The organism is Shewanella sp. 38A_GOM-205m (genome assembly GCF_000518445.1).
GTDB lineage: Bacteria > Pseudomonadota > Gammaproteobacteria > Enterobacterales > Shewanellaceae > Shewanella > Shewanella algae.
This window is the reverse complement of record NZ_JADP01000005.1, coordinates 56,403-113,685: the sequence shown is the minus strand read 5'-3', so window position 1 is coordinate 113,685 and position 57,283 is coordinate 56,403. Positions and strand designations below refer to the sequence as shown.

57 protein-coding genes (2 of these 57 only partly in view) are annotated in these 57,283 nt (G+C 53.9%); 26 read left to right on the top strand and 31 right to left on the bottom strand.

All coding sequences use genetic code 11. The annotated features are described in order from the left end of the window. From era to rpoE, 8 genes are all read right to left on the bottom strand, one after another. On the bottom strand, window positions 1-371 hold the start of the coding sequence (gene era, locus N512_RS0106430) for a GTPase Era (RefSeq protein ID WP_025887851.1). The gene continues 619 nt to the left of window position 1, outside the view; the window shows 371 of its 990 coding nt (coding positions 1-371); its start codon is at window positions 369-371; its stop codon lies beyond the left edge, outside the window. Beyond that, window positions 368-1,051: a ribonuclease III gene (rnc, locus tag N512_RS0106425; protein ID WP_028779786.1), complete on the bottom strand. Its 684-nt coding sequence runs from the start codon at window positions 1,049-1,051 to the stop codon at window positions 368-370. Before rnc ends, era begins: the two co-directional genes overlap by 4 nt. After that, window positions 1,048-1,962 (bottom strand): signal peptidase I, encoded by a 915-nt coding sequence (lepB, locus tag N512_RS0106420; protein WP_025887849.1) that lies wholly within the window; start codon window positions 1,960-1,962, stop codon window positions 1,048-1,050. The genes rnc and lepB overlap by 4 nt, the downstream gene beginning before the upstream one ends. A gap of 169 nt (window positions 1,963-2,131) precedes the next feature. After that, window positions 2,132-3,922: a translation elongation factor 4 gene (lepA, locus tag N512_RS0106415; RefSeq protein ID WP_025010555.1), complete on the bottom strand. Its 1,791-nt coding sequence runs from the start codon at window positions 3,920-3,922 to the stop codon at window positions 2,132-2,134. A gap of 117 nt (window positions 3,923-4,039) precedes the next feature. After that, on the bottom strand, window positions 4,040-4,519 hold the full coding sequence (locus N512_RS0106410; RefSeq protein ID WP_028779785.1) for a SoxR reducing system RseC family protein: 480 nt from the start codon (window positions 4,517-4,519) through the stop codon (window positions 4,040-4,042). Between the two features lie 10 nt (window positions 4,520-4,529). Then, the gene (locus N512_RS0106405) at window positions 4,530-5,462 is read right to left on the bottom strand and encodes a MucB/RseB C-terminal domain-containing protein (RefSeq protein ID WP_025887844.1); all 933 of its coding nucleotides are present in this window, start codon (window positions 5,460-5,462) and stop codon (window positions 4,530-4,532) included. 9 nt (window positions 5,463-5,471) lie between these two features. After that, the gene (locus N512_RS0106400) at window positions 5,472-6,092 is read right to left on the bottom strand and encodes a sigma-E factor negative regulatory protein (RefSeq protein WP_028779784.1); all 621 of its coding nucleotides are present in this window, start codon (window positions 6,090-6,092) and stop codon (window positions 5,472-5,474) included. Between the two features lie 24 nt (window positions 6,093-6,116). After that, entirely contained in the window at window positions 6,117-6,695 is a 579-nt protein-coding gene (rpoE, locus tag N512_RS0106395) for an RNA polymerase sigma factor RpoE (RefSeq protein WP_025010551.1), read from the bottom strand. A 199-nt stretch (window positions 6,696-6,894) separates the two neighbouring features. Between rpoE and nadB the strand changes: the two genes are divergently transcribed. Further along, window positions 6,895-8,505, top strand: a complete 1,611-nt coding sequence (nadB, locus tag N512_RS0106390) for an L-aspartate oxidase (protein WP_025010550.1) — start codon at window positions 6,895-6,897, stop codon at window positions 8,503-8,505. Window positions 8,506-8,522: 17 nt separating this feature from the next. Here the strand turns inward: nadB and N512_RS0106385 are convergent, their stop codons facing one another. From N512_RS0106385 to rppH, 10 genes are all read right to left on the bottom strand, one after another. Continuing rightward, window positions 8,523-8,945, bottom strand: coding sequence for a protein YgfX (locus N512_RS0106385; protein WP_028779783.1), 423 nt, complete (start codon window positions 8,943-8,945; stop codon window positions 8,523-8,525). After that, window positions 8,926-9,165 carry an FAD assembly factor SdhE gene (locus N512_RS0106380; RefSeq protein ID WP_028779782.1) on the bottom strand — a complete coding sequence of 80 codons (240 nt, stop codon included), beginning with the start codon at window positions 9,163-9,165 and terminating at the stop codon, window positions 8,926-8,928. Before N512_RS0106380 ends, N512_RS0106385 begins: the two co-directional genes overlap by 20 nt. A 98-nt stretch (window positions 9,166-9,263) precedes the next feature. Further along, a complete protein-coding gene (gene nhaR / locus N512_RS0106375) occupies window positions 9,264-10,172 on the bottom strand; it encodes a transcriptional activator NhaR (protein ID WP_025010548.1) in 909 nt (302 codons plus the stop codon). Between the two features lie 16 nt (window positions 10,173-10,188). Then, window positions 10,189-10,572 carry a hypothetical protein gene (locus N512_RS0106370; protein WP_037474378.1) on the bottom strand — a complete coding sequence of 128 codons (384 nt, stop codon included), beginning with the start codon at window positions 10,570-10,572 and terminating at the stop codon, window positions 10,189-10,191. Then, window positions 10,569-11,744 (bottom strand): Na+/H+ antiporter NhaA, encoded by a 1,176-nt coding sequence (gene nhaA / locus N512_RS0106365; protein ID WP_025010547.1) that lies wholly within the window; start codon window positions 11,742-11,744, stop codon window positions 10,569-10,571. Before nhaA ends, N512_RS0106370 begins: the two co-directional genes overlap by 4 nt. Window positions 11,745-11,860: 116 nt before the next feature. Next, window positions 11,861-12,655 (bottom strand): thymidylate synthase, encoded by a 795-nt coding sequence (gene thyA / locus N512_RS0106360; protein WP_028779780.1) that lies wholly within the window; start codon window positions 12,653-12,655, stop codon window positions 11,861-11,863. After that, window positions 12,655-13,482 (bottom strand): prolipoprotein diacylglyceryl transferase, encoded by an 828-nt coding sequence (gene lgt / locus N512_RS0106355; RefSeq protein WP_028779779.1) that lies wholly within the window; start codon window positions 13,480-13,482, stop codon window positions 12,655-12,657. The genes thyA and lgt overlap by 1 nt, the downstream gene beginning before the upstream one ends. 37 nt (window positions 13,483-13,519) lie before the next feature. Continuing rightward, window positions 13,520-14,320, bottom strand: coding sequence for a sulfite exporter TauE/SafE family protein (locus N512_RS0106350; protein ID WP_028779778.1), 801 nt, complete (start codon window positions 14,318-14,320; stop codon window positions 13,520-13,522). A 49-nt stretch (window positions 14,321-14,369) separates the two neighbouring features. Then, on the bottom strand, window positions 14,370-16,604 hold the full coding sequence (gene ptsP, locus N512_RS0106345; RefSeq protein WP_028779777.1) for a phosphoenolpyruvate--protein phosphotransferase: 2,235 nt from the start codon (window positions 16,602-16,604) through the stop codon (window positions 14,370-14,372). Between the two features lie 25 nt (window positions 16,605-16,629). Then, window positions 16,630-17,154, bottom strand: coding sequence for an RNA pyrophosphohydrolase (gene rppH / locus N512_RS0106340; protein ID WP_025010542.1), 525 nt, complete (start codon window positions 17,152-17,154; stop codon window positions 16,630-16,632). Window positions 17,155-17,851: 697 nt separating this feature from the next. On the opposite strand from rppH, the gene mutH reads away from it, so the two are divergent. Both mutH and N512_RS0106330 read left to right on the top strand, forming a co-directional pair. Continuing rightward, window positions 17,852-18,526 (top strand): DNA mismatch repair endonuclease MutH, encoded by a 675-nt coding sequence (gene mutH / locus N512_RS0106335; RefSeq protein WP_028779776.1) that lies wholly within the window; start codon window positions 17,852-17,854, stop codon window positions 18,524-18,526. 123 nt (window positions 18,527-18,649) lie between these two features. Beyond that, complete coding sequence (locus N512_RS0106330; protein ID WP_025010540.1) at window positions 18,650-19,732, top strand: adenylate/guanylate cyclase domain-containing protein; 1,083 nt, start codon at window positions 18,650-18,652, stop codon at window positions 19,730-19,732. A 51-nt stretch (window positions 19,733-19,783) separates the two neighbouring features. Here N512_RS0106330 and oxyR read toward each other — a convergent pair whose 3' ends face one another. The 3 genes from oxyR to N512_RS0106315 form a co-directional block, all read right to left on the bottom strand. Further along, window positions 19,784-20,692, bottom strand: a complete 909-nt coding sequence (gene oxyR / locus N512_RS0106325; RefSeq protein WP_028779775.1) for a hydrogen peroxide-inducible genes transcriptional activator OxyR — start codon at window positions 20,690-20,692, stop codon at window positions 19,784-19,786. Window positions 20,693-20,949: 257 nt separating this feature from the next. Continuing rightward, window positions 20,950-21,315 carry an Hpt domain-containing protein gene (locus tag N512_RS0106320; RefSeq protein WP_025010539.1) on the bottom strand — a complete coding sequence of 122 codons (366 nt, stop codon included), beginning with the start codon at window positions 21,313-21,315 and terminating at the stop codon, window positions 20,950-20,952. 148 nt (window positions 21,316-21,463) lie between these two features. Further along, window positions 21,464-22,384 carry a TIGR01212 family radical SAM protein gene (locus tag N512_RS0106315; RefSeq protein WP_025887834.1) on the bottom strand — a complete coding sequence of 307 codons (921 nt, stop codon included), beginning with the start codon at window positions 22,382-22,384 and terminating at the stop codon, window positions 21,464-21,466. Window positions 22,385-22,884: 500 nt separating this feature from the next. Between N512_RS0106315 and gltB the strand changes: the two genes are divergently transcribed. From gltB to N512_RS0106275, 8 genes are all read left to right on the top strand, one after another. After that, window positions 22,885-27,333 carry a glutamate synthase large subunit gene (gene gltB, locus N512_RS0106310; protein ID WP_028779774.1) on the top strand — a complete coding sequence of 1,483 codons (4,449 nt, stop codon included), beginning with the start codon at window positions 22,885-22,887 and terminating at the stop codon, window positions 27,331-27,333. Window positions 27,334-27,339: 6 nt separating this feature from the next. Further along, entirely contained in the window at window positions 27,340-28,746 is a 1,407-nt protein-coding gene (locus N512_RS0106305; RefSeq protein WP_028779773.1) for an FAD-dependent oxidoreductase, read from the top strand. Between the two features lie 218 nt (window positions 28,747-28,964). Then, window positions 28,965-29,657: a 5'-methylthioadenosine/adenosylhomocysteine nucleosidase gene (locus tag N512_RS0106300; protein ID WP_025010537.1), complete on the top strand. Its 693-nt coding sequence runs from the start codon at window positions 28,965-28,967 to the stop codon at window positions 29,655-29,657. Between the two features lie 19 nt (window positions 29,658-29,676). Beyond that, the gene (locus tag N512_RS0106295; RefSeq protein ID WP_028779772.1) at window positions 29,677-30,666 is read left to right on the top strand and encodes a cobalamin biosynthesis protein CobD/CbiB; all 990 of its coding nucleotides are present in this window, start codon (window positions 29,677-29,679) and stop codon (window positions 30,664-30,666) included. A gap of 70 nt (window positions 30,667-30,736) precedes the next feature. Further along, a complete protein-coding gene (locus tag N512_RS0106290; protein WP_025010535.1) occupies window positions 30,737-31,111 on the top strand; it encodes a DUF2721 domain-containing protein in 375 nt (124 codons plus the stop codon). Continuing rightward, window positions 31,111-31,734, top strand: coding sequence for a trimeric intracellular cation channel family protein (locus tag N512_RS0106285; protein WP_028779771.1), 624 nt, complete (start codon window positions 31,111-31,113; stop codon window positions 31,732-31,734). The genes N512_RS0106290 and N512_RS0106285 overlap by 1 nt, the downstream gene beginning before the upstream one ends. A 2-nt stretch (window positions 31,735-31,736) precedes the next feature. Next, window positions 31,737-32,210 carry a nuclear transport factor 2 family protein gene (locus N512_RS0106280; protein WP_028779770.1) on the top strand — a complete coding sequence of 158 codons (474 nt, stop codon included), beginning with the start codon at window positions 31,737-31,739 and terminating at the stop codon, window positions 32,208-32,210. 90 nt (window positions 32,211-32,300) lie between these two features. Beyond that, window positions 32,301-32,732, top strand: a complete 432-nt coding sequence (locus N512_RS0106275; RefSeq protein WP_025010532.1) for a hypothetical protein — start codon at window positions 32,301-32,303, stop codon at window positions 32,730-32,732. 100 nt (window positions 32,733-32,832) lie between these two features. Here the strand turns inward: N512_RS0106275 and tyrS are convergent, their stop codons facing one another. Continuing rightward, a complete protein-coding gene (tyrS, locus tag N512_RS0106270; protein WP_028779769.1) occupies window positions 32,833-34,029 on the bottom strand; it encodes a tyrosine--tRNA ligase in 1,197 nt (398 codons plus the stop codon). Between the two features lie 124 nt (window positions 34,030-34,153). Here tyrS and N512_RS0106265 point away from each other — a divergent pair, with 124 nt between their 5' ends. From N512_RS0106265 to N512_RS0106245, 5 genes are all read left to right on the top strand, one after another. After that, the gene (locus N512_RS0106265) at window positions 34,154-35,554 is read left to right on the top strand and encodes a peptidoglycan DD-metalloendopeptidase family protein (protein WP_028779768.1); all 1,401 of its coding nucleotides are present in this window, start codon (window positions 34,154-34,156) and stop codon (window positions 35,552-35,554) included. A 14-nt stretch (window positions 35,555-35,568) separates the two neighbouring features. Further along, entirely contained in the window at window positions 35,569-36,678 is a 1,110-nt protein-coding gene (locus N512_RS0106260) for an anhydro-N-acetylmuramic acid kinase (protein WP_028779767.1), read from the top strand. Between the two features lie 266 nt (window positions 36,679-36,944). Next, window positions 36,945-37,643 (top strand): aquaporin Z, encoded by a 699-nt coding sequence (gene aqpZ, locus N512_RS0106255; RefSeq protein WP_028779766.1) that lies wholly within the window; start codon window positions 36,945-36,947, stop codon window positions 37,641-37,643. 126 nt (window positions 37,644-37,769) lie between these two features. Continuing rightward, a complete protein-coding gene (locus tag N512_RS0106250; protein WP_025010527.1) occupies window positions 37,770-38,147 on the top strand; it encodes a DUF2750 domain-containing protein in 378 nt (125 codons plus the stop codon). A gap of 28 nt (window positions 38,148-38,175) precedes the next feature. Further along, window positions 38,176-38,595: a hypothetical protein gene (locus tag N512_RS0106245; RefSeq protein WP_028779765.1), complete on the top strand. Its 420-nt coding sequence runs from the start codon at window positions 38,176-38,178 to the stop codon at window positions 38,593-38,595. A 62-nt stretch (window positions 38,596-38,657) separates the two neighbouring features. On the opposite strand, the gene erpA is transcribed toward N512_RS0106245, so the two are convergent. Together erpA and N512_RS0106235 are read right to left on the bottom strand one after the other, a co-directional pair. Then, window positions 38,658-39,008 (bottom strand): iron-sulfur cluster insertion protein ErpA, encoded by a 351-nt coding sequence (erpA, locus tag N512_RS0106240; protein ID WP_025010525.1) that lies wholly within the window; start codon window positions 39,006-39,008, stop codon window positions 38,658-38,660. Further along, window positions 39,001-39,804 carry a DUF6776 family protein gene (locus N512_RS0106235; RefSeq protein WP_025010524.1) on the bottom strand — a complete coding sequence of 268 codons (804 nt, stop codon included), beginning with the start codon at window positions 39,802-39,804 and terminating at the stop codon, window positions 39,001-39,003. The genes erpA and N512_RS0106235 overlap by 8 nt, the downstream gene beginning before the upstream one ends. 130 nt (window positions 39,805-39,934) lie before the next feature. Here N512_RS0106235 and N512_RS0106230 point away from each other — a divergent pair, with 130 nt between their 5' ends. The 4 genes from N512_RS0106230 to nhaD all read left to right on the top strand — a co-directional run bounded on the left by N512_RS0106230 (window position 39,935) and on the right by nhaD (window position 45,772). Next, window positions 39,935-41,587: a chloride channel protein gene (locus tag N512_RS0106230; protein WP_081737102.1), complete on the top strand. Its 1,653-nt coding sequence runs from the start codon at window positions 39,935-39,937 to the stop codon at window positions 41,585-41,587. Between the two features lie 124 nt (window positions 41,588-41,711). Further along, entirely contained in the window at window positions 41,712-42,731 is a 1,020-nt protein-coding gene (locus tag N512_RS0106225) for an aspartate carbamoyltransferase (RefSeq protein WP_025010522.1), read from the top strand. 29 nt (window positions 42,732-42,760) lie between these two features. Continuing rightward, a complete protein-coding gene (hemL, locus tag N512_RS0106220) occupies window positions 42,761-44,044 on the top strand; it encodes a glutamate-1-semialdehyde 2,1-aminomutase (RefSeq protein ID WP_028779763.1) in 1,284 nt (427 codons plus the stop codon). 477 nt (window positions 44,045-44,521) lie between these two features. After that, window positions 44,522-45,772: a sodium:proton antiporter NhaD gene (nhaD, locus tag N512_RS0106215; protein ID WP_028779762.1), complete on the top strand. Its 1,251-nt coding sequence runs from the start codon at window positions 44,522-44,524 to the stop codon at window positions 45,770-45,772. Between the two features lie 66 nt (window positions 45,773-45,838). On the opposite strand, the gene N512_RS0106210 is transcribed toward nhaD, so the two are convergent. Then, on the bottom strand, window positions 45,839-46,999 hold the full coding sequence (locus N512_RS0106210; protein ID WP_028779761.1) for a general secretion pathway protein GspB: 1,161 nt from the start codon (window positions 46,997-46,999) through the stop codon (window positions 45,839-45,841). Next, window positions 46,999-48,654, bottom strand: a complete 1,656-nt coding sequence (locus N512_RS0106205) for an ExeA family protein (protein ID WP_028779760.1) — start codon at window positions 48,652-48,654, stop codon at window positions 46,999-47,001. The genes N512_RS0106210 and N512_RS0106205 overlap by 1 nt, the downstream gene beginning before the upstream one ends. 167 nt (window positions 48,655-48,821) lie before the next feature. Between N512_RS0106205 and N512_RS0106200 the strand changes: the two genes are divergently transcribed. Together N512_RS0106200 and N512_RS0106195 are read left to right on the top strand one after the other, a co-directional pair. Then, entirely contained in the window at window positions 48,822-50,063 is a 1,242-nt protein-coding gene (locus N512_RS0106200; protein WP_028779759.1) for a multifunctional CCA addition/repair protein, read from the top strand. A gap of 227 nt (window positions 50,064-50,290) precedes the next feature. Then, complete coding sequence (locus N512_RS0106195) at window positions 50,291-50,557, top strand: Lpp/OprI family alanine-zipper lipoprotein (RefSeq protein ID WP_025010519.1); 267 nt, start codon at window positions 50,291-50,293, stop codon at window positions 50,555-50,557. A 132-nt stretch (window positions 50,558-50,689) separates the two neighbouring features. Here N512_RS0106195 and N512_RS0106190 read toward each other — a convergent pair whose 3' ends face one another. From N512_RS0106190 to folB, 4 genes are read right to left on the bottom strand one after another with little or no spacing between them, the layout of a single operon-like run. Then, entirely contained in the window at window positions 50,690-51,499 is an 810-nt protein-coding gene (locus tag N512_RS0106190) for a putative RNA methyltransferase (protein ID WP_028779758.1), read from the bottom strand. A 1-nt stretch (window position 51,500) separates the two neighbouring features. After that, window positions 51,501-52,307 (bottom strand): undecaprenyl-diphosphate phosphatase, encoded by an 807-nt coding sequence (locus N512_RS0106185; protein ID WP_025010517.1) that lies wholly within the window; start codon window positions 52,305-52,307, stop codon window positions 51,501-51,503. A gap of 16 nt (window positions 52,308-52,323) precedes the next feature. Beyond that, window positions 52,324-52,821 carry a 2-amino-4-hydroxy-6-hydroxymethyldihydropteridine diphosphokinase gene (folK, locus tag N512_RS0106180; RefSeq protein ID WP_028779757.1) on the bottom strand — a complete coding sequence of 166 codons (498 nt, stop codon included), beginning with the start codon at window positions 52,819-52,821 and terminating at the stop codon, window positions 52,324-52,326. A gap of 7 nt (window positions 52,822-52,828) precedes the next feature. Next, window positions 52,829-53,179, bottom strand: coding sequence for a dihydroneopterin aldolase (gene folB / locus N512_RS0106175; RefSeq protein ID WP_025010515.1), 351 nt, complete (start codon window positions 53,177-53,179; stop codon window positions 52,829-52,831). Between the two features lie 274 nt (window positions 53,180-53,453). Here folB and plsY point away from each other — a divergent pair, with 274 nt between their 5' ends. Then, a complete protein-coding gene (plsY, locus tag N512_RS0106170; RefSeq protein WP_370629044.1) occupies window positions 53,454-54,050 on the top strand; it encodes a glycerol-3-phosphate 1-O-acyltransferase PlsY in 597 nt (198 codons plus the stop codon). Between the two features lie 100 nt (window positions 54,051-54,150). On the opposite strand, the gene tsaD is transcribed toward plsY, so the two are convergent. Continuing rightward, window positions 54,151-55,167, bottom strand: coding sequence for a tRNA (adenosine(37)-N6)-threonylcarbamoyltransferase complex transferase subunit TsaD (gene tsaD / locus N512_RS0106165; RefSeq protein ID WP_028779755.1), 1,017 nt, complete (start codon window positions 55,165-55,167; stop codon window positions 54,151-54,153). Between the two features lie 195 nt (window positions 55,168-55,362). On the opposite strand from tsaD, the gene rpsU reads away from it, so the two are divergent. The 3 genes from rpsU to dnaG form a co-directional block, all read left to right on the top strand. Then, complete coding sequence (gene rpsU, locus N512_RS0106160) at window positions 55,363-55,578, top strand: 30S ribosomal protein S21 (RefSeq protein WP_006080725.1); 216 nt, start codon at window positions 55,363-55,365, stop codon at window positions 55,576-55,578. Between the two features lie 6 nt (window positions 55,579-55,584). After that, on the top strand, window positions 55,585-56,028 hold the full coding sequence (locus N512_RS0106155; protein WP_025010513.1) for a GatB/YqeY domain-containing protein: 444 nt from the start codon (window positions 55,585-55,587) through the stop codon (window positions 56,026-56,028). A gap of 80 nt (window positions 56,029-56,108) precedes the next feature. Then, window positions 56,109-57,283: the 5' portion of a DNA primase gene (gene dnaG, locus N512_RS0106150; protein ID WP_028779754.1), read on the top strand. Its footprint extends 553 nt past the window's final position; the window shows 1,175 of its 1,728 coding nt (coding positions 1-1,175); it begins with the start codon at window positions 56,109-56,111; the stop codon falls past the right edge of the window.

Genomic DNA, 57,283 nt, shown 5'->3' with positions numbered 1-57,283 from the left:
TCGACCACAAAGATCACCATGCAGACATCGGCCAGCGAGCTGGCGGCAGCGCGGTTCATCAAACGGTTGATGGCGCGCTTTTCCTCTATGTGTAGTCCAGGGGTGTCGATAAAGACTATCTGCGATGGGCCTTCGGTGTGGATCCCCATGATCCTGTGGCGGGTGGTTTGCGGCTTACGGGAGGTGATACTCACCTTTTGGCCGAGCAAACGGTTGAGCAAGGTGGACTTGCCGACATTGGGGCGACCGACTATGGCCACCATACCGCAGTAGGTAACATCATAGGCGGGTGTCGGTGACTGCTGGTTCATCTTGGCCAGCAGTTCATCCAGGCTCGGCTCCTGGGCCGGTACCTCTGGGGTCTTACTCATTTTTTCAGTAACTCCAATATCCCAGCAGCGGCTTGCTGCTCGGCTTTTCTGCGTGAACTGCCGGTGCCGGATACGGCTTGAGCCAGCTCTTCGATACGACATTCTACGGTAAAGGTCTGATCGTGCGCCTCGCCGGAAACCGCCACCACTTTATACTCAGGCAGAGGTTTCTTATAGCCCTGCAGGTACTCCTGCAACTGGGTCTTGGCATCTTTCTGGCTGACCCCGGGTTGAATCGCCTTCAGTCGCTGCTGGTACCAGCCCAAGAGCAGTGGTCGACAGGTTTCCAGATCTGAGTCCAGGTAGATGGCACCTATGATGGCCTCCACCGCATCGGCGAGTATGGATTCGCGGCGAAACCCGCCGCTCTTGAGTTCGCCCGGGCCCAGGGTCAGATAGTCACCCAGCTTAAACTCCTTGGCGATTTGTGCCAGGGTATCACCGCGCACCAAGGTGGCACGCATCCGGCTGAGATCGCCTTCCGTCGCCTTGGGGAACTGATGATACAGGGCATCGGAAATCACTATCGACAGGATAGAGTCACCGAGGAATTCCAACCGCTCGTTATGCTTGTTGGCCGCACTTCTGTGAGTCATGGCCTGCTCCAGCAGCGCCATGTTATTGAATTCATACCCCAGAGTACGACACAGACGGGCAAAATTCTTCACAGGTTCTCTCACTTCAAACCACCTACACGCTCAAAACGCACACCGCTTGGCACCCAGGTAGGTAACCAATCCTGAGGCTGGCGCTCAAACTCAAAGCTTATCCAGATTGCCACAGCCTTACCCACCAGGTTGGCTTCAGGCACAAAGCCCCAGAAACGGCTGTCGGTACTGTTGTCGCGGTTATCACCCATGGCAAAATAGTGGCCTTCAGGTACGACAAACTCCCCTTGAGCAAAGCCTGGCTCACGGTAATAGAAGGCCGATGGCTCAGGGCGAGCCGGGTTGATCAGAATATCGTGCGTCACCTCACCCAGTTGCTCGCGAAAACGCAGCAGATCCACGCCGTCATCCTGGAATTCGCCTTTATTGACCGGTGCTCTCAATACCAGTTTAGGGCCTGGACAAGGTTGTTGCTCTTTACAGGCTTCCTGAATATAGAGTTCCTTGTTGCGATAGATGATCTTATCGCCTGGCAAACCGATAACCCGCTTGATGTAATCGACCCGCTCATCTTTAGGGTATTTGAATACTATGATATCGCCGCGCTCCGGCTCGCCGGTTTCCACCAGCTTGCTGCGCCATACAGGATCTTTCAGGCCATAGCTGAATTTTTCCACCAGAATGAAGTCACCCACCAGCAGGGTTGGCATCATGGAGCCGGAAGGGATCTGAAACGGCTCGTACAAAAAAGATCTCAGGATTAGCACAAAGGCTATCACAGGGAAAATGGACTTGGAGGTTTCCACATAACCTGGCTCCTGAATGATTTTTTCAGTGACTTCATCGGTCAAGGTGCCATTTTGCGCTTGGGCCAATGCCAGTTTAGCCTGACGCTTGGGGGCCAGCACAAAGGCATCGAGTGCCCAGATAAGGCCACTGACCAAGGTCACCAGCACCAGAATAATGGAAAAATAGGCTGCCATTGGTTATTTAACTCCTGCCTTGTATTAAATTGGAATAAGTCTTGTCAGCTTTAGTTAGTTTACCCATATTTGCCGTTCCAGGGACAGGTCTCCCCTTAAACTAACTAAAGCGCCGCAAAATGCGGCGCAAATGAGATGTTGCTATCCAGGGCGCCGAGGCGCCACAGGATCACTCGTTCAGTTTCAATACCGCCAGGAAGGCTTCCTGTGGAACTTCCACGTTACCGAGCTGCTTCATCCGTTTCTTACCTTCTTTCTGCTTCTGCAGCAGTTTCTTCTTCCGGGAAACGTCACCACCGTAACACTTGGCGGTTACGTCTTTACGCAGTGCTTTCACGGTCGAACGGGCCACAATCTGACTGCCCACTGCGGCTTGGATTGCAATATCAAACATCTGCCGCGGGATCAGCTCTTTCATCTTCTCCACCAGGGCGATACCACGGTGGCGTATGTTGCCCCTGTGGATGATCATCGCCAGTGCATCGACTCTGTCGCCGTTGATCAACACATCCAAACGCACCATGTCGGCCGCCTGGAAGTAGACAAAATTGTACTCGAGCGAAGCATAGCCACGACTGGTGGACTTAAGCCTGTCAAAGAAGTCCATCACGACTTCGGCCGCCGGAATATGATAGGTCAGTGCTACCTGGTTGCCGTGGTAAACCATATTCTTCTGCACACCGCGCTTTTCAACACACAGAGTGATCACGTTGCCCAGGTAATCTTTGGGCACCAGAATATTGGCTTCGACGATAGGCTCACGCATCTCTTCGATATAGTTGAGCGCCGGCAACTCGGATGGGTTATCCACATAGACAACATCGCCATTGGTCAGTTCAACTTCATATTCCACAGTCGGTGCCGTGGTGATCAGATCCAGGTCATATTCCCGCTCCAATCGCTCCTGGATGATCTCCATGTGCAGGAGTCCCAGATAACCGATACGGAAACCAAAGCCCAAGGCGGTGGAGTTTTCCGGCTCAAACTGCAGTGAAGCATCGTTCAGACTCAACTTATTCAGCGCATCACGGAAGCTTTCATAGTCGTCGGTAGAGATGGGGAACACACCAGCGTACACCTGAGGCTTCACTTTCTTGAAGCCAGGCAGAGGCTTGTCTGCGCCGTGTTTGGCATGGGTCAGGGTATCCCCCACAGGGGCACCGTGGATCTCCTTGATACCGGCGATGATAAAACCTACTTCACCGGTTCTCAGTTCAGTTTTTTCTGTCTGCTTGGGTGTGAAGATCCCCACCTTGTCGGCGTTGTAAGTCTGGCCTGTGCTCATGACCTTGAACTTATCGCCCTTCTTGAGCACGCCGTTCTTGATCCGCACCAGAGACACAACCCCTTGGTAGCTGTCGAACCAGGAGTCGACGATCAGAGCCTGCAGCGGCCCTTCCGGATCACCTTCCGGTGGCGGAATTTGTGCCACTATGGTTTCCAGCACTTCGTCTATGCCAACACCAGTCTTGGCAGAGCAGCGTACAGCGTCTTTAGCTTCAATGCCGACTATGTCTTCAATCTCGGCCGCAACCCGCTCGGGCTCAGCCTGAGGCAGGTCAATCTTGTTGAGTACAGGAACGACATCCAGATCCATTTCCAGCGCGGTATAACAGTTCGCCAGTGTCTGGGCCTCAACCCCTTGACCGGCATCAACTACCAGCAAGGCTCCTTCACAAGCCGCCAGCGAGCGGGAAACTTCATAGGAGAAGTCAACGTGCCCTGGGGTATCGATGAAGTTCAGCTGATAAGTTTCACCGTCTTTTGCCTTATAGTCGAGTGTAACGCTCTGGGCCTTGATGGTGATACCGCGTTCGCGCTCCAGATCCATTGAATCCAGCACCTGAGCAGCCATTTCACGGTCGGTTAAGCCGCCACAAACCTGGATCAGGCGATCTGAGAGGGTAGATTTGCCATGGTCGATATGGGCAATAATCGAAAAGTTTCTAATATGTTTCATTATGCTGCAATGACTAAATTCTAATGGGAGACTGTGCTCAAAGGTGCGAAATTGTACCCGATTGCTGGGCCAATACCAATTAGATTCACACTTTGAGCCTTTGTGGGAAGGACAGGATTAGTGGCAGTGAGTTTCTGAAGCGCTCTCCATGGCTTGGCCAAGATTGGCGAGAATGACAGGTTGAGCCCGGTTTTCAATCCAGCGTGCCTGAGACTTGCCCAGTTGCCAAGCCAGCAAGGCAAAGGCGATCGCCATGGATATGGCGCCGCCATCTGTACTGAACCCGGCGAGCGAGGCAACAAAGCGCCCCAATAGCCCGCCCAGAAACAACCCGGCCAAAGGCAGCATGTAAACCAGCAGAGCCGCCTTGAGCACTACGCTTTCCGGCAAGCCCAAACGCAGCAAGGTGCCTTCGGGATAAGTTTCAGTGCTGGGCAGGGAAAACTCCTGCAACCGACTGCCAAACGCCTTGGCAACTGCCGAAGTGCCGCAGGATTCGCTGCTGGAACAGTGATTGCAGGCGCTCTTCAACTCCACCTGCACCTTGACCCAACCATCACTGTCTGTACCTATGACCTTAGCCACCTGTTCCATCATAACCCTGTCCTCACTCCAGCCTTAGGCCCGAAGCGATACGGATAAGCGTTTGCGTCGGCACCTTACCGACTGCAACCACTTCCAGATTACCGACTCTGTCAGCCGCCATGGAAAGGCCATTACGGGTCATCAATTCTTCCGGCATGGGCGCATCACCGGCGCGGGCAACGTAGACAGAGATATTGCTGAGGCCATCGGTGAGGGCAATATATTCCACCGGCTCATGACTGCCTATCAGGCGATGATGATCGCGAACCACCACCTGAAAACCGGGCGGCAGCCAATCAAATTGCCAGTTCTGGCCATCTTCCCGCTCTGATGGATTCATCACCGCCGGCCATTCCTGCTTGTAGGCCTCCACCAGCAGAGGTGCTGTTTCCTGCAGTTCTATCAATTCAATGACCAACAACTGCTCCAACAACTGCTTGTCCTGATTCAGCATGTCATAGCGCAGCGGCAGGAAGGTTTCCATATCCATCCACACCTGGAAACCATAGCGATATTCATCATTGGGTAAAATGCGAACCATCTGTCCAGGACGTCCGGCAATACGACTGCGGCCACCCAGCACCAGTTGGTACCCGGCTTCGAGGTCGCCACTGTCACCGAAGAAGGCTGCCGGCATCACCCCTTGAATACGCTTGGCTTTGATGCTGTAGGCGGGCTGTTCGTGTTCGATAAAGGTCACTGTATTGCCGACACGAACGGCATTCTTTGGCGGACCATTGAGGTGTTCGAGAAAGGCCACTTCCTCGCCGTTGACTTTACCGTGCAGGTATACCAAAGGCCGAATATTATCGGCCTGAAGTTGGATGAGAGAAATCTTGTATTCTTTTTCGCGCAGAGCCTGACTCATTTTTTCAAGCCAGGCTTTGGCGGACATATCATCCTGCGCGAAGGCAGGTACTGCAAAGGCCAGAATGGCCAGGAGGAAAAGGCGCAAGAGATTTCCTTAACGATTCATAGGAACAGGAACGACCTCATTATTGTTATCCATAACCACACCGGCATTCAATCTCTGTTGCAACATATGATCCTGAATATAGCTGTTGATCCTGCGACGTTGCTCAATCAACTGCTCATTGGTATAGCCCTGTGGCTGCTGAACCGGCCCGGTTTGCAGGCTAACCGGTGAGGCGCTGCCCACCAAAGGACGGGTAATAAGCACAGGGGATGCAGGATCCTGGCTTTCAGGTGACTGGTTGTAGTTCTGAACACCAACAATGGCAACCATGGCAACAGTTGCGGCAATCGCATACTGGCCAAACTGCTTGAACATGGGGATCACTCTAGCACCGCTGGCAATCTGACGCTGAGGCTCATCGGCCACAGATACCTGGGTTGAGGTGACAGGTGCGACAATCGCCGGCTCCTTGTCGATAGCGACCGCAATACTGGCGGACAGATCCAAGGGGATAGCGGAAGGTAACTCGCCACGCATGGCATCACCGATAAGATGATAGTTACGCCACTTGTCGTGAGAAGCAGTGTCACCAGCCAGTTCTGCCAGCGTCTGAGCGTCGGTTTCGCCGTCCACTGCCGCAGAAACCCACTCCTGACCTAATTTATCCATTACTCACCTGTCTCTATTAAAGGATCATCTTTCCAGCAAAGGCTGGAGCTTCTTGTCTATGGCTTCCCGGGCACGAAAGATACGGGATCTCACAGTACCTACAGGGCAATCCATCACATTGGCAATATCCTCGTAGCTCATACCATCAAGCTCACGCAAGGAGATAGCCATCTTTAACTCTTCCGGCAGCGATTCGAGAGTGTCGAAGACAGTCTTCTTTATCTCGTCTGAAAGCATCAACCGCTCAGGAGAGGCGAACTCTTTCAGGGCATCACTGCCATCGTAAAATTCGGCTTCATCGGCATCAACATCGTTCGCAGGTGTTCTGCGCCCCTGTGACACCAGATGATTCTTGGCCGTATTTACTGCTATTCGGTACAACCAGGTATAAAAGGCACTCTCACCGCGGAAATTAGGTAACGCCCGATAAGCCTTAATAAAAGCCTCTTGCGCCACGTCTGCTACATCGGCCTGATTCCGTACATAACGGGATATCAGGTTGATGACCTTACTCTGGTACTTTTGCACCAGCAGGTTAAAAGCGTTTTTATCGCCACGTTGTACGCGCTCAACCAGTTGTTGATCACTTGTTTGTCCACTCATCCGAGCCGACTTCTCCCAAATCTTATAATGCTGATTTCTCAGTCGCTCGAATCATATTCACTTATGTAGACTAGCGTGCTTCGAAAAAGTTCTGATGTTTTGCAAAAAATGTACTGTGAATATCCTGAGCTGGGTTGTATCCATCCCTTGCGAGTTGGTTTACCATAACCGAACCCCCAGTCACATCTCATGATACCCGATGAAACAAGTAGTTGAACACCAATCTGACGTCCTGGTCATAGGCAGTGGTGCAGCGGGCTTGACTCTCGCCCTTCACCTGGCTGAAAAAACCAAAGTCATTTTACTCTCTAAAGGTCCTCTCAACGAAGGCTCAACCTATTATGCCCAAGGGGGCATAGCCTCGGTTTTCGACGAGGAGGATACCATAGAATCCCACGTGGCCGACACCTTGGTCGCCGGCGCCGGACTCTGTGATGAAGCAGTGGTAACCTACACGGCCGAAAATGCCCGAGCCGCCATGCAATGGCTGATTGAATGCGGTGTTGCCTTCGATAAGGAAGAAAATCCCGATGGCAGCATCAATGACAGCGCCTACCATCTAACCCGCGAAGGCGGCCACAGCCACAGGCGTATTCTGCACGCCGCTGATGCCACCGGCAAAGAGGTACAGACCACACTGCAGGAGATGGCCCAGGCCCACCCCAATATTCTGGTGCTTGAGCGTTATAACGCCATAGATTTGATCACCACCCGTAAACTGGGCCGTCCGGGCAACCGGGTATTGGGTGCCTATGTCTGGAACCGTAACCTTGAGCAGGTTGAAACCATCAAGGCCAAGTTTGTCGCCCTGGCGACCGGCGGCAGTTCCAAGGTTTACCAGTACACCTCAAACCCGGATATCGCCAGTGGCGATGGTATTGCCATGGCCTGGCGTGCCGGTTGCCGGGTGGCCAACATGGAATTCAATCAGTTCCACCCGACCTGTCTATATCATTCAGATGCCCGCAATTTCCTGCTGACCGAAGCTTTGCGCGGTGAAGGCGCCTATCTGCGCCGTCCCGATGGCAGTCGCTTTATGCCTGACTTTGATGAACGCGCCGAACTGGCGCCCAGGGACATAGTGGCCAGGGCCATAGACTATGAAATGAAGCGCCTCGGTGCCGATTGCGTCTATTTGGATATCAGCCACAAGGACCCGGAATTTGTCATCAAGCATTTCCCCACCATTTACCAGCGCTGCCTGGACTTAGGGATAGATATCACCAAGGAACCTATCCCTGTGGTGCCTGCCGCTCACTATACCTGCGGCGGGGTAATGACAGATTTTCACGGTCAGACAGATCTCAATGGCCTCTATGCCATAGGTGAGGTGGCTTATACCGGACTGCACGGTGCCAACCGCCTGGCGAGTAACTCCTTGCTGGAGTGTCTGGTATTCGCCCGCGCCGCTTCGACCGATATTCAAAGCCAGCTAGGTAAAATTGCCATGCCCGGCAATATCCCAGCCTGGGATGAAAGCCAAGTATGTAACTCGGATGAAGAAGTAGTGATTGCCCACAACTGGCATGAGCTGAGACTCTTTATGTGGGATTATGTCGGCATTGTGCGCTCAGACAAGCGGTTGGAGCGTGCCCTGCGCCGCTGCGCCATGCTGCAACAGGAGATCCAGGAGTATTACAGCAACTTCCACGTCAGCAACAACCTGCTGGAATTGCGCAACCTGGTGCAAGTGGCCGAGTTGATCATCCGCTGCGCTATGGCCCGCAAGGAAAGCCGCGGCCTGCACTGTAATATCGATCATCCGCAGAAACTGGAGAATCCGCAGCCGACCATTCTGCAACCTGAATAACTTGGGCTGGAATGAGTTCAGTTAGCGGACTTTGAGCGCTGCAACAATAGACGACACAGGTGACGATAGTCTGTGTCGTCAAACATATCGGCAAACAGCCAGCAACGCCCGTAGTTATCCTCCCCCTGATAGGTAAAAGTCACCACAAAGGGGCTGACCCAAGGTCTGCCACTAAGTTCGAAACTCGAACCGGGTTCGAACTGTCCTTCACCCAATTCATTAAGCCAGAAACAGAGTTGCCAGCGGCGCAAACGCCACAGCGCAAGGCCAAAGCCTGCCAGCATTAGCAGCAAACATAAGCATTTGAAAGATAAATAGAAAGGATAATCCAGCGCCGGCCAGGCAAGAAAGCTGCTCAGGCAAATAGCAGCCAGCACCGTCAGACTCAGATACTGGCTGAAGGAAGAACTGAGTTGAAACCTATGGCGCTGCCCGGCCACGAACGCGCACTACCATCTGTGCCAGTTGCGGATCCGGACATTGCTCATGCCCCATAAACCAGGCAAAGAGCTCAGGATCTTCACACTCAAGCAGACGAACAAACAAGGCCTTATCCTCAGGGCTCAGAGTCTCGTAATGCTGTTCCACAAAGGGTTGAAACAGTACATCAAGCTCCAGCATACCACGGCGACATGCCCACTTAACCCTGGGGGTACTCATCAAGTCAGACACCTATCATGCTCCAATCAAGAATTTTGTCGCAAGTTTACATTCTGGCGTCTGCGCTGTCGAATATCCGCCTTAATCATCCACCCGTATCAGAACTGCTGCACCTGAAGGTCACGACCGGCAAACAAGTCACCAAAATCGGTTTCCAACAAGCGCTGCACCGCCGGATGCTGGATCATCCGCTCGGCGAACATCACATGATATTCCTCTTTGATCTCCATGGTTTCACCGAGCAGACGTATGTTGTGCTCGAGAATATCTTGCTGATAGATGGAGGGGGCGACAAATATCCCCTTACGAAAATAGCCAAAGGCCTTCATCATAGCCGCATCGTCGAACTCACCGAGAATCTTGACATTAAGGCGTTTCTCATCAAACCAGCGATAGAGTTGCTGGCCCAGAGAAGTACGCCGACTGGGGATCAGCAAGGGCCCCTCTTCCAGACACTCGGGAAAGCCACTTTTAAACTCCTGCGCCGAGAAGAAGGCAATACCGCACTCCCCCAACTTCTTGGAGAGAATTTCCGGATACTTGAGAGACTCACCGGCGCAGTCCGACAGTATCATATCCAGTTTATGCTCCCTGAGCCTGGCCATCAGGCTTTCGTGGGTTGCCTCATAACAGGCCAGGTGCATGGAACTGTTGGCCGGGATCACCGACATCAGTACCCGACTGGCCAATGCCTTGGAGAGAGCATCGGCAATACCCACCTCAAACAGGATGGATTCATCCTTGCGATAGTTGAGCACATCGAGCATCTCATAAGAGAGACTGAACATTTTGTCGGCGTAACGAAACACCAGTTCGCCCAATTCAGTAGGGGCCAGGTTGCGCCCCACCCGTTTGAACAGACTCCCCTTGAGCCTTTCTTCCAGCGTCCTTATCTGGCCGGTAATGGTTTGGGGAGTTAAACAGAGTGTCTCGGCAGCCTTGGTCACTGAGCCTTGCTTATGCACCATCCAAAAATAATACAGGTGGTTGTAGTTCAAATGAGACATAGGCTGCCCCGACTCCTTACTTCAAACGCTGACAGTCCAGCAAATTATTTACGGCAAGTTGTAGTGTATCTATATCCTTGACCTCACCGCTTTCAAAGGCTTCGCTGATCCCCTGTACCAGTTGATCCCTATCCGGGATCCTGTCCAGGCAATACTTGCGATTGGCTTCCTGAAAGCGCTTTCCTCCCCGATACTTAAGGGCGCGAGCTTCATAGCCGTTGCTGTCCAGGCGAGCGCCTACCGCTTGTGGCTTATACATGAGGGCACCATCAACAACGCCTTCGAGGTAACTCTGACACAGGGCTGCTTCCTTGTCTGCAATACAGGCTTCTATCTGTGACGCCTGAGCCAAAGGGGCTAAGCCCGCCAGAATGAGTCCGGCCATTATGCTTGTTTTCATTCCTTTTCTCCTTTTTCAGGTAACACTTTTGACAGCCAGAAATAGCCCACGACTGCCGCCAACATAGATCCGATCAGGATCCCCAACCTGGCCAAATCGCTATAGACAACGCCACCATGCTCAAATGCCAGAGAGGCAATAAACATCGACATGGTAAATCCTATACCGCACATCACAGCCACAGGCATGATATGGCGCCAGGCAATGCCCTCAGGCAACTCAGCCAGACGCAACTTAACCGCAATAAAACTGAACAACACCACACCAATCGGCTTACCGAGCAACAGACCCAATGCAATACCCAGAGGTACAGGCGATACCAGGCTTTCCAGCGACATGCCCCCCAAGGCTACCCCAGCGTTGGCAAAGGCGAATACTGGCAGGATCAGGAAGGTGCTCCAGGGGTGCAGCGCATGCTCCAGGTGCTCGGACGGTGAACCACCTTGCTTGTCGCGCAGCGGAATACAGAAGGCGATGATCACCCCGGCCAAAGTGGCATGAACCCCGGACTTGAGTACAGCGACCCAGAGAATGGCCCCCAGTACGCCATAGGCTCCAAGCGCAGTCACACCGCGGCGGTTCAAGGTAACCAAACCTATGACGGCAGCGGCGGCAATCAAGAGGCTGATCATGGATAGATCACTGCTATAGAACAGCGCAATAATAACGATTACACCCAGGTCATCTATGATTGCCAGCGCCAGCAAAAACACCTTGAGCGCCACGGGAACCCGGTTACCCAAAAGTGCCATGATCCCCAGCGCAAAGGCGATATCAGTCGCGGCCGGAATCGCCCAGCCCCCCTGAGTCACAGGATCATTGGCATTGAACAGCAGATAGATAGCGGCCGGAACAACCATACCACCTATAGCGGCAAAGGTTGGCAGAGATGCCTTGGAAACACTGGACAGTGCCCCCTCCAGCAGCTCACGTTTGACTTCCAGACCAATCAACAGAAAGAACAGCGCCATCAGACCATCGTTGATCCACAGCAGCAAGGGCTTGTTGATATCCAGGGCCCCAAGACGCAACTGCATCGGGGTATCCAGAAAACCTTGATAGAGGCCGGAAAGCGGTGAATTAGCCAGGACCATAGCCAAAGCTACAGCAATCAATAACAAAATACCGCCGGCAGATTCCTGGCTCAGGAAATTCCGAAGTGCCTTTTCCATACTAAACTCCCAAAAACATAATTGGTTTGAGTGTAGTAGATGGATTTAAGTAAGTATAATCGAAAGTTTCTAAGGAATACCTCGAGATATGCGAAGTATTCCACGAAAAACCCGGTTTAGATAGCGACAGGCGCCTTAATATGAGGATGAGGTTCGTAACCGGACAACTCGAAATCTTCGAATCGGTAGTCAAAAATTGATTCAGGTTTACGGGTTATTTTCATTTGCGGCAAAGGCTTGGGCTCACGGCTGAGTTGCAGCGCCGTTTGCTCCATATGATTGGAGTAAAGGTGGGTATCACCGCCGGTCCAGACAAAATCGCCCAATTCGAGGTCACACTGTTGCGCTACCATCATGGTCAACAAGGCGTAGCTGGCGATATTGAACGGCAGTCCCAGGAATACATCACAGCTGCGCTGATACAGCTGACAGGACAACTTGCCATCGGCTACATAAAACTGGAAGAAGGCATGACAAGGTGCCAGCGCCATCTTGTCGAGCTCGGAGACATTCCAGGCCGAGACAATCAAACGTCTGGAATCCGGCTGTGACTTAATCTGCTCTATCACCTGAGTGATCTGATCGATATGACCACCATCGGGCGTTGGCCAACTGCGCCACTGAGCGCCGTAAACCGGCCCCAGATTACCGGACTCATCGGCCCACTCATCCCAAATCGTCACTTTGTTTTCATGCAGATAGGCAACATTGGTGTCCCCTTTCAGGAACCAGAGTAGCTCATGGATGATGGAGCGCAGATGGCATTTCTTGGTGGTCACCAAGGGGAATCCCTTACTGAGGTCAAAACGCATTTGGTAGCCAAATACAGAGCGGGTTCCCGTGCCGGTACGGTCACTCTTATCGGTACCGGAATCTAAAATATGTTGCATTAAATCAAGATATTGCTGCATTACTGCTTGTCCTTCACCACGCCGGCCTGCGGCGTATTACGCATTAACAGATAGAGTCCAAAGAGGATCATGGGCATTGACAGTATCTGTCCCATGGTCAAAAAGCCCAAATAAAGCCCGAGTTGGGCATCCGGCTGTCTGACCGTTTCCACTATGCAGCGGAAGATACCATAGCCGAGCAAAAACATCCCGGACACGGCTCCTGTCTTGGGACTGCGTCTGCTGAACCATTGCAGCAAAATAAACAGCGCTACCCCTTCGAGGGCAAATTGATACAGCTGCGAAGGGTGACGAGGTTCGGGGCCGCCGGAAGGAAACACTATTGCCCAAGGTACATCTGTGACTCGGCCCCAAAGCTCGCCATTGATAAAGTTACCAAGACGCCCGGCGCCCAGGCCAATGGGCACCACGGGGGCCACCATATCCGCCACCGCGAAGAAGCTGCGCTTCTGTTTCCAGGCGATGTAGAGCATGGCCAGAATAACCCCCATCAAGCCGCCGTGGAAGGACATGCCGCCTTCACTGATCTTGAATAGGTACAAGGGGTCGGCAATAAAGAAATCCAGATGGTAGACAAGCACATAACCTATGCGGCCCCCCAGGATCACCCCGAGAAAAGCATAAAACAGCAGATCCGATACCTGTTCGCGGCTCCATAACCCTTTGGATCTGTCAGCCATACGGTTGAGCAGTATCATAGCGGCCAAAAAGCCCAGCAGGTACATGAAACCATACCAACGTAATGCCGGTTCAAAAGTCTGGCCGAACAGCTCAAAGGGGCCAAAAGAGACGATCACAGGATCAATATTGGGAAATTCTAAAGCCATAACAGAAAGACGATTCCTAAATTAACTACGGCGCAGATCAGGCCAGGATAAGTTTAAGACCCACAACAACCAATAAAAGTGCAAATATTTTCTTCAATACCGGCGTCGGCAATGTGCTGGCCGCTTTTACACCCAGCGGCGCCACCAACATTGAGGAGGCAATAATGCCCACCAAAGCCGGCAGGTAAACGTATCCCAGAGTGCCGCTTGGCATATCCGGGGCGTTCCAGCCTGCGATAACATACCCTAAACTCCCCCAAAGGGCGATGATAAGGCCGGTAGCCGATGAAAAACCCACCGCCTGACGCATCTGCAGCCCACACCAGGTGAGGAAAGGCACCAAAAGTACCCCACCACCAATGCCCATCAAGGCGGCAATAATGGCAATAATCGCCGAGACTATGAGTAAAACGGGAAATGGCGGCAAGCCCTCTTTCGCCGATGGACGAAAAGGAAATGCCATCTGGACGGCCATTAATATTACAAACACAGCAAAGGCACGGCGCAGATCATCGGCCGGGATCAATTCGGCGATAAACCCCGAACACAAGGCCCCCAGCGCCAGACCAGGCAACATGGATTTAAACAGTGGCCAGGGAATATTGCCGTGGATGTGATGGGCGCGGGCCGATGAAAAAGAGGTCAAAATGATGGCCGCCAACGAAGTGGCAATGGCAACATGGGGCAACTGCGCGGCGGGAACTCCCACCTTGGGTAAAATATACAACAGCGCCGGCACCACAATAAGACCACCGCCTATCCCCAACAAGCCGGCCATAAAGCCGACAAAGGCCCCCAACGCCAGACAAACACCGAATACCCAGAGAAATGTGTCCACAGAGGTTCCTTAATTCTTGTTGTTATTCCATACACCCGCCACGGCAGGTTCAATTGAGAATGGCCGCCAGCTCTCTTTGCCCCAAATAATCGTGCACCAGTTGCCGGACTTCACTGCCGCTCCTGAGTGTCAGCGCCTCGGCCAACAACTGCTCGAGTTCACTGCTGCGCACTCGCCGCAGCAGATAATTGATCCTGGCCAAACACCCCTGGTTCATACTCAGGCGGTTATAGCCCATGGCGACAAGCAGCAAAGCGCCGCCGGGTTCACCGGCCAATTCGCCACAGACACTGGCACCTAGGCCATATTGACGGCAGGTCTCCCGCGCCTGTTTCAGTGAACGCAATATTCCAGGATGATAGCTGTCAAACAGGGCGCTGACCCTGGGGTTGTTGCGATCTACCGCCAACAGATATTGGGTCAGGTCGTTGCTGCCGACGGAAACAAAATCAACACGCTTGGCGACTTCATCCAGTTGAAACAGCAGCGCCGGCACCTCCAGCATAATGCCGATCTTGGGTCTTTTCAGCTCAGGGTTCACATCCGACTTAAGCTCGGAATAAGCCTGTTCGATATATTCCAGCGATTGGTCTATCTCATCGAGATTACTGACCATGGGCAGCAAAATATGCAGTTGCTCACCGCTGCCGCTGGCCTGGAGCATGGCGCGAATTTGCACCAGAAACAGCTCGGGATGGTCCAGCGACAAGCGAATGCCACGCCAGCCCAAAAATGGGTTTTCCTCCTTGATGGGGAAATAAGGCAAGGGTTTGTCTCCGCCCACATCCAGGGTGCGCATCACCACGGGCCGACCGGACGCCGCCTCCAGCACCTGGCGATACACCTTTACCTGCTCAGACTCGCTGGGAAAGCGCTGCTGTAACATGAAGGGGATTTCGGTGCGATACAACCCAATACCATCGGCGCCTTCGGCAATTTCCGAGGCCAAACCACTGAGTAACCCTGCGTTCATATACAGATGAATACGTTTGCCGTCGACCGTCTCGGCCGGCAGGTTCAGCTCTCTGGCGTATTGCCGCTGCAACGCTCTCTCGGCAGACAATAAACTGCGGTACTCACCGACCACGGCCGGAGACGGCGACACCATTAGCTGACCGCGGGTGGCATTGAGCACCAAAAGCTTCTTGTCGATGTCGGCAGCCAAGACCTGGTCGACCCCTGTGATGGCCGGTACACCCAGCGCCCGGGCCAGAATAGCGGCATGGGAGTTGACCCCGCCAAGCTCTGTCACTATCCCGGCCAACTTTTGCCGCGGAAACTCGGCCAGCAAGGTGGTATCCGCCTCACGGGTCACCAGAATAACCGGCTTATCGGCATTGAGCTCCAACCGTTCCGGCTCAATCAACTGGCGCAGCACCTTCTGCCCCAAGTCACGGATATCGCTGGCCCGCTCCTTGAGATAGGGGTCTTCCATCGCCATAAACTGGGTGATGTAACGCAAAGACACGCGACTGACCGCGGACTCGGCGCACCAACCCGCAAGCACCTCATCGCGATATTCGCCCCCAAGGCTGGCCTCTTCCAGCAAGAGTTGCAGCGCCGAGAAGATAGATACCACCTCTTCATCCTGCTCACGGTCAAAACGCTGTGCCAGGGTGCTCAGGGTGTTACGGCAACGCTCGATTGCTGTCTTGAGGCGCTCAAGCTCATTGGGGATATCTGCTGCGGTTTGATCCGGCTGCTCCAGGGATATCTGCCCGCCCAGCACCAAAGCATGGGCAATGGCAATACCATTGGAGGCCGGCGTGCCCTGAAACAGGATTTGCAGCTGATCTTCCTTGACGCTGGCTTTTTGTTTGAGGCCGCGAATGGCCATGGCCAACTGCGCCGCCAGCGTCATTAGAAAGGCTTCTTCCCCTTCACTGAACTGACGGGCACTGGGCTGCTGCACCACTATGACGCCAAGCAACTGTTTCTGATAGATAATGGGTGCGGCGAGAAAGGCGCGATATTCCTCTTCGGCCACTTCGGGAAACAGTTTGAATCTGGGATGGGCTCTGGCATCAGCAAGGTTGATAGCTTCTTCACGCTCGGCAACCAGGCCTACCAGACCTTCGGTCAACGGCATGCGAACCCGGCCGACGGCACTGGGTTCCAAGCCATCTGTGGCGGAGAGGACCAACTCATTTTTATCCAGAATATAGATAGAACAACACTGAGTGCTCATGGCGGCCTTTATTTGACCGACCAATAGCTCAAGGGCAGCCTCAAGATCCCTTGCGGCCGCAACTGCCTGAGTAATATCCCTGAGCGTGTTTAACACCTGTTCCCCCTTTCGATATCAAACCTCAGCCTGCTGCTCTTTGTCGTCCCCGTCGGCGAGAAGGCTCCCGTGTCTGCAATGCCAGAGCCGTGGTGGCGAACTCTTTCATAACCTTACGGTAGACGTCACGTTTAAAAGATACGACCTGACGCACAGGGTACCAATAACTTACCCAGCGCCAGTCATCGAACTCAGGATGGCCGGACGAATTCAAGTTGACGGCACTGTCCTGACTCTTGAGCTGGAGCAAAAACCATTTCTGCTTTTGGCCGATACAGACAGGCTTGCTGTCCTGACGCACCAAACGCTTTGGCAATCTGTATCGCAACCAGGAGCGGGTGGATGTCAGTATCTGCACATGTTCCGGCCTGAGCCCTACTTCTTCATACAGCTCTCGATACATGGCATCTTCAGCGGATTCACCGTCATCCAATCCCCCTTGGGGAAACTGCCAGGAGTGCTGACCGAAACGCCTGGCCCACATTACTTGGCCAAATCTGTTACAGATAATGATGCCCACATTTGCGCGAAAACCGTCGCTGTCAATCACATGGACTCCGAAAAAGCGATAAATTTCAATGATTCGATTGTTTCACAATCCCACGTCGGCAGCAATTCTCTATTTACGGCTTTTTCTCTGGATAAGCAAATGGAGTTTTCCACTTTATCAACAACTGCTCTGCCATGTTTGAGTGGATATCCACAAAAACTGTGGATATCTCTGTTTGAAACTCGACTGAACTTCTGGAAACGCTGTTTTTTGCAACCCTTACAGTCTAAGCACAAAAGTAAGAATCAAAACAAAATAACTTTAAATACAAATAGATAGACATATAAAAAAGAAAGCAATCAACAGCAACCCTATCAACAGAGCACTTTTTAACCAACGAGTAATCAGAACCAACTTGCGGGCAATATCACAAAACTTTATTCACACCCCATGGACAAAAACTCGGCTTAAAGGTCCAAAATGGTGCCAAAACCCGGTTGACACTCACCATTATTTGCTTTATTGAAGCCAAAAATACTCAGTTATCCCAAAATGCTGTGGATAAGTTTGTTGGCAACACAGGGGAAATCGGCGAGTAACTCAGGAAAACCATTATTCGGCGGTCAACCAAAAACACTTTAGCCAATAAAAACATTAAGATACAAACCTGCACATAGGAGATTGGCTTGGTTTGCACAGTGGCGGTCGGTTTTTGTACAACCTTGTTATCCAGTGCCGCTCAGGTAAAATCAGCGCCATGAAAACCAATATCATGCCGCCAAGCTCATTGGCACAACTACTGCAGCGCGCTGATGATATCGCCGGGCTGACGCTGGGACAGCTCGCCGAATCCTTAGGGGTAGCCGTGCCAAGAGACTTTCGCCGCGACAAAGGTTGGACCGGACAACTGCTGGAACTGGCATTGGGGGCGACAGCGGGCTCCAAACCTGAACAAGACTTCCTGCATCTTGGGGTCGAGCTTAAGAGTATCCCGATAGGTGAGCGCGGCATGCCGCTGGAAACCACCTATGTTTGTGTCGCGCCGCTGACCAATATCTCAGGACTGCGCTGGGAACAGAGTCTGGTGTATCACAAGTTGCAGCGGGTGCTGTGGATCCCGGTTCAGGGAGACAGAGAACTTTCTCCGGGTGTTCGACGTATCGGCTCACCGCTGCTGTGGGAACCCAGCACAGAGGAAGACAGGCTATTGCGCCAGGACTGGGAAGAGATCATGGAGCTTATCAGCATGGGCAAAGTCAGCAAGATCACCGCCAGGCACGGTGAGGTATTACAGCTCAGACCCAAGGCGGCCAACAGCAAAGTGTTGACCGAAAGTATTGCCGAAGACGGCAGTATCCAGATGACAAACCCAAGGGGCTTTTATCTCAAGACCCAGTTCACCAAAGGACTACTTGAGCGCTTTTTTGGCTGATATCGACTCTAATCCGCACTTGCCTTGATTAAGATCACAATTACCACTGGAAATCAGAGGGGTATATTCTATAAACTAGCGCATCCTGAGAAGGCCCCTTAAATTTAGGATAGATTTCACCTCGTGAGAGCGCGTCGCCAGGCCAAAAAGCTTCTGTTTGCCATTATGGCATGGACGGGAGCCATGGCAGCTTTTGTATTTTTTCGCTATGCCCAAACCACTGAGCTGCCTCAGTGGGCTGTCGGCTCGGCGGATCTCGCGACCCTGGCCGCCTACATGGGAGTAATTTTCGGCAGTCTGCATTGGATGTCGAACTTGATAGCCGATTTCAGTGCCATCAATCGCCTGCCCTACGTCTTCTCCGTCATCTTCAAAGGGCTGTTTCTGCTCTTGGGCGCCACTACTTTGGCTTATATGACCCAGTACCTCAATATGTGGGCCATAGAGAACCATATGGCGACCTTGAGACAGATGCTGACAGTGCATATCCTCTATAGCCCCTCATTCCAGGCGCTAATCATCTATCTGGTGGTCGTACGGGTCGGGCTCGCCTTTATCGAACAGATGGCCCTGCTGGTGGGGCCCAGGATCCTGCTGAATATAGGTCTGGGTAAGTATCATAAGCCCAGATACGAGCAGCGACTGTTTCTCTATCTCGATATGGTGGCTTCCACCACCCATGCCGAATCTCTGGGGGATTACCGCTTCAGTCGACTGATCCAGGACAGCTTCAGCTTACTTTCCGACACAGTCACCAACAATGATGCCGAGATCTATCGTTACATGGGTGACGCTGTGCTCATTCACTGGCCATTGGAAGACGGCATCATCAACGACAGATGCATGAACATCTACTTTGAATTCAGCCAGCAGCTCAATTGGCAGCGACGCTATTTTGAAGAACATTACGGCTTTGTTCCCAAGTTCAAGGCGGCAGCTCATTGCGGCCAAGTGGTTGCAGCCGTGGTTGGGGTGCAAAAACAGGAGATCAGTTTCTTCAGCGACGTGCTCAACACCTTGGCGAGACTGCAGGATCAGTGTAATCCCTTAGGACAAAGGATGCTGCTCTCCGGCGCGCTGGTAGCGAGGCTGGAAAACGACGACAGTGAGTATCAGCTCACCAATCTGGGACCGGTCAAGCTCAAGGGAAAACAACACTCCATTGAAGTTTTCGGGGTTAAGCCCAAACAAGGTAATCAGTCATAAAAAACGGCCCATCAAAGGGCCGTTTTTTATTGATATGGATTGAATCCAAGCCTAAACCTGCTGCTGCAGCAGCTGCTGGATCTCCAACCCCAAAGTTCTGAAGGTCAGGATCCGGCTGGTTGTCTGACGCCACACCAAGCCTATCTCACGAAATGGTGCCTCCCCTGGAGGGCTCATCACCGCAAGATCCGTGTCTTTCAATATCCCTGCATCTATCGCCATCTGCGGCAGGAAAGTCGTGCCCAGTTTACTGTTCACCATCTGTACCAAGGTATGCAGACTGGTGGCGGCGAAAGGATTGACCTTGGCGCTGTCACCCAGCTGGCAGGCACTGATGGCATGACCGGTAATGCAGTGCTCACTCTGCAACAGAAAAATACTCTCATCCGGCAGCGCCTGATAGTCCACCGGTTCATGAATATCGGCAGACAAGTCCTTGTGCACCACCATCTTGAAAGGGTCTATACCCACCTTCATGCTGTGATAGCCGGAAGTATCGGCCGGCAGAGCCAACAACAACAGATCCAGCTCGCCCTTACCCAAGGCAGTCAACAAACGCTCTGTGGTGTCCTCTTTCAGCAGCAGACTCAGATCCGGATAGGACTTCTGGCACTGCTTAACTACACGGCTCAGCAGGAACGGAGCAATGGTGGGAATACAGCCAAGCCGAATCTCCCCTGTCATGGGTGCGCCCTGGTTCTTCACCAGCTCCACCAAATCGTCGACATCGGTCAGAATCTTCAGCGAACGCTGCACCACTTCTTCACCAATAGCAGTAAACATAAAGGACTTGTGGTCCCGCTCGATCAGCTGATAGCCCAACTGCTCTTCCAGATTCTGGATCCCGCTGGAGAGTGTCGATTGGCTCACATGGCACACCTTGGCCGCCCGGTTGAAGTTCTGCTCCTGATGCAGATTCACCAGATAATAGAGGTTTTTCAAACTGGGTAAGTGTTTCATTTTGTCGATTACCAATTAAGTAATGCATTAGAAAGTTCTATCTAATCTAACACAAAAAGTCTGCCGAGCAGCAGTATCAGATCAGGAGTGTGACCGAGGCGATAAATCATCCAGGTAAGAAATCCATTGCTGAAGCGGAAATAGCAGAAAACCATGCCTTGACGGCTAAGGTTCAGGTATTAGAAAAGGGGTAGTGGCGGGAGTTTCTGAGTACCTTGGCAGCGCCGGAGTTTCTCTCCGGCACCCAAGGCCGGAATTTATGCTTTGGCTTCGAGGAAAGACTTAAGTTGCTGCAGATCTTCACCGGCATGTTCAACAATGATTGTCAGCCACTCTTTGTGCCCGGCTTCCCATTCTGCTTCTTCACCGTGTTGCAGTTGCTGTGCTGTCTGTTGGATCCGTTTCAATCCTACAGAGCCGGCAGCACCTTTGAACTTGTGAGCCTCGGCACACAGGGTATCCTTGTCTCCGGCTGCCTCGGCCTTTTGCAGGTTCGCGACATACTCTGGCAGCAACTGTTCAAATAACACCACACTCTTGAGTAAGGTGCCGGCACCTATAGCACTACAGTACTGCTCCAGGGTATTGAGATCTAAGATAGTATCCAGTTCAGTTGTGGCCATGAAGGCGCTCCTCGAATGTGTCAGATTTACCACATCATACCCGCTAAAATTGCAGGTGCAACTTATAGGCGTCAAACGGGTCAAAACTTTCTTGCATTTAACATTAGTGATACAAAAAGCGAGAACAACTCATACAAAAGTTTATAGGCTATTGATTTAAATTGATTAACCCAGAGCCCTGCCCGCCCTTGGCCGCCAACTCATCCACCAGTGCTACCAAACCTATCCAGCGCTGAGCGCACCAATCCGGCGCCAGCAACACGGGACGACTGGCATAGGCGGTCACCCGATGAAACACTATCTCTTTTGGCGTATGACGGATCAACTGCGCCGCACTGATAACATACTCCTCCAGTGTCGGCGGCTGCAACCTGCCCGCTTCCCAGGCCTTGGCCATGGTACTGCCGGCCACTATATGCAGGGGGTGCAGTTTAAGACCATCCACTCCAGAGTCCAAAACCGCATCCAGAGTTTGTAGATGCTCCGTCATACCTTCTCCCGGGAGTCCGAGGATCAGATGAGTACACACCTTGAGTCCGCGACTACGGGCTCGTAAGACGGCGTCCTGATAGACGGCAAAGTCATGGCCACGGTTAATCCGCTTGAGCGTGGCATCGTGAGCACTCTGTAAACCCAGCTCCAACCAGACTTCACTGCCGTTTTGTTGATATTGCGCCAGCAGATCAAGCACTCTATCCGGTACGCAATCCGGGCGGGTACCGACACACAAACCCACTACCTGCTCGCTCTGCAGCGCCTCATCGTATTTACGCTTGAGCTCGGCATACTCTTCATAGGTACTGGTATAAGCCTGGAAGTAAGCCAAAAACCGCGAAGCCTTTGCCTGCATCTTCTGTTTGCCGGCCTCGAGCTGAGCCGCAATCGACAAGTCGGTTCCATGTTCATGACTGAAGGATGCGACATTACAGAAAGTGCAACCACCGCGCCCCAGAGTTCCGTCGCGATTGGGACAGGTAAAACGCGCATCCAGAGTCAGCTTTTGTAACCGTTGACCAAATTGTTGCCGGCAGTATTGACCAAAGGTAGTGACAAAGTCGTCCAGTCCCATTTGCTTCTCTCAAAAAAGTCGCCAGTCTAACGACTCCTGTTCAGGGCCGCTCTGCTCCAGGTCAATTTATGTCACAAATGACTGCTGCTTTTGCTGGTGATCGAAGACCAATTCGATTGGATGCAACCCGATCCAGCTCACACTTTTGTGAATATTTAGTCACTTCAGGCAATTTTTTAACGCAAGAGACGATCAGGCTGGAAATCAGTTTTTCTTCTGCAAGGATAATTCGAGGCCATTTGTTAAAATTAAGTGAACACCAAATCACCCCAAAGTAGATTTTCTTTTCATTCATAGTGTTATACAGCTCAATTTTCAGTTTACGTTAACGTAATGCAATTAAAGATTCTGTATGAAACACCCCAAATATCATCAAATATATGCAATATTTAGGTTTGACCTTTAGCAAGTCTCAGGATAATTTGGATGGTTCGGGTGCATATCTATAGAGTTTGGTACTCTCTCCCGAGTAGTAATAGTGATGTTAAGGGAGGTTTTGTATGAGCTTGTATCATCCCAGTTTCGAGCGGGATAACTGTGGTTTTGGATTGATAGCCCAGATGGATGGCGAAGCCAGCCATCGCATTGTTCGCACGGCAATCCATGGCCTCGACCGCATGAAACATCGTGGTGGTATTGCAGCTGACGGACGCACTGGCGACGGTTGCGGTTTGCTGATGCAAATGCCCACAGGATTCTTTGAGGCCATTGCGGCCGAACAGGGCTGGCATCTCAGCCGTAAGTTCGCCGTTGGCATGCTGTTTTTAAACCAGGACGAAACCCTGGCAGCCGAAGCCAGAATATTGCTCGAGCGGGAACTGGAGAAAGAGACCCTGAGTATTGCCGGCTGGCGTCCGGTTCCGGTTAACCCGGAAGTGCTCGGCGAGATAGGCAAGTCCAGTTTGCCGCAAATTTGGCAAGTGCTCATCAATGCTCCCATTGGCTGGCGTGAAAAAGATCTGGAGCGGCGCCTCTATATGGCTCGGCGCCGCCTCGAGCAGCAATTGACCCAGGATAAAGACTTTTATGTAGCCAGCCTTTCCGGCCAGGTCATTGTCTACAAAGGCTTGATGATGCCGGCCGATCTGCCGGCCTTTTATCCGGATCTGGCCGATATTAGGCTGCAAAGCTCTATCTGCCTGTTCCACCAGCGCTTCTCGACCAACACCTCACCCAAGTGGCCACTGGCACAGCCGTTCCGTTTTCTGGCCCACAATGGCGAGATCAATACCATCACGGGTAACCGCCAATGGGCTCGGGCGCGGGCTTACAAGTTCAATTCACCGCTGCTGCCTGACTTGCAGCAGGCCGCCCCGTTTGTCAATGAAACCGGCTCAGATTCGTCGTCACTGGACAACATGCTGGAGATGCTGCTGGCCGGCGGCATGGACCTTTACCGCGCCATGCGTTTGCTTATCCCGCCTGCATGGCAGAGTAACCCCGAGATGGATGAAGAGCTCAAGGCCTTCTATGACTTTAACTCCATGCATATGGAGCCTTGGGATGGCCCGGCAGGGATAGTCATGACCAACGGTCGCCACGCCGCCTGCGCGGTTGATCGCAATGGGCTGCGGCCATCACGCTATGTGATCACCAAAGACAGAATTCTCACTCTGGCCTCGGAAGTGGGTATCTGGGACTATGGCCCGGATGAAGTGATTGAAAAAGGCCGGGTCGGCCCGGGTGAACTTTTGGTGCTCGACACTCTCAGCGGCCGTCTTTATCAGTCATTCGAAATCGATAACGACCTCAAACGTCGTCACCCCTATAAGGAGTGGATGGCAAAGAATAGTCAGACTCTGGTGCCGGCTGAGCAACTGTCGCCGCAGGATCAGGGCGTCAGTGAATTCAACCAGGGCACTTTGCTGCAGTACCAGAAGCTGTTCGGCTACAGCCGAGAAGAGCTGGAGCAAGTGATCTGGGTACTGGCCAGCAAAGGCGAAGAAGCCACCGGCTCCATGGGCGACGACACCCCGATGGCAGTGCTGTCGAAGAAACAGCGCTCACTGTATGACTATTTCCGGCAAAAGTTTGCCCAGGTCACCAACCCGCCAATCGACCCGCTGCGGGAGAAACATGTGATGTCGCTGGCCACCTGTATCGGCCGCGAGCAGAACCTGTTCAACGAAACCACGGGACACGCCTATCGGGTGATGTTCAACTCGCCTATCTTGCTGTTCAGTGACTTCAACCAACTGCTGAGTCTGGACAGCACCTATTACCGTGCCAACAAGGTTGACCTTAACTATCCGGCCTCCGAAGGCCTGAGTCAGGCAATCAAACGGATCACGGATGAAGCCGAGCGCCTGGCACGCACCGGCACCACCCTGATAGTGCTCTCGGATCGCGCCGTCAGCAAAGATACCCTGGTCATTCCGGCCGCCATGGCGGTAGGTTCAGTGCAACAGATGCTGGTGAACAAGAGCCTGCGCTGTGACACCAACATCATAATGGAAACAGCCTCGGCCCGGGATCCGCACCATTTCGCGGTACTGCTGGGCTTTGGCGCTACGGCCATTTACCCCTATCTGGTGTACGAGTCCATTGCCGAACTCGCCAAGCGCCATCAGGCCGAGGATATCGTCAATCTGATGCTCAACTTCCGCTACGGCATTGAAAAGGGGCTGCGCAAGATCATGTCCAAGATGGGGATCAGCACAGTCGCCTCCTATCGCTGCAGCCAGCAGTTTGAGGCCATAGGCCTGGCCGACGAGGTCATTAAACAATGCTTCAACGGCGTGGTCAGCCGTATTCAGGGTGTGGGTTTCGATGGCATAGAAGCCGATCAGCAACTGCTGAGTCAGGCGGCCTTCCGCCCCCATGTGCCGCTGCCGCAGGGCGGTTTGCTCAAGTATGTTGAGGGCGGCGAATACCACTGCTTCAACCCGGAGGTGGTCAACACCTTGCAACAAGCTCTGAAAGAGGTGGATTACCCCCTCTACAAACGGTTTGCCGAGTTGGTAGACCAAAGGCCGGTTGCCACCTTGAGGGATCTGCTGAGCATCAAACAGCAGCGCGAGAGCATAGCGCTCAAGGATGTGGAAGGGGCCAAGACACTCTTCCCCAGATTCGACAGCGCCGCCATGAGTATCGGCGCCCTGAGCCCGGAAGCTCACGAAGCGCTGGCCATCGCCATGAATCGTCTCGGCGGTCGCTCAAACTCGGGCGAAGGCGGCGAAGATGCCCGCCGATTCAACAGCGAGCGCAATTCGGCCATCAAGCAGATAGCCTCTGGCCGCTTTGGGGTCACCGCCCATTATCTGATTAACGCCGAAGTGTTGCAGATCAAGGTCGCCCAGGGTGCCAAGCCCGGTGAAGGCGGTCAGCTGCCCGGTCATAAGGTCAGTGTTGAAATCGCCGGCCTCAGGCATGCCCGCCCGGGCGTGACGCTGATTTCACCGCCGCCGCACCACGATATTTACTCTATCGAGGATTTGGCGCAGCTGATCTTCGACCTCAAGCAGATAAACCCCAGAGCACTTATCTCGGTCAAGCTGGTCTCTGAGCCGGGCGTTGGCACCATAGCCACAGGGGTTGCCAAGGCCTATGCCGATATGATTACTGTTTCCGGCTACGATGGCGGCACAGGCGCCAGCCCGCTGACCTCGGTCAAGTATGCCGGTAGTCCTTGGGAGCTGGGCCTTGCCGAAGTTCACCAGTCTCTGGTGGCCAATGGTCTGCGACACAAAATACGCCTGCAGGTGGATGGTGGTCTCAAGACTGGCACAGATGTTATCAAGGCGGCCTTACTGGGTGCCGAAAGCTTCGGCTTTGGCACTGTGCCCATGATAGCGCTCGGCTGCAAATACCTGCGTATCTGCCACCTCAACAACTGTGCCACCGGGGTCGCCACTCAAGACAAGACCTTGAGAGACAAGCACTATCATGGCTTGCCCGAGCGAGTGATGACTTACTTTGAGTTTGTCGCCGAAGAGGTGCGTGAATGGATGGCCAAGCTGGGGGTCAGTGAGTTTGAACAATTGGTAGGACGCAGCGATTGGCTGCAGGCCATCGAAGGCCAGACCGCCAAGCAGCAGGGACTGGATCTGACCCCTATCCTGTTCAAACCCGAAGTATTGCCAAGCACCAGTCTGACCTGGAAAGAGACCAACACGCCGGCAGATCCCGGCAGCCTGAACCAGGAACTGCTGGCCAAGTGCGCCGAGCGCGCCACCAAGGGCGAAGGTTTCGATGTCTGCTTCCCCATCAATAATACCGACCGCTCGGTAGGCGCCGCGCTTTCGGGCCATATCGCGGCAACCTGGGGCGTAAAAGGCTGTCCCAAGCCGATAAGGCTCAGCTTCAACGGCAGCGCCGGTCAGAGTTTCGGGGTCTGGAACAGCCCTGGACTCGAGCTGTCACTGTGCGGCGACGCCAACGACTATGTGGGTAAAGGTATGTCCGGCGGCAAAATCGCCATCTATCCGCCGCTCGGCAGCGCCTTCCAATCCGAGCGCAGCGCCATTGTCGGTAATACCTGTCTCTATGGTGCCACCGGCGGCAAGCTGTTTGCGGCGGGACGGGCCGGTGAGCGTTTCGCGGTCAGAAATTCAGGAGCGCTGGCGGTAGTTGAAGGGGTCGGTGACAACGGCTGTGAATATATGACAGGCGGCATAGTGGTGGTGCTGGGTACCACGGGCGTCAACTTTGGCGCCGGTATGACCGGCGGTTTCGCCTATGTGTTCGACCAATTCGGCCGCTTCAACCGTAGGGTCAATACCGAACTGGTCGACACCCTCAAGCTGGAGTCGCCGATTCATCAACAACACCTCAAAGGGCTGATAGAGCAGCATGTGGCCGAGACCGGCAGTGAACACGCCAGTGCCATTCTCAGCGAGTTTGACAACTGGCTCGATTGTTTTGTCCTGGTCAAGCCCAAGAATATTCAGGTTTCGGATCTGCTCAAACTGGAACAACCGAGCCCGGAACTGGCCGTAAAAGCGGGGTAAGCGAGCATGAGTAACGATTTTCAGTTTATTGAAGTGGGTCGTATCGACCCGAGCAAGCAGGCTATCTCACGCCGCAAGACAGAGTTTATTGAGATTTACCAACCCTTTGCCCAGGCGCAGGTCGACCAGCAGGCCGACCGCTGCCTGGACTGTGGTAACCCTTACTGCGAGTGGAAGTGCCCGCTGCACAACTATATTCCCAACTGGCTCAAGCTGGCCAAACAGGGACGTATCCTGGAAGCGGCAGACCTGGTGCATGAAACCAATACCCTGCCGGAGGTCTGCGGCCGAGTCTGCCCGCAGGACAGGCTCTGTGAAGGCGCCTGTACCCTGAATGATGATTTCGGCGCCGTCACCATAGGTAATGTGGAAAAATACATCACGGATACCGCCATCGCCCAAGGCTGGCGCCCGGACATGAGCCAAGTGACGCCCAGAAGCGAGCGGGTCGCTATCATAGGCGCGGGGCCGGCCGGTCTTGGCTGCGCCGATATCCTGGCCCGCAACGGAGTCAAGGCGGTGGTCTTTGACAAGTACCCTCAGATAGGCGGCCTGCTGACCTATGGCATTCCCGCCTTTAAGCTCGACAAGTCAGTGATGGCTACCCGCCGCAGCGTGATGGAAGGCATGGGGATAGAGTTCCACCTCGGCGTCACAGTCGGCCAGGATATTCCCTTTGCCGAGTTGCTGGCGGACTTCGATGCCGTGTTCCTCGGCATGGGTACCTATAACGCCATGCAGGCGGGCCTGCCCGGTGAAGAGGCCGAAGGGGTTATTCAGGCCCTGCCCTACCTGATTGCCAACACCCGTGAATTGATGGGGCAAGCCGATCCGGCGCAGCCCTACATCGACCTCAAGGGCCAGAAGGTGGTAGTACTCGGCGGCGGTGATACCGCCATGGACTGTGTGCGCACGGCGGTGCGCCAAGGCGCCGAATCTGTTATCTGTGCCTATCGCCGCGACGAGGAGAATATGCCGGGTTCGCGCCGTGAGGTGCAAAATGCCCGCGAAGAAGGGGTCGAGTTCCTGTTCAACCGCCAGCCGGTGGCGATTGCTACAGACGATGGCAAGGTCAAGGGAGTCGAATTTGTCGAAACCGCGCTCGGCAACGCCGATGCCAGCGGTCGTCGGCGTCCTGAGCCCATCCCGGGCAGCGATCAGTTGCTGGAGGCCGACGCCGTGATTGTAGCCTTCGGTTTCCAACCCAGCCCGGCGCCCTGGTTTGCCGAGTTTGATATCGCCCTGGATCAATGGGGCCGGGTAAAAGCCGAGAAAGAAGCGGCCAATCCGTTCCAAACCAGCAATCCTAAAGTGTTTGCCGGTGGTGACATGGTCAGGGGTTCAGATCTGGTGGTCACCGCCATCGCCGAAGGACGTGATGCGGCGCTTGGGATACTCAACTTCCTCAGCTGACAACTCAACACTTTGAGCGCATCCGGGAACCCACCTCCCGGGTGCGCTTTTTTTCATCTGTTCTACACTCCGGGAATAGCGCAGCCAAAGCCGTTTATTACATGCGGCCTGACTTCAGCGACCAGGCTGTCACCGGCTGACTTATTCGCACCATCCTTGGCTTGTGCTATATTAAGCCGCCCTCAGGCTCACTCAAGACATTTAAAGAAGGTTAAGCCATGAAAATCGGTATTATCGGCGCCATGGAGCCGGAAGTTGCTCACCTGATTGCCTCTTTGGAAAACCCACAGCACAGCAAGGTTGCCGGCATTGAATTTGTCAGCGGCACTCTGGTTGGCAAAGAAGTCATAGTTACCCGCTCCGGCATAGGCAAGGTTGCCGCCAGCATAGCGACCAGTCTGTTGATTGAAAAGTTCGCCCCGGATGCGGTCATCAATACCGGCTCGGCCGGTGGATTTGTCGATGCGCTGCAGATAGGTGACATAGTGATTTCCGATGAAGTCCGCTACCACGATGTCGATGTCACCGCCTTTGGCTATGAGATGGGCCAGATGGCGCAGCAACCCGTAGCCTTTATCCCTGATCACAAGCTGATGCTGGCGGCCAAACAGGCTATCGCAGGTTTAGGAGAGGTCAAAGCCATTGAAGGCCTTATCTGCACAGGTGACAGCTTTATTTGCGATCCCGAGCGCACCGCCGTCATGCTGAAGCATTTCCCCACCATGGCCGCCTGTGAAATGGAAGGCGCGGCCATTGCTCAGGTGTGTCATCAGTTCGGCGTGCCCTTTGTGGTGATCCGCTCTCTGTCCGATAATGCCAACAATGACTCTCCGGTCGACTTTGATGCCTATCTGGTCAAGGCGGGGCATCACTCGGCCCTGATGGTCATAGGCATGCTGCATCACCTTTAATTAAGGAGCACCGGAGCCCATGAGCCTGCCCTTCTACGAGCAGCTGCTGACCTTAGACGGGCCCCTTATTCAGGGGTTTCTGGTGCTGTTTTTTGCCTTATTACTGGCGCGATTGGCGCCGCTGCCCCAGGCTTTTCAACCTCTGGCCTGGTTGAGCCACCTGGCCAAGTCACTGGCCGCCAAGGTCAAACGGGGCGACAGAGACGAAAGGCAGCAGCTGATTGCCGGCTCTCTGGCCATTTTGCTGCTGGTGCTGCCATTTTGGTTAATCATCACCTTCCTGCTGGAACTGGCGGCATTCCCCTGGTTCTTTGAGTTTTTGATCCTCTATCTATGTCTCAACGATGCCTGTTTCATTCAGGAAGCCGAAGAGATATACCAGGCCATCAGGCGGGGAGACAAACCGGCCGCCAGAGAGTTGCTCTCCCCCTGGGTCGCCCGCGACACTGCCGAACTATCCGAGGCTGGCATCGCCAAGGCTACCATAGAAAAGCTGGTCACCACTCCCATTCACGGCACTGTTACTGTGGTGTTTTTCTTCTGCCTCGCCGGCGCGCCCATGGTGCTGTTGGTGAGAATGTTAAAACAGCTGGAGCAAAGCTGGTGGTGTCTGGATCCACAATACCGTTTCTTCGGTCGGCCCGTGTTTCTGGCCAATCAGGTGCTGCTGTATATCCCGGCGCAGCTGTGGCGTTTTACCCTGGCGATTCAGGGCGGCCCCCAGGCACTGAAACTGCTTTGGCAAACACCTCACAGCCGCTTTCCCATCGGCTTTAACTTCCAGGTGGCAACCATGGCGGCGTATGTATTGATGACAGAGCTTGGCGGACCACAAAAGTATTCCGGCATCAAGGTTCAGGTGGAGAAAGTGGGCCCGGGCCCAGTGCCGGATCACAAGACCATTCCCAAGGCGATTTCACTGACATTTCGCACCTTCGCCATCTGGTTTGCTTTCGTCGTATTGTTACCTCTGATTTGGGTTTTGTTACGTTATTCACAAACGCTTTAAATTATTCATTTTCTCCTTATAATGCCTTCATTCCCCGCTTGCCACTGAGAAAACTGCCGTGCTGGACAATATGCATATCTCTTTGACGACCCCGGCACTGCTGTTTCCGGCTATTTCCCTGCTACTGCTGGCCTATACCAACAGATTTTTCTCGCTGGCCGCCTTGATCCGCACCCTGAGTGGCGGTGATAAACCCGTTGCGGCCGAACAGCTGAAAAACCTGCGCCGCCGCATCGTTATCATCCGCCGCATGCAGGAGGCCGGTGTCACCAGCTTCGCCCTGTGCGTGCTGTGTATGATTTTTATCTATCTTGGCTTCAATACCACAGGCTCGGTAATTTTCGGCGCCAGTTTGCTGTTGCTGCTGTATTCCTTGATCCTGTCGGTGATTGAAATCCGTATCTCGGTTGATGCCCTCAACATTCATCTCAAAGAGATGAGCTAATGACACTGTGGGTCTATAGCCTGGATCTGTTTGGTACCGCCGTATTCGCCCTTTCCGGCGCTCTGGCTGCCGGCCGGCACAGGATGGATCCATTCGGTGTTTTGGTGCTGGCAGCGGTCACCGCCATCGGCGGCGGCACCCTCAGAGACACGATTCTGGGCGCTCCGGTATTCTGGCTTCATGACCACAACTATCTCTACGTGATACTGCTGACCGTGGTATTGACCTTGATTCTGGTGCGCCGGCCCTGGCGTTTGCCCCCATCTAGCCTTGCCATAGCCGATGCCGTCGGCCTGGCACTCTTTACCGTTATCGGCGCCCAGAAGGCTCTGACAATGGAATACGGCGGCATGATAGCCGTAGTCATGGGCTTGATCACCGGAGTGGGAGGAGGCATTATTCGGGATCTGCTTTGCCGCCGGATCCCCATGGTGCTGCGTACCGAAATCTACGCCACGGCATCTATTCTGGGCGGTCTGGTGTACACCGGCAGCCTACAGCTGAAACTCGACGCCGAGGCGGCGCTGATGCTGGCTTTTATCACAGCCTTGATAATGCGTCTGGCCGCCATACGTTGGCACCTGTCGTTACCTGCGTTTGACTTGAAGACCAAGAGAGAATGATTGTGCGTTATTTGGGGTTGATCCTGGCATTGTTAAGCTCACCATTGCTGGCCAACAGCGGCGATATGCCGCCGGAGCAGCAGATGGCCGTGCACTATATCCATGCCCTGACCACCCACGACTATGATGAGCTGGCGACTTTTTACAATCGCGACAGTGTCTTCAACGACAAAACCGCAGATCGCAAATACACGGGCGGCAGGCACATCATAGAGTTTCTGGAGCGGGCCCACCGCGGCGTGCTCGAGTATCAATTCAACATAGAGCACATGTTCAACTCTGGCTCTCTGGTGGTGATGATAGGCAACTATCACTACAAGGGTCCGGGAGAGCAATTCGGCAAACCGGGCAAAATCATAGACATCGCCATTCCCGGAGTGACCACGCTAAAGCTGGATACCCTTAATCACAGGGTTAAAGAACATATGGATCTGATGGACTATCAGACCATGGCGGACCAACTCTCGGCTCAATAATCCTTACCGGGAACCCGGCCTGTTTTTTACTGTCCAACCCCCTGAGTGCCAACAGCGAGATCAGGGTTCACTCTGATCCGAGAGGTAAAGATGAGTCGCTTATCCGTACTGGCTGCCCTGCCCCTGTGTTTCCCTTTGATGACTCAGGCCCAGGCAGCATTCAATGCCGAAGAAAAGTTTGAACCACCTCTGGTGGTTTCCTACGCTGCACAACCTGTAAACCGTTTCAATCAAAAGCTGTTGCAGGCGCAACATCAACAGGCTCCCTGGAGTCAAGATCCTGAAGGGATCAGCCGCCAATACTCAGGCTCGGCCTTTAAGTTCGTTCGCATCAGTCACTCTCACGGCAAGACCCTGACCTACAATGTCAGCACCCAGGAAGGGCATCCTCAGATGCTGCTTATTCTGGCGCTCGATAACAATGCCGGCGACTGGTCAGTGGAAAAAGCCGTGCTCAGTTGGCGCTGCCAGAACAAGGTCTACTTTGGTACCGACAACTGCAGCCCGCCTCACAAACACTGAGCCTGATACAGGCAAGAAAAAACCCGGCAGTGCCGGGTTTGATATTTTAATGGCTAAAACAAGCGCTTAGATTGAAGTACTAAATTGAAGTACTTTGGGCTCAGGCCAGTGTTACCTTGGCAAACTTACGCTTGCCGACCTGGAATACCGCGCATGTGCCGGCGTTCAGTACCAGCTTGCTGTCTTCAAGCTTGTCACCATCCATCTTCACCGCACCTTGTTTGATCATTCGCATGGCATCGGAGGTTGAACCAACCAGACCCGCCTCTTTCAGCAGATTGGCAATCGCCAGTCCTTCACCGGCTTCCAGAGTCAGCTCGGGAATATCGTCCGGCATGGCACCCTTTTGGAAACGATTGATAAAGGCTTGATGGGCAGCCTCGGCTGCTTCTTCACTGTGGAAGCGACCGATAATCTCTTTCGCCAGGGCTATCTTGATATCCCTGGGGTTGGCACCGGCTTCGACATCGGCCTTGAACTGCTCGATTTCAGTCAGTGCACGGAAAGACAGCAGTTCCAAATAACGCCACATCAACTCATCTGAGATGGACATTATCTTACCGAACATCTCATCCGGAGCTTCGCTGACACCTATATAGTTTCCGGCAGACTTGGACATCTTCTTCACGCCGTCCAGCCCTTCCAGCAGTGGCATCATGATCACCGCCTGTGGCTTCATGCCCTCAGCTTTCTGCAACTCACGGCCCATCAGCAGGTTGAACTTCTGATCTGTACCGCCCAGTTCGACATCGGCATTCAGCGCCACTGAGTCATATCCCTGCAGCAATGGGTACATAAATTCGTGGATAGCAATCGATTGACCCGAGGCATAACGCTTCTTGAAGTCGTCGCGCTCCATCATGCGGGCCACTGTCTGACGGGAGGCCAGACGGATCATGCCGGCAGCGCCGAGATCTTCCAACCAGCTGGAGTTGAACTCAATCCGGGTCTTGGCAGGATCTAGAATCTTGAACACCTGTTCCTTATAGGTCTCGGCGTTGGCCAGCACCTGCTCACGGGTCAGTGGCGGGCGAGTGCTGTTCTTGCCACTCGGGTCGCCGACCATACCGGTAAAGTCACCGATGAGGAAGATAACCTCGTGTCCCAGGTCCTGGAACAGTCTGAGTTTGTTGAGAATTACGGTATGGCCAAGGTGAATGTCCGGCGCAGTCGGGTCAGCACCCAACTTGATTTTCAGTGGTCGACCTTCTTTCAGCTTTTCCAGCAGATCCGCTTCGAGCAAAATCTCGTCGGTACCACGTTTAATTTCCGCCATTATTTGTGCTAAATCAGCCATCTCGCCAACAACTCCCAAGGCTCTTCAAATTCAAAGAGACTTATGTTACTTGTTAGCCAGCCTAAATGAAAGTGTGTACACTAAGGCAATATGCCCAAGAATTAAGAAATTGGTATCGGGGTCGATGGCAAAGCTTATTACTCTCTTCAGACTGCTGCCCAGAAAGCATCAAATCCTGCTCAGTATTTTAACCACCATTACCTTGATAACCCTGTTGCTTCCCTCTGACGAAGCCGAGGCATCGAAAAACAGCGCCGGCCCGCAAACCCAGGTACGTTACCAAGTGCCACTGGCCTTTCGTACCCCCACCTCACCTACAGCCCAGCAAGTGGTTGAAAGCGGGCAACATCCGGATTCAGAAGCCGCCGCCGAGGCGCTGACAGAGAAACTCAATCAACAGGCAGAAGCCGCGCTTGAGGTTCCCGAACAAACCAGTCCGGCCATTGCCGAGCTGGAACACTTCGAGATTAAAAGCGGCGACACCCTGGCGGCACTCTTCAGCCGCGCCTCACTTACCGCCAGAGAAGTTCACGACATTACCCAACTGCCACTGGCAAAGAAAAACCTGCTGAAGATAATGCCAGGTGACGAAGTCGCCATAGGCAAAAACGCCGATGGCGAGCTGCAGGAGCTGAGATACCGCCTCGATGCCGTATCCACCCTGATAGTCCGCAAACAGGGCAAGAGTTATGAAGAAGAACTGGCGGTAAAAACCGTTGAGACCCGGGATAAATTCGCCCGCGCCAATATCAAGAGCAACTTCTGGAATGCCGGTGTCGAAGCCGGACTGACACCGGCGCAGATAATGCAACTGGCCACCATATTCGGCTGGGATGTCGACTTTGCCCTGGATATCCGCGAAGGTGACAGCTTTGCCCTCATGTATGAAGAAGAATATGCCGACGGCGAGTTTCTGCGTAACGGCAACATATTGGCCGCCGAATTTATCAACCAGGGCGAGCGTTACACTGCGGTAAGATACAAAGACGGTAACTACTACTCAGAGGAAGGCCGCAGCATGCGCAAGGCGTTTCTGCGCTCACCGGTTGACTTCAAGTATGTGAGTTCCAACTTCAACCCCCGCCGTCTGCATCCTGTTACCGGTCAGGTGAAGGCCCATCGCGGGGTAGATTATGTTGCCGCCATAGGCACTCCCATCAAAGCCGCCGGCAGCGGCCGGGTGGTCAAGGCCGGCTACAATCAATACAACGGTAACTATGTGTTTATCAAACACAACGAAACCTATACCACCAAATACCTGCACCTCAACAAGCGTAAGGTTAACCAGGGTGAAAGCGTCAAACAGGGACAGATCATAGGTACCCTAGGCCGTACAGGCCGGGTAACAGGCGCACATCTGCACTATGAGTTTATCGTCAACGGTGTACACAGAAATCCACGCACTGTGGTTCTCCCCAAGGCTGAAGCTATTGCCAAGAGCGAACGTGTCGCCTTCCAACAACTCAGTAGCCAATTGATGGCCACTCTGCTGCGCAACAAACAAGTTCAGGTTGCGATGCAATAACAGGGACAGCATAGATGAATTCTGGATACTTTATTGGGCTGATGTCCGGCACCAGCATGGACGGCGTTGACGCCGTGTTGGTGGACTTCAGCAATGGCCAACCCAAACTGCTTGGCCAACATACAGAGCCGTTACCCACCCATCTGTTCAAGGGCTTGCAACGTCTCTGCCAACCGGATACTGATGAAATCAATCGTTTGGGACGACTGGATCGCACAGTAGGTAAGGTGTTTGCCAGTGCGGTCAAGCAACTGCTCGCCAACACAGGGGTAAGTAAGGAACTGGTCTGTGCCATCGGCAGTCATGGTCAGACAGTGCGCCATATGCCCAATTTGGAAGTGGGTTTTACCTTGCAGATTGGCGACCCCAACACAATCGCCGCCGAAACCGGCATAGATGTTATCGCCGACTTTCGCCGCAAGGATATCGCCCTCGGCGGCCAAGGCGCGCCGCTGGTGCCGGCATTCCACCAGCAGATATTTTCAAGCCCTGGCACCAACCGCATCATCCTCAATATTGGCGGCATAGCCAACATCACTTTCCTGCCCGCCGATAACCGGGAGATCCTTGGCTTTGATACCGGCCCGGGAAACACCCTGATAGACGCCTGGAGCCAACAGATAAGACAACTGCCGTTCGATGAAGACGGTCAGTGGGCCGAAAGCGGCAACAGCTCGGCGGAGTTTCTGGCACAGCTGTTATCACACCCCTATTTCTCGCTGGATTACCCCAAGAGCACTGGCAGAGAGTTGTTCAACAACGCCTGGTTGGATCAACAACTGGCGCTGTACAGCCATCTGCCGGAAGAGGATATTCAATCAACACTCCTGGACCTCACCTGCCACAGCATTGCCAGGGACATAGCCAAGTTGAGCCCGGATGGCGAAATCTACGTCTGTGGCGGCGGTGCACTCAATGGCGCGTTGATGAAACGCCTCGGAGCCCAGTTGCCCAACCACAGCATAGCCACCACCTCTGTGCTGGGTATCGATCCCAAATGGGTGGAGGGCATAGCGTTTGCCTGGTTGGCGCTGCGCCACCATCAAGGGTTGCCGGCCAATCTGCCGGCGGTAACAGGTGCCAGCCGCGAAGCCGTACTCGGCGCCCGCTTCCCCGCAGCCTGACTCCTTTCGATACAAGGTGCTGTAACAACAGCACCTTGACGTTAAACATCAGCCTTGTTTACCCCAAACCAACCTGGGCAACAGCGAATTTTTCAGCCTGTTAACCTTAACCTTCGCATCCTCCAAGCAGCTGATTTTTCTGACACAAATTGGCGCTTCAGCTCACATTGAACTAGTGTTCATCTGGCTATACTGCGCAGGTATTCGGGAGCTATCCTGAATACCCGCGAATTTGTGGGAAACACATCACTGCACAGGATGCAACAATGAAGATGACACAAAAAATGCTCGCCGAATTTCTCGGCACCCTCTGGTTGGTTCTTGGCGGTTGCGGCAGCGCCGTATTGGCAGCCGCCTTTCCTGAGCTGGGGATCGGCTTTGTCGGGGTTGCCCTCGCCTTTGGTTTAACCGTGCTGACCATGGCATTTGCCATTGGCCACATTTCAGGTTGCCACCTCAACCCGGCAGTCTCTTTCGGACTCTGGGCCGGCGGCCGCTTTCCTGCTGCCGAGCTACTGCCTTATATCGTCTCCCAGGTGGCAGGGGCCATTGTCGGCGCCGCCATTCTCTATGTGATAGCCTCGGGTCAGGACGGATTCTCTCTGAGCGCCGGCTTTGCCTCCAACGGCTTTGGCGAGCACTCTCCCGGGGGTTACAGCCTGACGGCCGTGCTGGTTTGTGAACTGGTCATGACACTATTCTTTCTGCTGATCATTCTCGGTGCCACCGACAAGCGGGCTCCAGCTGGTTTTGCTCCCATCGCCATAGGCCTTGGGCTGACACTTATCCACCTTATCAGTATCCCTGTGTCCAACACCTCGGTGAATCCGGCCCGCAGCACAGGACCGGCACTGTTTGTCGGTGATTGGGCACTGAGTCAGCTATGGCTGTTTTGGGTTGCGCCTATTGCCGGTGCAATCATTGCGGGACTCATCTACCGCGCCTTTGAGAATCCATCCGAGTAAATGGTCTGGATAGTCAAAAAATCGATTGCGCCCTGCGGGGCGCTTTTTCTTGCCCGCAAGCGGTGTTAACATGCCGTCAATTTTTGGCCGGGCGCAGTGCCGCGGCCACCGAGATGAGATGTCACCATGAGCAAGAAACAAACCCAGGCCCAGTTCGCCGGTATGACTCCGGAAGGCCGCTACGACTTTCTGGTAGAGCAGGTCAAAGAGCATAAAGAGCTATGGGTACTACAGGACAATGACGGCTGCGTGATGCTGACCACGGATGATGAAGACTGTATTCCGGTTTGGCCCAGTGAAGAGACGGCGTCCCTGTGGGCCGTGGATGATTGGCAGGATTGTCGGCCGCTGTCCATCGGCCTGGCCGAGTGGCTGGAGCGCTGGGTGCCAGGTATGGAAGATGACGAACTCTATGTTGCCGTCTTCCCTATGCTGGAAGATCTCGGCGTGGTTATTCCACCACATGAGCTGGAGCAGCGACTGGCGCCCAAGACGCGTCACTGAGTCAATAGAGCACAAGGAGCGCCGTAAGATGAGCCAAGCCGCCACTGAAAGCTACGCCATTCCCAAACGCCTGCTACTGCTGATGCTGCTTTATATTGCCGCCTCGGTCAGTGGCCTGATTGCCGGTCAGGGTGTCGTCTTTTGTCTGCTGACGCTGATCATGGTGTTGGCGGTATTGGCGCGCCATCAGGCAGGCTTATGGGCACTGCGCTTCTATACCTTGGCGCAGCTCGCACTGGTGAGTTTCCTGCCCTATATTCTGGATCAGGGCGACAGTGTGGCCACAGGGCCCAATACCCTCAATATCGCCGGAATGGAACTCAAGGCTCCGGACTGGGCCATTTTCGGTTTTCTGATAGGCTTTTGCATGCTGCAGGTGTGGATAGCCTTTACTCCTAAGGTCAAAGCCTTCTTCAAGCGTAAGATGAACTTCAACCTGATGCAGTAACCGGCCTTGCGCTCACAAAAAAAGCCGTCCATTGGACGGCTTTTTGCTGCTTTCGCTCTCGGTTATACCGAGAAGCTGGCACCACAACCACAAGTCGTGGTGGCGTTGGGGTTTTTGACGAAGAAACGCGAGCCTTCAAGCCCTGAGGTGTAATCTACTTCACCGCCGACAAGATATTGCAGGCTCATGGGATCAACGACCAGCTGTACCCCTTGTTTTTCCACGGTGAAATCGCCTTCATTCACCTTTTCATCAAAGGTGAAGCCATACTGAAAACCTGAGCAGCCGCCGCCCGTGACATAGACCCGCAGCTTCAGCGCACTGTTCTGTTCTTCTTCCAGCAAGGCCTTGACCTTGGTTGCCGCCGCATCGGTAAACTGGATGGGCATAGCTGATTCAGCTTGTTCAGTCATTACTACCTCTTACATCTGTTTGCTGTGGCAGATTATCTGTTACCTGACTGTTTTGTTCAAGTATTATGCCGGGATCTTTTTCGCCCTCCAGCAACTCCGGCAGGCTGAAACTTTGTTCGGTTTCGGCGCCTTTGCTCCAACGGCTGGCAGGCACGACGACCTTGGCCTTCATCTGCTGTAACTCAAACCCTTCAGGCAGGGTAAATTCCGCTTCCAGTACCTGAAAGTACTTGAAGTTAAATGCCAACTTGGTGTCCACCAGTTTAGCTAAATTCAGTTCGACTTGCTTGCCCTCTTGCATGCCAATGAGAAGTATCTCACTTCTTCCCTTGAGTGCCTGTTTGCGCTTTTGCAACTGGGTCAGTATCAGCTTGAGGCGGTATTGCCCTGGGCCCGCCAACGGCATCAGTTCCAAACCATGGATAGCCACGCCTTCGGCGTTATGCTCCGGCGCCATGATGCTGCGGTAGAAGGCCAGCTCACGTTCCAGCTCCTTCTGTTTCTTATGCTGCTTGTTGAACAGCTGCTGCATCTCCTCATTGGCCTCCTTGGCCAGGCTCAGCTCCAGATTACGGCTTGCCAGCAGCTGTGCTTGTTCCTGCAGTTGTCCCTGCAAGCGTTTCTTTTTACCGTCATTTTGTTGCAGCTGGACCTCACCTGGCGGGATAAAAAAGTGATAGCTGAGCAGTCCGGTCAGAAAGGCCACCATGACCAAGAGCAACAAATACAGACTGGATGGACGAATATTTCGCTCCATCACTTGCAGGCGATCGAGCCAGCGATGATAATTTGCCATTAACTAACAGCCCCTTATATAAAAATTTCCATCTTAGGTACTAAGATTTCACATCAGGCTTCGGAAAGCAGCAGTGCAGGCAAGATTCAGAAAGTTCAAACTTGAGGCGCGAAAGTATCTGCGCCACCAGATGAGAGACAAGCTGTCCCAAACGAGGATCAGTATTCAACTGTGTCTGCTGGCCCTGTTGTTTGCGCTGATGGCCTCGGCTGTCATCATACTGTTTCGCCTGCTGCTGCAATGGGCCAATCATTTTACCCAAACACAGGAATGGGATTTTACGGGCTCAATCGGTGACTGGCGAGTCCTGTTACCACTTTTTGGGGCTTTTTTGATCTGGCTGGTGGCCAGGTTTGGCTCCAAACGCTACAAGCGGATGGGTATAGCCTATGTGCTGCACAGGGTGAAACTGCATTATGGCAAGATCCCGCTGCAGTCGGCACCGGGGCAGTTTTTTCAGGCGCTGTTTGCGCTGGCGAGTAACTTCTCGGTTGGTCGTGAAGGCCCGGCCATTCATCTGGGGGCGGTCACCGCCTCGGTATTGGCAGAAAAATTCAAGCTGCCAGACAACAGTGTGCGCATCATGTGTGCCAGTGGCATAGCCGCCGGGATAGCCGCCACCTTCAACGCGCCCCTGGCCGCCGTGGTGTTTGTCCTCGAAGTGGTGCTCAGGGAATACAAGGTACAGTACTTCTTCCCCATCATGCTGTCGGCCATCTGCGGCGCCGTATCCAGCCAGGTGGTGTTCGGTAATATCCACGAGTTTGATGCCATCAAAGTCAGCCATATTCCACTGGATCAATACCCGCTGCTGGCACTCGGCGGTATAGTGCTGGGGGTCGCCGCGGCCCTATTCAATCACAGCCTTATTCAGGTGACCGAGCGCGGCCAACACTGGCCCTTGATTGTCCGCCTGTTGCTGGCAGGTGTTATCACCACTTTGATAGGACTGGTGCTGCCTCAGGCTCTGGGCAGCGGTGAAATGGCTATAGGACTGGCGGTCAGCGACAACCCGGCCATCTGGTTTTTGCTGGCGGTTTTGCTGGCCAAGATTGTTGCTACCATTGCCGCCATCGGCCTTGGGATCCCTGGTGGGATCATAGGTCCACTCTACGGCATAGGCGCCTTGGGCGGCGCCATTCTGGCTCAGGCGACCGCGCTGCTGTTTCCCTCGGTGGCCCCCTATGCCGGGCTCTATACCGTCATCGGCATGACCGCCATGATGGGAGTTTGCCTCAGTGCACCGCTCGCCGCCCTGGTGGCGCTACTGGAGATGACCAACGATGCCTCCATCATACTGCCCGGAATGATAGTGGCCGTGCCCGCCTACCTCATCGCCTATCAGGGGCTGAATGCCAAATCCATATTCTTTCGTCAGTTGGACATCATGGGCCTGGGTTACAAGGTGGCCCCGGTTAACCTGGGATTGCAGAAACTCGGGGTACGCGCCCTGATGGACAGGCGCATAGTGATAGTCAACAACAATGATGAGCTGTTGCTGGAGGTGATGAAACGCGCCCAGGGCAGGCCCGTGCTTGTCAGAGATGCCGAAGGGCAGATTGCCATGCTGGATCTGCAGATGCCTTCGTTTGACACTGACACCAGCCTGACCCAGCACAGGATCCAGGGGCTACCCGACTCGGCCACCCTCAACGAGGTATACGAAATTCTGGCGCCGAAACGCGCCGGTGAAGTCTATATCTATCAGGATACACCTGAGAATATCGTCGGGGTGATCAGTTGGTCTAACCTGCAGCAGGAAATCCGTGCCGGAGAAGTGTAATTTCAGTCATGAGTCATTTTCATGGCCGTCACCTTCTGTTATAGTTGCGCCTCAGCCAAACCCTACATAACCCATGGGTCCAGACCTCAGTGTCAGTACCCAATTGCATTGGAAACCAAGGCTGATGAACCAGTTCCAGGGATCACATATCCTCTCCGTAAACCAGTTAGATCTGGACGCCATTCAAACCATTTTCACCGTAGCCCAAAAGATGACCCCATACGCACTGCGCGAAAAGCGTACCAAGGTGCTGGATGGTGCTATTCTCGGCAATCTGTTTTTTGAACCCAGCACCCGCACCCGGGTCAGCTTCGGCTGCGCCTTCAACCTGCTTGGCGGCCGGGTCGCTGAAACGGTCGGCATGGCTTCCTCGTCGCTGTCCAAGGGGGAGTCCCTCTACGATACTGCCAGGGTGTTGTCCAGCTACTCGGACGTGATAGCCATGCGCCACCCCGAGTCCTACTCGGTACGCGAATTTGCCGAAGGCAGCCGGGTGCCTGTGATTAACGGCGGCGATGGCGCCAACGAACATCCAACCCAGGCGCTGCTGGATCTGTTCACCATACAGAAAGAGCTGCATAGCAAAGGCTTAGGCATAGACGGCATGCATATCGCCATGGTGGGCGATCTCAAATACGGCCGCACTGTGCACTCGCTGTCGCGTCTTCTGTGCATGTACAAGAACATCAGCTTCACCCTAATCTCCCCTGCCGAGCTGGCAATGCCTGACTATGTGATCGCCGACATTGAAAATGCCGGGCATAAGATCACAATAACAGACCAACTGGAAGGCAATTTAGATCAGGCTGATATACTCTATCTGACGCGCATTCAGGAAGAGCGCTTCCCCTCGCAGGAGGAAGCCGATAAGTATCGTGGCAAGTTCCGTTTGAACAGCGCCATATACACCAAAAATTGTAAGTCCAATACAGTGATCATGCATCCATTGCCTCGGGACTCCAGGCTGCAGGCCAATGAGCTGGACAATGATCTTAACAACCATCCCAACCTGGCTATCTTCCGTCAGGCCGACAATGGCTTGTTGATCCGCATGGCACTGTTTGCCCTGACACTCGGGGTGGACAATCAGTTGGAAAAATACGAGTGTCCGGTTAACTGGTATTCACGCAAGGCCGATCGCTAGAGAGCGGCCACTGACTTTAAGGATTAAACATGACCCGTTCTGAAGACCTGTTTGAACAGGCCAAGAAAACCATCCCCGGCGGTGTGAACTCGCCAGTACGTGCCTTCAACGGTGTAGGCGGCTCTCCCCGCTTCATCGAAAAGGCCGACGGTGCCTATATCTATGATGCCGACGGCAAAGCCTATATCGACTATGTCGGTTCCTGGGGGCCTATGATCCTGGGTCACAACCATCCCAAGATCCGCGAAGCGGTTCTCAAGGCGGTGGAGAACGGTCTGTCTTTCGGTGCACCTACCGAGCTGGAAGTGCAGATGGCAGAAAAAGTCATTGAGATGGTGCCTTCCATAGAACAGGTACGCATGGTGAGCTCTGGTACAGAAGCCACCATGAGCGCCATACGCCTGGCTCGGGGTTACACCAACAGAGACAAGATCCTCAAGTTCGAAGGCTGCTACCACGGCCATGCCGACTGTCTGCTGGTTAAGGCCGGTTCCGGCGCCCTGACTCTGGGTCAGCCCAGCTCCCCAGGGATCCCTGCTGACTTCGCCAAGCACACCCTGACCGCTGTCTATAACGATCTGGACTCAGTCAAAGAGCTGTTCAGCCAGCATCCGCAGGATATCGCCTGTATCATACTCGAGCCGGTTGCCGGCAACATGAACTGTATCCCGCCGGTTGCAGGTTTCCTCGAAGGACTGCGTGAGCTTTGCGATCAGTTCGGCGCCCTGCTGATCATCGACGAAGTGATGACAGGCTTCCGCGTCTCCAAGAGCGGTGCCCAAGGTCACTATGGCGTGACACCGGATCTGACCACTCTGGGTAAGGTTATCGGCGGCGGTATGCCGGTTGGTGCCTTCGGTGGCAAGAAAGAAGTCATGCAGTATATTGCCCCGACCGGCCCTGTGTACCAGGCCGGCACACTTTCGGGTAACCCTATCGCCATGACCGCAGGTCTGGCTCAACTGGAAGCCCTGTCAGAGCCTGGCCTCTATGAGGAACTGGCAGCCAAGACCAAGCGTATCGCCGAAGGCTTCAAGGCCGCGGCCGACAAGCATGGTATCCCCATGGCCATCAACTATGTTGGCGGCATGTTTGGTTTCTTCTTTACCGATGAAGAGAAGATCACCGGCTTTGAGCAGGTCACCAAGTGCAACATGGAGCAGTTCCGCGCCTTCTATCACGGCATGCTGGACGAAGGTATCTACCTGGCACCGAGCGCCTTTGAAGCAGGCTTCCTGTCCATGGCTCACGGCGAGCAAGAGCTGCAGGCGACTCTGGATGCAGCCGATCGTGTTCTGGCACGCATGAAGTAATCCGCAGATGGATTGAAAACGGGGCCTATACGGCCCCGTTTTTTATGCCCACTCCCGCCGGGTAGATTTCTCTGGCGTCCAGCTCGAATTCTGGTTGCTCAATTCCCCTTCCACAAATTTTCCATCCAGCGCCATACTCACAAGCCAATTCAGGCTGCACCATGGCTGTCACGCCAACTTGCCACCGGCTCGCTAGTCGACTGTCGCCTTTCGCTGCCAAACAGGCCCAATCAGTACAAAACACCAAGATATAAAAAACAAACAGACCAAATCACTGGCTTAGCCCGAAAGTCGACGGACACTTATCACAAAGTCTAAGAAAATGTGTTCCAGTTAACAGTTGCGTTATCCATGTCAGTGTGGTCTGATCCGCACGCGTTATCACAGCTCGATTAATTGAACCTTGATAGCCGACACAAAAACTGCCCACTTCCCCCAGGGCAGACGAACATAAAATCAGCAGTTGGAATTGCATTTATGCTCTATACCTTTCTTATCATACTGGCGGTGTTGGCACTGCTGAGTATCATTTTTGAAGAGGTGACTCACCTCAACAAAGCCAAAACGACTCTGTTTTTCGGTTGTATCTCCTGGATAGCTCTGTTCATGTCTGCCGGCGACCCAGGCCATGAAAAGCTGGTAGAGCATCAACTCAATGAAAACCTGCTGGAAATCGCGACGCTCTGGCTGTTTTTGATGTCGACCATGACCTTTGTGGCCTATCTCAACGCCAAGGGCATGATCCAGATAATAGTGCAGAAGCTGTTTCCGCAGCGGGTCAGCACCCGGATGCTGATGCTGCAGGTTGCGCTGTTTTCTCTGGTATTGTCGGCCATCTGTGACAACGTCACCGCCACCTTGGTCTCTCTTGGGCTGCTGACCACCTTCAAGCTCGACAAACAGATGCGTCGCCGGATGGCGGTATTGATTATCTTTGCCGTCAACTCAGGGGGAGTTTCTCTGATAACGGGTGACGTCACTACCCTGATGATCTTCCTCGGCGGCCATGTGCATATGTCAGAACTGCTGATGTTGGTGCTGCCGGCGGCATTCAGCGTGATGTTGCTGGCAATACTCTTCTCCCTCAATGCCAAGGGCGAGGTGTCCACCGCACCTATTCGTCAAAGTTACGAGACAGTGGATGTGCTTATCGCCATCATCTTCTTCACCACCATATTGATGACCATGGCACTGAACATTCTGTTTGCCATTCCCCCCGTGCTGACCTTCCTCACCGGGTTGTCAATCATGTTCCTGGTGGGCCACACAGCCCGCAACGACAAAGAAGAACTGCAGATCCTCGAGTATATCCGCCAAGTGGAATACGACACCCTGCTGTTCTTCCTCGGGATCCTCTTGTTGGTGGGTATGCTCAAAGAGATAGGCACGCTGGATCTTCTGGCCCAGGTCTACGCCCGTCACGACCCCAACATTTCCAACTTTGTCACTGGTATGGGATCGGCCATATTGGATAACGTGCCACTGACCGCGGCGCTTTTGAAAGCCGCACCTGAACTGACCACGCCTGAGTGGCTGGGCCTGACCTACGCAGTAGGTGTGGGTGGCTCTCTGCTGGTGATAGGTTCGGCGGCCGGGATCATCGCCATGAGCAAGGTCAAAGAGCTGACCTTTGTCTCTTACCTCAAGTATGTTCCGGCGCTGTTGCTGTGCTACTCTGTAGGCTACGCCCTGACACTGCTGCTGGGGAACTACTTCTACGGAGCTTAAACTCTAAGATAAAAAAGCGCCTTAATGGCGCTTTTTTATGCTTGGTTCCAGCCGTTTTGGGTCGACTTAGATGGCCGGCACCCGGAACTTCTGCCCTTGAATTTCCAGCACCACATCCCTTGGACGTATCTCAACGATCTTCAGTTGACCCTTGATGCTGTCACCCTCCTGCAGTTCGGCACCCTCCACATTCAGCCAACGCTTGGAAGGCTCTGAGGCGTATACGTGAGCACTGATCTCAAACTCAGGAACCTGCAATTGCAGCCCGGCCGGCAAGCCGCCGTAAGGAGGCACCTCTTCCTCAGCCTTGGGAATGGGATCCAATTCGGGAGGCGATACGGGTTTTTCCGCCGAGTGCCGGTGCTCCACATCGGCAAGCGCCGCCTGAAACTGAGCCACCAACTCATCCTGGCGGCGGCTCTCGGCACTGGATAGCCCCACATCCTCAGCCGCTTCATTAACCTGGCGCTTGAGAGACTCTAGCACCTCAAGCCCACGGCGATTGGGGTTGGCTCCCAGGATAATCGGCTCATCGTCAGCCGCCGGCATCTCCTGCGGCTGATTTACAGTTGCTGAGCCATCAGCCTGGAGTTGCGCAAACTGCAGCTCTTTAGCCGCTTCGGCCACACTGGCGGCCAATAAATCACTGCCAGTCGACTGTGCATTAACCGCAGCCGGACTCTGACGGGCTGCAATTTCAGCTTCGCCGCTTTGGTTTATTGAGCTCTGGCTTATTGAGCCCTGGTTTACTGAACTTTGGTTTATGGTCGCCCTATTCTCAGCCTGAGCATTTTGAGGCAGCGTATTTTGCGACTGGATTGTCCGAGATTGAACAGCCTGAGTATGAGGTATCGGCTGGGCCATAGGCAAGGCAACCTTACCGGCCAAACGTACTTCCGTTGCACCTTGTTCAGCCACCTCAGCGGCTTGAGTCGGTTGCTTATATCCTTGAGACTCATCTTGTTGCCTGGCTTGCTGCTGCGAGGCTTTCGCCCCAACTGAAGATGTCTCGGGAGCCAGCGGCTTTTTATTGGTATCAAGCGAGTGCCAGCCCCAAGCCAAGGCGCCACCTGCCAGCACGGCCGCCACCAATACCGCCAGCGGCTTGAGATAGCGACTTGCCGAAGATTGTCGGCGATATTGCGCCCTGGGAGTCAACACAGGATCCAGTTGTTCACCCATCTCCTGTTGCTTGGCCCGGGTCACGGCATCGAGAAGGATAGACATCAGCTCGCTCCTCCTGCGTGCAATCTGGGGCCTTGATGACTCAAGTACAGATTGAGCTGAACCAGAGTTTGGCTACCGGCAATGCCGTCCGGTTTCAAGCCGTGGCGCCGCTGAAACTGTTGCAGTGACTGCTCCAGCTCGCTGTCGAAATAACTCATCAGCCTGGCCGGGCGTTCATCCACCTGCGCCAGGGTATTTTCCAGCCACTGCACCTGGGCCAAACCGGCACTTGGGCCTATCGCCTTGAGCGGATCCTTGGGGGCATCCCAGATAATTTCAAAAGTACCGCTGAAATGACGGTTGAACCAATCGACGCTGACCCAGAGTTGTTGTTCATTGAGTTGCAGCAACAACTGCTCACCATCTTTGGTCACCAGAGTGCCATAGAAAGGCTGCTGTTGTTCATCCTCCAGATAGACCACAGCCGGATAGTTGAGCCGCAGTAAGGAGTTGAGATTGCCCTGCTGCTGATAGCAGGCAAGCCCCTGCTGTTCGGCGGCCTGACAGGCACTGATGCCTGAATATGGCACCTTGTCCCAAAGGGCAAACAGGGCCGCAAAGGCGGTATCTATATTACGGCTCTGATCTATGGCCTGCGTCAAGATCCGCTGCGCCCGGTTGACTGCAGCCTTGTCTGCGCCAGCTTGATTGACAGAAAGATGGTTAACAGCAGCTTGATTGCCTGCAACCTGAGTCTGTTTGGCATCTGTCACTGATTGAAGTTGGCGTCCGGACTGATCTTGGGCGACAGCCTGTTCCGGCTGAGCCAGGAAATAGTAACCACCGGCAAATGCCAGAAGCAGCATGGCGGCGGCAGAAGCCGGCAACCAATAATTACGCTGTTTGATTTTCTCTCCCAGCACCTCTTCGGCGGCAGTGGCCACCATTTTGGCATCGATAGGGGTTCGAGACTGACCATAACCCGCCATCAAGGCCCGCTCACACAAGAGGTTGATAAGCCTTGGAATACCACCACTGAATTTATGCAGCGCCCGAATGGCGCCGCGGTTGAACAAGGGCTCGCTGCGCCCGGCCACCTGCAACCTGTGCTGCACATAGAAGCCCACCTCCTCTTCGGTGAGCGGCAACAGATGGTAACGGGCAGTGATTCGCTGCGCCAACTGCCGCAGTTCCTGGCGCTTGAGCAGTTGCTGCAGCTCGGGCTGACCTATGAGGATCACCTGCAGCAGTTTACGGGTATCTGTCTCCAGGTTGGTAAGCAGGCGCAGTTGCTCAAGCACTTCGGCCCGCAGATGCTGGGCCTCATCGATGATCAGCACAGTGTTGCGCCCGGACTGGTGGTTAGCCAACAGAAAACCACTGATATGATCGGTCAGCTGTTTGAGGGTGGGCGCCTCACCATAGGGAATTTTCAACTCATCACAGAGGGTAGCCAGCAGTTCAAGCTCGGTCAGAGATGGATTGAGGATAAAGGCAGTATCGGTATTTTCCGGCAGTTGCCGCAGCAGGCAGCGGGAAACCGTGGTTTTCCCGGTACCGACTTCACCTGTCAGCAGCACAAAGCCCCCCGTCTCCCCCAGGCCATAGGTCAAATGCGCCAACGCCTCCCTGTGCCTGTCACTGAGAAACAGATAACTGGGATTGGGCGCGATAGAAAACGGGTTATCGTTCAGTCCATAAAAGGCCTTGTACATAGGCACTGCCATCCTTCTTTGCTAGAGACAGCCCAGTTTAAGGCAAGGCCATAAATTGTAAAACCCCGGCCGCCATTTATGTGATGCACGGGAAAGTCCCCCACGGCCGGGTCTCATGTTATCCTGAGGCCATTACCAAAGCAGTCGATTATAAGGAATCCACAAGCGTGCAGATTTATCTGGTTGGTGGGGCAGTGCGTGACAAACTATTGGGCTTACCCGTCAAGGACAGGGATCATCTGGTGGTAGGCGCAACCCCGGAGCAGATGGCCTCACTGGGATACCGGCAGGTGGGCAAGGATTTTCCCGTGTTTCTGCACCCCAAAACCCAGGAGGAGTACGCCCTGGCCAGAACCGAGCGCAAGACAGGCCTGGGTTACGGCGGTTTCTCCTGCTATGCAGCGCCCGATGTCACCCTGGAAGAGGATCTGCTGCGGCGGGACTTGACCATTAACGCCATAGCCCAAGGTGAGGATGGCGAGCTGCACGACCCCTACAACGGCCAAAAGGATATCGAGGCCCGGGTGCTGAGGCATGTCTCCCCCGCTTTCGTTGAAGACCCGCTGCGGGTACTCAGGGTGGCCCGTTTTGCCGCCCGCTTTGCCCCTCAGGGCTTCAGTATAGCGCCGGAAACCCTGGCTCTGATGCAGGAAATTGCCGCCGGCCCTGAGCTTGGCGCACTGACGCCTGAGCGGGTATGGCAGGAGCTGGATAAGGTGCTCGGCTGCGAGCAGCCCCAGGTGTTTTTTGAAGTACTGCGCCAGGTTAACGCCTTACAAGCACTGATGCCGGAAATCGATGCCCTGTTTGGTGTGCCGCAACCAGCCAAGTGGCATCCGGAAATTGATACCGGCCTTCACACCTTGATGGTACTGGAGCAAGCCGCACGATTGACCCGCGACAAAGCCGTGCGCTTTGCCGCGCTGGTGCACGATCTCGGTAAGGCACTGACCCCGGCCGACATGCTGCCCAAGCACCATGGCCACGGCCAGAAGGGACTTGAACCTATTCGAAACCTGTGCGAGCGGCTGCGAGTGCCTTCCGAGTATCGGGATCTGGCGTTGCTGGTCAGCGATCAGCATCAAAATATTCATAATCTGGCGGAGCTCAAGCCGGAAACCATAGTGAAAATCTTCGACAAAGCCGATTTCTGGCGCAAGCCCGAGCGTCTGGAGCAACTGGCGCTGGCCTGCGAGGCCGATGCCAGAGGCCGCAGCGGGCTTGAACAAGCCCGCTACCCGCAGGCGCAAGCATTGAGGCAGTTATTTGCTGTCGCCTCAGCCATAGATGTCAAACCCATAGTGGCAGCGGGACACAAGGGGCCAGCCATCAGAGACGAGCTCAGTCGGCAGCGGATTGCCGCCGTACGTCAAGAAAAGCAACTGTTACTGAATTCCGCCGTTTCCTGATAGAAAGGCAAGATATTGACGGCAATATTTTCAGTTATGTTAAGAAAATGGCGAAAGAAACTGGCTATCTTCCCAAAGACTTGGCAATTCAATGAGTATTCGATAAGGTAAAGCGGCCTGTACGTGAATATTCGTAGCAAAATAAATTGACTATGACATAATTAGGCGGTGTCGGCTGTTTTACAGTCGAGCCATTAAAAATCCAACCTATCTAAAGGGATTTCTTCATGAACAAAAAAGTACTGATGATTGCTGGCGTAGCAATGACTGCTCTGCTGGGTGGCTGTGCCAACACCACTGCTCTGGAAGAAAGCGTTGCTAACCTGGGCAACAAAGTTGATCAATTATCAGCCGAAGTTAGCTCTCTGAAAGCAGAGCAAGGCAAACTGTCTGCTGACGTTAAAGATGCCAAAGCTGCTGCTATGGACGCTCAGTCTGAAGCTAAGCGTGCTAACGACCGCTTGGACAACGTTGCTTCTCGTTACAAGAAGTAATTCAGTCCCGGATCGGCAACACCAAGGTGTTGCCGATTTGCTTTTCGCTGAAGCCTACAATGACTTCCAGTCAGTCCTGACCCAAATTCCAGCCACAACCTTCATTTTTCAGCCTAAACCCGAGGCTCAAACTCAGTTTCGTTTAATCACCAACACACGGTAATCCAGCTCCAGCCCCTTGATCGCCCGAGTAGCAAGCGCACGCTTCTGTTTTTCGCTGGCGCGCCAGGCATAAGGAGTGGTTTCCAGAAGCGTCAACGCCTGCTCACCGCTCACATCCAGAGAAAAACTCAAGCTCTCGGTTTCCAGCACAGTCAACTCGGCCGGCAGGCTGATACTGAACTCCCGCTGCTTGAGATCAGCGTTTAATTGCTCACGCAACTGCCATAAGTGTCTGGGCCCGGGTGCCAACATCACAAGATGTGCCCCAGGCTTCATCACCCTGGGGATCTCCTTGCCCTTGAGCTGACCATCGAGCAGAGTCACCAGTGAAAACTGCGCATCTTCAAAGGGCAAGCGTTTGGCAACACTGAGAAATACCTGCGCCGTCGGCAAGGCTTTGGCAGCGGCGAAGGCGGCATTTTGCGCATCACAGATAAGCAGACGTTGCAGCTGTTCCGGCAGTTGCAGCATCTGCTGCAAGGCGCCGTCTCCGGCGTTGGGATCAAGTACAGCGTCACAGTTTTCGGCGAGCCTGGCCAGCTTAAGATTAAGCGCCTGATGCAAAGGCGCCATCAACTCAGACTGCAGCAGAAAACGCCTGGCCCGCAACGCCTGGCGCGACAAGGCATGTACCGCCGCGCTCTTGGGCTTGGCCAGCAGCCAATAGCCGTCTTCCTGGCGATCGAAGTGATGTTTGTTGGCGCAGTAAAAACCTCTGGATGCCTGATGCTGCTTGAGTTCACTCTGGCAAACCGGGCACTGAAATTGCACTGAATTCATCTTAGCTCCACAGAAAGATAAAGCCGCACAGAAGCGCGCCGAGCGCCAGACGGTAGAGCACGAAAGGCAGCATGCCCATCTTGCTGATAATCTTCAAAAACAGGTGGATACAGGTATAAGCCGCCACAAAAGAGAGCACTACGCCCAGTATCAAGGCCTGCCAGTCAATCACATGCCCACCGTCGAGCAGATCTTTGCCCATCAGCAGCGCCGCCCCCAGGATCACAGGAATCGACATCAAAAAAGAGAAACGCGCCGCCGCCTCACGGTTGAGCCCCAACATCAGGGCCGCCGTCATGGTGATCCCCGAGCGACTGGTGCCGGGAATAAGTGCCAAAGCTTGGGCGAAACCTATCATCAATGCCTTGCGCCAGCCGGTTTGATACTCAGTGAGCTCAAGCCGCGCCATCTTATCCGACCACCAGAGCAGCAAACCGAATACCACAGTAGTGATGGCAATAACGCCTGGCCCCCGCAGATAGGTTTCAACCAGATCTTTGGCCATAAAACCAAAAACGACCGCGGGTATGGTGGCCAGAATAATCCACCAGGCCAGTTTGCTCTCGGCACTGTGGTTACCCTTGAATATGCTGCCAAACCAGGCGTTCAGCATAGCGATGATTTCAGTACGGAAGTAGAGCACCACCGCCAGTAGTGAGCCTATGTGCACCGCCACATCGAAGGCCAGTCCCTGATCTTCCCAGCCCAGTAATTGGGAGGGCAAAATAAGGTGCGCCGAGCTGGAGATAGGTAAAAATTCAGTCAGGCCCTGGATCAGGGCAAGGATGATGACCTGTATTGTGTCCATAATTGTCCTTTAAAAATCAGGCCGACAGGCCCCAATCGAAAGCGATAGGCCAGAGTTTCTGGCTGGCCTTGTCATATTCCTGCCACAACACTTGGTAGCTGAGTTGTGCCAGTGGATGCTTGGTTTGCGGTGCCAGTTCAGCCAGCGGCCAAAGCACAAAGGCATTGGTCAGGATCTCGGCTCGGGGCAAAACAATGGGCTGCTGGCAGACCCTGTCATCATAGAGCAGCAGATCCAAGTCCAAGGTGCGCGGAGCAAACTTTTTCGCCCCGGGAATACGCCCATGACGCAGCTCTATCTGCTTGAAACAGGCCACCACTTCGGCAATGTCGAGCGAGGTGTGAGCGCCCACTACCATGTTGAGAAAGTTGCTGCCCTTGAATCCCACAGATTCACTCTCGAAAACCGATGACAGTTGCAGCTCGCCAAACGCAGCGTGCAGCTCTTTGATAGCTGCACGCAGATAATGTTCCGGGTCGATATTGCTGCCCAGACTGATGTAGATATGTGCCATATTGCCGTCAGATACCACGCTCGATTTCAACACCGACCGCTTTGGCCGAAGGGACGGCGCCGGGCTTCATCACCCGCACCTTGACCCAAGGCACTGAAAATTCACTCATCAGGCAATGGGCTATCATCTCGGCCACGGTTTCAATCAACTCAATGGGCTTTTCGGTGATCAGGGCGGTGAGGCGCTTGCTGACGGTTTCATAGCAGAGCGCCTGGCTGTAATCATCACTGTCGGCGGCGGCTCTGTTATCCCAGGCCATATCCAGATCGATAAGCAGTGTCTGGTGTACCTGTTTCTCCCACTCATAGATCCCGATAACCGTTTCTATCTGTAATTCCCGTATCAGCACTCTGTCCATAAAATCCCCCTTAGCAGCTGCCGGGCCTGAGGTCAGATAAGCTATCGGCAATAAAACCGCTATAATCCGCCCCGTTCCGGAGATATTCACTGTAGCCCCTTTCTACCTGGCCCGATCTTAAGTAGGATAAGGCATTGAAGGACAAGATGAACCCGAGATTTTTAACCGCCAGCTGACGGTAAAGATTTTCACCTTGGGTTATCCGGGCAAGGGCTGCATATTTCAGTGTGCGCGATAATACCTTAAGACGAGTAAGGAAACCAATTTGAGTACCATGGTACTGACCCCAATTATGATTGTGGCCGCTTACCTGCTCGGCTCTATCTCCAGTGCCGTGCTGGTGTGCCGCCTCAAGGGCCTGCCGGATCCCCGAGGCAAGGGTTCGGGCAACCCGGGCGCCACCAACGTGCTGCGCATCGGCGGCACTTGGGCCGCAGCCATGGTGTTTTTCTTCGATATGCTCAAGGGTGCCCTGCCCACTTATACCGCTTATCTGATGGGAATAGATGCCGTCTGGCTCGGGGTGATAGCCATTGCCGCTTGTCTGGGGCACATATACCCGATTTTCTTCGGCTTCAAGGGTGGCAAAGGTGTTGCCACAGCACTCGGTGCCATGGCGCCCATAGGTGAAGGCTTGGCGCTGTGTTTGATGGGCACCTGGTTATTGGTGGTATTGCTGACCCGCTATTCATCACTGGCGGCTTTGGTTACGGCGCTCTTGGCGCCTGTATATACCTGGTGGCTGGATGACAGATTTACCCTGCCGGTGGCCATGCTATCGACGCTGATCATTATCCGCCACAAGGATAATATTCGCCGCCTGCTCAAGGGCGAAGAGTCCAAGATGTCGCGCTCAAAGCGCACTAAATAGGGCCAAAGGCTGCCAGCTTTTAAAGCCGCTATCAAAAACCAAAAGGCGCCAGTGGCGCCTTTTACTTTTCAGGTATTACAGATGGCAGGTTAGCCGGGCTTCAGGAAATCGCTTCCAGAGTATCCAGCGGCCAACGTGGCTGCCCTTTCACCGCCAGCGTCTCACGCTCGCCGGCCTTGAGGCGCTGCAAGCCAGCGTAGGCTATCATGGCACCGTTATCCGTGCAGAACTCGCCTCTTGGGTAGAAAACCTTGCCACCACGGCTTTGCATCAACTCGGCCAGTGAGCTTCTCAGACGGGTGTTGGCGCTGACGCCACCGGCAATGACCAAGCGCTTAAAACCTGTTTGCTCCAGTGCCCGGCGGCACTTGATGACCATGGTATCGACCACGGCTTCTTCAAAGGCCCGGGCGATATTGGCGCGGGTCTGCTCATCATCCGGTTCGGCGGCTATGGTATTGGCGGCGTAGGTTTTCAGCCCTGAGAAACTAAAATCCAATCCCGGTCTGTCGGTCATCGGCCGGGGAAACTTATAGCCTGCCTTTTCCCCTTTGGCGGCGAGCTTGGCCAGTCTTGGGCCTCCTGGATAATCCAGCCCCATCAGTTTGGCTGTCTTGTCGAAGGCTTCACCGGCCGCATCGTCTATGGATTCACCCAGTACTTCGTAGCGGCCTATGCCTTCTACCTTCACCAGCATGGAGTGACCACCTGAAACCAAGAGCGCCACGAAGGGAAACTCAGGCGCATCCTCTTCCAGCATGGGCGCCAACAGATGCCCTTCCATATGATGGACACCTACTGCAGGCTTATTCCAAGCAAATGCCAGAGAACGGCCGACGCAAGCGCCCACCAAAAGCGCACCAATCAGGCCAGGGCCCTTGGTGTAGGCGATGCCGTCGAGATCTTCGATACGGGTATCGGCCTTGGCCAGCGCCTCACGGATCAGCGGCACTATTTTGCGCACATGATCCCTTGATGCCAGCTCAGGCACCACACCGCCATAGTCGGCATGTAACTTAACCTGACTGTAGAGAGCATGGGACAACAACCCCTGCTCTTCGTCGTAAATCGCTATTCCTGTCTCATCACAGGATGTTTCAATACCTAAAACCCGCATCTATGAAATCTTTCCGCCTGAAAAGGGCGCCAATTCTACCCCTAACCAAGAGATTTCTCCAGTTGTAGGCTAAAGTGAATTTACTTTAGGGACTTTACATCCAGTGCCAGTCGGTTTAAAATTCCGCACCATTTTAAATACACTTGGGTCAAGTGATTGACTCAATACAAACTTACACCTAAGGGGTGATGGCGTATGCCAATTATTAAAGTACGTGAAAACGAACCATTCGACGTAGCTCTGCGTCGTTTCAAGCGCTCTTGTGAAAAAGCCGGTATCCTGGCCGACGTGCGTGCTCGTGAATTCTACGAGAAGCCAACTACTGCTCGTAAGCGTGCAAAAGCTGCTGCAGTTAAGCGTCTGGCCAAGAAGCTTTCTCGCGAAAACGCACGTCGCGTACGTTTATACTAATTCCTTATGAGCCTGATAGATAAGCTAAAAGACCAAATGAAACAAGCCTTGGTGGCCAAAGAGAAGGTCCGCCTTGGTACGATTCGTATGGCATTAGCTGCCATCAAACAGATTGAAGTGGACACCCGCGAAACTCTGAATGATGAGCAGATAATAGCTGTCTTGACCAAAATGGTGAAACAACGCCGTGATGCCATTGCCCAATATGAGGCAGCGGGTCGTCCGGAGTTGGCAGAAGCCGAAGCAGCAGAGATTCAAGTTATTGAAACTTTCCTGCCCCAGCCTCTGAGCGAAAGCGAAATCGCTGCGCTGATTGATGCCGCTATCCAAGATAGCGGTGCCAGCACCATGGCGGATATGGGCAAAGTAATGGGAGCGTTGAAATCCAAAGTTCAGGGTCGTGCAGACATGGGTGCCATCAGTGCCCAGATCCGTGCCAAACTGCAATAAGCGGGTTTCCACGTATGAACAAGCCGTGCTTCTGCGCGGCTTGTTTGTTTACATCGGTCAAGGGTGCATGACTCAGTCTGATGGCTATACCTCGTGATTTTATCAATGAGCTGATTGCTCGCACAGACATAGTTGATCTTATCGATCACAAGGTACCCCTTAAAAAAGCGGGTAAGAATTATTCTGCCTGTTGCCCTTTCCACAGTGAAAAATCACCCTCTTTCACCGTCAGCAGAGACAAACAGTTTTACCACTGCTTCGGCTGTGGTGCCCATGGCAATGCCATTGACTTCATCATGGAGTATGACCGTCTCGAGTTCCTCGATGCCATTGAGGAGCTGGCAAGCCAACTGGGGCTGGAAGTGCCGCGGGAGAACAATCCCAACCGTCGTCGCGACGAAGGGCTCAGCCGCGATCTCTACCAGTTGATGGAAGAGGCCAACAGGTTTTATCAAAGCCAGCTCAGGCAACACCAGGACAAACAGAAGGTGTTGGACTATCTGGCCTTTCGAGGGTTGTCGGACCAGGTTGTCGAGCGCTTCGGCATAGGGTTCGCCCCCGACGGCTGGGACGGTTTACTGAGCCGTTACCGCTCGCAGCAAGAGTTGCAGGACAAGCTGCTGACTGCGGGGATGATCATCAGCAACGACAACGGCAAGCGTTACGACCGCTTCCGTGACAGATTGATGTTCCCGATCCGCGATAGGCGCGGCCGGGTGATTGCCTTTGGTGGCAGGGTGTTGGGAGATGGTACCCCCAAATACTTGAATTCTCCGGAAACGCCCATATTTCATAAGGGTAATGAGCTTTACGGTCTGTATGAGCTGAAGCAAGCCCACAGAGAACCCCGGCAAGTGCTGATTGTCGAAGGTTATATGGACGTAGTGGCGCTGGCTCAATTTGGGGTTGACTATGCGGTAGCCTCTCTGGGCACCTCGACCACAGCCGAACAGTTTCAGCTGTTGCTGCGCAGCGCCAAAGAGGTGGTTTGCTGCTACGACGGCGATAATGCCGGTAAAGAAGCCGCCTGGCGCGCACTGGAAACTGCCCTGCCACTGCTGAAACCCGGCGATACAGTGCGCTTTATGTTTTTGCCCCAGGGGGAAGATCCCGACTCCATGGTGCGCAAGACAGGCAAAGAAGCCTTCGAAGCTTTGATAGATGAAGCGCAAACACTGACGGGGTTTCTGTTCGATACCCTGACCACTAAATACGGGACAGACAAGGGCAACCTGGCGAAACAGGCCATAGCCCT

What these genes read in the sequence shown, in the direction of transcription:
- N512_RS0106370 (WP_037474378.1), bottom strand. Translation starts at nt 10,572, where the DNA reads ATGAAAACAAGCATAATGGCCGGACTCATTCTGGCGGGCTTAGCCCCT.
- N512_RS0106185 (WP_025010517.1), bottom strand. Translation starts at nt 52,307, where the DNA reads ATGGACACAATACAGGTCATCATCCTTGCCCTGATCCAGGGCCTGACT.
- lepA (WP_025010555.1), bottom strand. Translation starts at nt 3,922, where the DNA reads ATGAAACATATTAGAAACTTTTCGATTATTGCCCATATCGACCATGGC.
- N512_RS0106250 (WP_025010527.1), top strand. Translation starts at nt 37,770, where the DNA reads ATGAGCAAGAAACAAACCCAGGCCCAGTTCGCCGGTATGACTCCGGAA.
- N512_RS0106290 (WP_025010535.1), top strand. Translation starts at nt 30,737, where the DNA reads ATGCATATCTCTTTGACGACCCCGGCACTGCTGTTTCCGGCTATTTCC.
- N512_RS0106400 (WP_028779784.1), bottom strand. Translation starts at nt 6,092, where the DNA reads ATGGATAAATTAGGTCAGGAGTGGGTTTCTGCGGCAGTGGACGGCGAA.
- erpA (WP_025010525.1), bottom strand. Translation starts at nt 39,008, where the DNA reads ATGACTGAACAAGCTGAATCAGCTATGCCCATCCAGTTTACCGATGCG.
- gltB (WP_028779774.1), top strand. Translation starts at nt 22,885, where the DNA reads ATGAGCTTGTATCATCCCAGTTTCGAGCGGGATAACTGTGGTTTTGGA.
- nhaA (WP_025010547.1), bottom strand. Translation starts at nt 11,744, where the DNA reads ATGGAAAAGGCACTTCGGAATTTCCTGAGCCAGGAATCTGCCGGCGGT.
- lepB (WP_025887849.1), bottom strand. Translation starts at nt 1,962, where the DNA reads ATGGCAGCCTATTTTTCCATTATTCTGGTGCTGGTGACCTTGGTCAGT.
- N512_RS0106265 (WP_028779768.1), top strand. Translation starts at nt 34,154, where the DNA reads ATGGCAAAGCTTATTACTCTCTTCAGACTGCTGCCCAGAAAGCATCAA.
- N512_RS0106235 (WP_025010524.1), bottom strand. Translation starts at nt 39,804, where the DNA reads ATGGCAAATTATCATCGCTGGCTCGATCGCCTGCAAGTGATGGAGCGA.
- plsY (WP_370629044.1), top strand. Translation starts at nt 53,454, where the DNA reads ATGGTACTGACCCCAATTATGATTGTGGCCGCTTACCTGCTCGGCTCT.
- N512_RS0106210 (WP_028779761.1), bottom strand. Translation starts at nt 46,999, where the DNA reads ATGTCTATCCTTCTCGATGCCGTGACCCGGGCCAAGCAACAGGAGATG.
- N512_RS0106305 (WP_028779773.1), top strand. Translation starts at nt 27,340, where the DNA reads ATGAGTAACGATTTTCAGTTTATTGAAGTGGGTCGTATCGACCCGAGC.
- tyrS (WP_028779769.1), bottom strand. Translation starts at nt 34,029, where the DNA reads ATGGCTGATTTAGCACAAATAATGGCGGAAATTAAACGTGGTACCGAC.
- folB (WP_025010515.1), bottom strand. Translation starts at nt 53,179, where the DNA reads ATGGACAGAGTGCTGATACGGGAATTACAGATAGAAACGGTTATCGGG.
- N512_RS0106410 (WP_028779785.1), bottom strand. Translation starts at nt 4,519, where the DNA reads ATGATGGAACAGGTGGCTAAGGTCATAGGTACAGACAGTGATGGTTGG.
- N512_RS0106285 (WP_028779771.1), top strand. Translation starts at nt 31,111, where the DNA reads ATGACACTGTGGGTCTATAGCCTGGATCTGTTTGGTACCGCCGTATTC.
- nhaR (WP_025010548.1), bottom strand. Translation starts at nt 10,172, where the DNA reads ATGTCTCATTTGAACTACAACCACCTGTATTATTTTTGGATGGTGCAT.
- lgt (WP_028779779.1), bottom strand. Translation starts at nt 13,482, where the DNA reads ATGGCTTTAGAATTTCCCAATATTGATCCTGTGATCGTCTCTTTTGGC.
- tsaD (WP_028779755.1), bottom strand. Translation starts at nt 55,167, where the DNA reads ATGCGGGTTTTAGGTATTGAAACATCCTGTGATGAGACAGGAATAGCG.
- aqpZ (WP_028779766.1), top strand. Translation starts at nt 36,945, where the DNA reads ATGAAGATGACACAAAAAATGCTCGCCGAATTTCTCGGCACCCTCTGG.
- mutH (WP_028779776.1), top strand. Translation starts at nt 17,852, where the DNA reads ATGAAAACCAATATCATGCCGCCAAGCTCATTGGCACAACTACTGCAG.
- N512_RS0106275 (WP_025010532.1), top strand. Translation starts at nt 32,301, where the DNA reads ATGAGTCGCTTATCCGTACTGGCTGCCCTGCCCCTGTGTTTCCCTTTG.
- N512_RS0106320 (WP_025010539.1), bottom strand. Translation starts at nt 21,315, where the DNA reads ATGGCCACAACTGAACTGGATACTATCTTAGATCTCAATACCCTGGAG.
- N512_RS0106225 (WP_025010522.1), top strand. Translation starts at nt 41,712, where the DNA reads ATGAACCAGTTCCAGGGATCACATATCCTCTCCGTAAACCAGTTAGAT.
- folK (WP_028779757.1), bottom strand. Translation starts at nt 52,821, where the DNA reads ATGGCACATATCTACATCAGTCTGGGCAGCAATATCGACCCGGAACAT.
- N512_RS0106260 (WP_028779767.1), top strand. Translation starts at nt 35,569, where the DNA reads ATGAATTCTGGATACTTTATTGGGCTGATGTCCGGCACCAGCATGGAC.
- hemL (WP_028779763.1), top strand. Translation starts at nt 42,761, where the DNA reads ATGACCCGTTCTGAAGACCTGTTTGAACAGGCCAAGAAAACCATCCCC.
- nhaD (WP_028779762.1), top strand. Translation starts at nt 44,522, where the DNA reads ATGCTCTATACCTTTCTTATCATACTGGCGGTGTTGGCACTGCTGAGT.
- N512_RS0106230 (WP_081737102.1), top strand. Translation starts at nt 39,935, where the DNA reads ATGAGAGACAAGCTGTCCCAAACGAGGATCAGTATTCAACTGTGTCTG.
- N512_RS0106315 (WP_025887834.1), bottom strand. Translation starts at nt 22,384, where the DNA reads ATGGGACTGGACGACTTTGTCACTACCTTTGGTCAATACTGCCGGCAA.
- rpoE (WP_025010551.1), bottom strand. Translation starts at nt 6,695, where the DNA reads ATGAGTGGACAAACAAGTGATCAACAACTGGTTGAGCGCGTACAACGT.
- N512_RS0106195 (WP_025010519.1), top strand. Translation starts at nt 50,291, where the DNA reads ATGAACAAAAAAGTACTGATGATTGCTGGCGTAGCAATGACTGCTCTG.
- N512_RS0106205 (WP_028779760.1), bottom strand. Translation starts at nt 48,654, where the DNA reads ATGTACAAGGCCTTTTATGGACTGAACGATAACCCGTTTTCTATCGCG.
- N512_RS0106155 (WP_025010513.1), top strand. Translation starts at nt 55,585, where the DNA reads ATGAGCCTGATAGATAAGCTAAAAGACCAAATGAAACAAGCCTTGGTG.
- thyA (WP_028779780.1), bottom strand. Translation starts at nt 12,655, where the DNA reads ATGCAGCAATATCTTGATTTAATGCAACATATTTTAGATTCCGGTACC.
- N512_RS0106380 (WP_028779782.1), bottom strand. Translation starts at nt 9,165, where the DNA reads ATGAGTACCCCCAGGGTTAAGTGGGCATGTCGCCGTGGTATGCTGGAG.
- nadB (WP_025010550.1), top strand. Translation starts at nt 6,895, where the DNA reads ATGAAACAAGTAGTTGAACACCAATCTGACGTCCTGGTCATAGGCAGT.
- N512_RS0106295 (WP_028779772.1), top strand. Translation starts at nt 29,677, where the DNA reads ATGAGCCTGCCCTTCTACGAGCAGCTGCTGACCTTAGACGGGCCCCTT.
- N512_RS0106300 (WP_025010537.1), top strand. Translation starts at nt 28,965, where the DNA reads ATGAAAATCGGTATTATCGGCGCCATGGAGCCGGAAGTTGCTCACCTG.
- N512_RS0106245 (WP_028779765.1), top strand. Translation starts at nt 38,176, where the DNA reads ATGAGCCAAGCCGCCACTGAAAGCTACGCCATTCCCAAACGCCTGCTA.
- oxyR (WP_028779775.1), bottom strand. Translation starts at nt 20,692, where the DNA reads ATGAAACACTTACCCAGTTTGAAAAACCTCTATTATCTGGTGAATCTG.
- rpsU (WP_006080725.1), top strand. Translation starts at nt 55,363, where the DNA reads ATGCCAATTATTAAAGTACGTGAAAACGAACCATTCGACGTAGCTCTG.
- N512_RS0106190 (WP_028779758.1), bottom strand. Translation starts at nt 51,499, where the DNA reads ATGAATTCAGTGCAATTTCAGTGCCCGGTTTGCCAGAGTGAACTCAAG.